The following is a 57671-nucleotide window of genomic DNA, read 5'->3' as shown; positions in this document are numbered from 1 at the left end:
CCGCGTTACCTCGATGAGTTTTACCTCCCAGGGAAGTTCAAAAATGGGAAAGTCTGCTTGATCTGCTAAAGCAATAACTTCGGCAGGAACAGACTTAATATAAGGGCCAATGTTAATAATTAACCCCGCCAGTTTTTTCTTTATAATTCCTTGCACGATCTCTTTAAGCTTATTTTCATCACCATTCAAACCGATGCCAGTGATAATCAGAAGTTCTCCTCCCTGCACCCAGGGAATTACATCAGGCAAATCAATAAAATGTACCCAACGCACCAATCGGTCTAAACCTGGCTTTCCAGCCACAATAGCAAGCTTAGTCAGGGAAGGTAAATTCATTATTTCCCGACAACTGATCATAACTGGCACCCTCCAATCAAGTTGAAACCTTTAATTATTAAAATTTGAAAACAATTAATTTCTCCTCTGTCATTTCTTTGACTGCATACTGCGGGCCTTCACGACCGATACCACTTTCCTTAATGCCGCCATAAGGCATATTATCAGTTCTAAAGGTCGCACCATCATTGAAAATAACTCCACCTGTTTCAATTTTCATAGCACACAGCCTTGCAATCTCCAAGGAATTAGTAAATACCCCTGCTTGCAATCCGTATATAGAAGCATTAACCAACGCAATAGCTTCTTCAATTTCATCATAGGGTACAATGGAAAACACAGGTGCGAAGGCTTCCATGCTCATAATATTCATATCGTGCTGTACGTCGATCAAAATCGTAGGCTCAAACCAAGTTCCACGACGCTTGCCGCCTGCCAGTACTCTGGCTCCTTGAGAGATCGCCTCATTTACCCATTCTTCCGCTCTGATAGCCTCAGCCTCACTGATCATGGGACCAATATCTGTGGCAGGATCAAAGGGGTCGCCTAAGACTAGTTTTTGAGCACATTTTGCTGTCTCATCACAAAATTCCTCATAGACGCTGCGATGAACATATACTCTCTGGCAGGATATGCAAACTTGTCCTGCATTCGCAAAGGCATGTTTGACACACAATCCTGCCGTCATTTTAATATCTGCATCGTGATGAACAATATTTGCCGAGTTTGAGCCTAATTCAAGAGCAACACGGCGAAACCCTGCATTTTGCAACAAAGTCTTCCCTACAGCAGGACTGCCAGTAAAACTATAAAAACCAATTCGCTGTTCTTCGGTCAACAATTTACCAAGTTTAGAACCCGCCCCTGTCAACAGATTGAGATAGCCATCAGGCAACCCTGCTTCTGCAAAAATTTCGCATAGCAGCACTGCCGATAAAGGAGTCACGGTAGCTGGTTTATAGACCACAGAATTTCCAGCGGCAAGAGCCGGACCTATTTTATGACAAGCCAAATTAAGAGGAAAATTAAAAGGTGTAATTGCACAAACAACTCCTACAGGAATACGCATTGTAAAAGCCCAGCGGTCTCCGCAGCCCGGCGCTCCCTCCAAAGGCACCATTTCACCAGTCATCCTTTTTGCTTCTTCTGCAGAAAGAATAAGTGTCTGCTCTGCCCGCGCTACTTCAGCCATTGCTTCTTTTATAGGCTTTCCCACTTCTTGTACAAGAAAATTTGCCATTTCTTTCTGCTTCTCCATGAGAATTCGGCTAGCATTCATCAATATTTCATAACGCCGATACGGCTCTATCGGTATTGTTTTAAATGCCTTTTCAGCAGCATCCACCGCGCGTTTTACCTCTGCCTCACCAGCTACGGATATCAAGGCGACCTCATTACCTGTTGCTTTATTTACGACACCAATTTTTTCACCTGTTACTTTCCATTCTCCATTAATAAATAAGCCATACTCTTTCACTTTAGTCCTCCTTATCCACATTAGAAAATTGGAGTCTTACCCGGCGGCAGAAGTGGCGCCCCCCCTAATTCCTCGCTACAGGTAAAATACGATATCCTTTAATCGTACAAAAGAGACTGAACATCATGCCTTCCTAGTACATGATGTTTCAGTCTCCATTGACTACCAATTCCTTGCAGGAATCTTATTGTTTTTCTTAGAATAACAGACTCTTACAGGTCAGTCAACAGAAAACCATTGTGAGATACTCATAATAATAGCGGTTATAGTTAGGCACTTATCACACATGTTAAATTCAATTATCTATAAAAATTCACTATTGAGGCTCTTACTCCATATTATACAGCCCGATAGAATGAAGTTGTTTATCTTGCAGCATGCTAATTAACTCTTTAATTAAATCTTTTGCTAAAGATGCATTCATCAAGTGATCCTGAGCATGAATTAATAATAAGCTCATTTCTTGTTTTTCTCCATTTGCTTCGGCTTGTAATAAATCAAATTGCATACTATGTGCTTTTTTTAGTTCTTGAGCAGCCTTACCAAGTCGAGCTGAAGCTTCAGAATGTTTTCCCTCTCGAGCTAACGCTAGAGCCTCAAAGCAATAACTGCGTGCATTGCCTGCATGTAGAATGATTGTAAATACAATTTGCTCTTTGTCCACATTACACCTCTCAAAATCCCATTACTTCCTCATCAGTCCAAAGGCTTGATCCAAGATTTTATTCCCATCTACCAGCCCGTAATGTACTCCTTCAATAATGGCATACCCTTTATTCCTTGACATTGCTAACGTATAAATATATTTCTCTTTATAACGAATTTGCGGCGCAACCAGTACTACATCGTAGTTGCTGATATATTTTTCTATTTCATCAACGGAACAAGCAAAAATCTTTAGATCTTGAATGTTGCGCTTTTCTCCCTCCATAAGCATCTTATCTACTAAGAGACCCGTCGACATGCCAGACGAACAAACCAGTAAGATATTCATCTCGTCCTCCTTAATATTGCTTAGTTTACGTATCTCTATTGCTATGAGATAACTTTGCCTTTAAAAGCGGTTCTACTCCCTGAGAAAGCGGAATATTCATTTGCTCCGTTCTGATTTGCTCTAATTCTTCTTTTACCTTATCTTCATCCCATATTTTTAAGAATGGATAATAAATGATACCAGAAATCATAAAATTCAGCACTTGCAATGCCGTTCCTTTCCAGTCCCCAGTAACTAAAAAACCACTGATAAAGGCAGGTGTCGTCCAAGGCGCTAGGGCATACGGCTTATGAACAAATCCTAAGGTCATAAATAAATAGGTTGTTATGATACATAGTAATGGAGCAACAATAAAAGGAATAATCATAATTGGATTCATTACAATTGGCATGCCAAAAATAATCGGTTCATTAATGTTGAAAATGCCTGGTAGTAGAGACGTTCTCCCCAATGCTTTCAGTTGATTGGATTTTACTGTCGTAAATAATAATACTGCTAATGCAAGAGTGGTACCAGAACCACCAATTAAGATGAAAACATCAATAAATTGCTGGCAAATAATATTGGGAATGACTTCTCCGGCCATTTTTGCCACCGCATTTTGCTGTGTAAAGGCTAACCAGATCGGAGCCATAACCCCTGTTCCTACCAAAGCTTGTCCATGAATGCCAAAGCACCATAACAGTTGAATGGCAAACACCGCGATTAATACAGCAGGCAATGTACCTCCAAGATGTAAAAGAGGGGCTGTAACCACTCGATTAATCACTTCCGGGATCGATCCTCCCCCCATCTCGGCTAACAGGATATTGATCATAAAAATACTAACTAGAATCACAATACCTGGCAGCAATACTGCAAAAGAACGCCCTACCGAGAGAGGGACACCTTCGGGCATTTTAATAATGATATTCTTCTTAATCATGAAACGCTGCACTTCTACAACTAAAAGTCCGATAATCATGGCAACAAATAAACCTTTACTTCCCATTAATGCCGAATCAATATGTCCTTCCTTCGTGAATGGCGAAGCAAGAAGAAATGCTGAAACACTCAGCAATCCAGAAGATAGTGCATCAATAGCATACGAATTTGCCAAGGCATAGGCGATTGCAAAAGAGGCTACTAACCCCATAATGCCAAAAGTAGCATTCACAACAGCCAGTAAAGCACTAATGTAAGGCTCTACTAATCCGGCAAGATACGGTATGGGGGGAAATGCACAAATTAAAAAAGTTGATCCAATCAATAACAGGGGAACCGTGGATATAATTCCATCTCGTAAGGCTTGCAAATGTCGCTGTTCCGCAATGACTCCTACAATTGGAAGGAGATGTCTTTCGAGAAATTGAATAACTCTTTCCAACAAATAACACTCCTTTTTATTTCTGATCAGCCTTATGTATCTTGCTATCCATTAGACCCAACCACAACATTTTGTTTTGTTCATCAATGTTTACATATAGTGCATAAGATCAACGATGTTATAATATTCACTTTCAGGCAATGTAACATGCAGCCTTTCTTCAATTGAGCGCAAAGCATTCCCGACAATAGCATGACTCTCCCCAAAGTTATGCTGCTCTGCTCGATTACAGTGATTAGATACTTTAATCACTTCCCCTGATAATAATTTTTCAATTGTACAGGCAAGATGTAAAATCAAACCAATACTGGCATCTTCACTTATAATAAATTTGTTTTTTGCCAATTCTGAATAAAACAATGCAAAGACTTCCATAAATTCTTCGCCATCAAGACTGGTATGTTCATTTATAACATTCTTCATAAAGGCTAATCGATCTAATGTAAAGGGTGCTGCTAAGTTATCAGCAGCGTTTTCCATAGCCGATTCCACATCAACAGAATTACAGATTTTGCTTTCATCAGAGCAGCTAGCACAAGGAACCTCTAATATCACATTAGGAAATGTTTCTGATAACACAATATCTAGCTTACCTTCCAGTAATTGTTTGGGAGAAAGATACTGCACTGTACTGTCTTGGGGTTTAATGCTGCTTACGACTGCTATTAAATTTTTCTCTCTCTTTATTTTTTTTATTTTTGCTGTAAAATCATTCATACTTACAATTTCCAGGGGAATAATATCGATTTTTCTGTCTTTTCCCAATAGTAAGCCTTCAATAATTTCTTTTAATTTAATAGCAGTACCTTTCCCCGTAATACAAGCTACAACAATTACATTATCTTTAAAATAATTATTAAAATCCGAAGTATTCCCGTATATACGCCCAATATAGGGACTAAGATTGGTCACGGCATAATAGATGTCATCTAAAGGAACGCGCATTAAAGACTTCCGGGCTGCTTCCAGCACCATTGGCGTACTTGCCATCTCAATGGTTTTTATGGGAATGGCAGTGTTTTCATAAATCATATGACCAAACATTACTAACGATCCCATATCAACCAGCATGATGACACCTTGTCCTTCATTATTGTCCTCCACCAACTGGGTAATTTCCGCCAAAGCAGTTTCTGTCTTTTTTTCTAAGGGCATATCGTATCCTACCGCATGACTTTCCCCTAGCAGTCGGTTGGCAACTTCTACCATAGAAGTTGCGGTGCTAGCACCATGCATGGCAACAATCACACCAACCCTGCCAGGATATTCTTTGCCCACATATTCATCTAATACAATAAACATCGTGATAAAGCCAATTTCGTCAAGAGGTATTTGTATATCAAAGCTGTTCTTTAATAAAATGCTAAAGTGCATGGCAGCCGCAAACTCTTTACTATAGGATTTTTGGATTTCTGCAAGATTAGGATTAGAAATTTCCTTTCCTTCCCGGATTCTTTCCAGGGTACTGGAGATATGTATCGACATGCCAAATAAAATTTTATCATTAAATTTCTTACCTATTTTATTACTCGCATATCGCAAAAATTTCTGGGTTATATCTACTACTTTTTTATCAACAATCTTATATAATGCTTCTAAATTATCTTTGCGGAACTTAGCCATATACTGCTTAATATAAGTATCAATATCCAACCCCATAATCAACTGAATATTTTTTTCGCTCATTCCCTTCATTCGAAGGTTTTGAATTTTTTGCTCTAAGACTTCATAAATACTTACAGTATCTTTGTATTTGACATTAATTTGCTTTCCATTCGTGACTTGAAAAATAATATCTTCTGTTAAACCAAGAATATCAAGATCATCGCGATGCTCCTTGTATTTTACAAACCCTTTAAGAATATATTCCGGCAGCTCCTCACTGCTGACCTTCAAATTTTCATCCTTATTTCCTACATAATCTAAAAAAGCTCTGGCACAGCTAAGTTTTATATCACTTTTTAATTGTCCGATGTTATTAGGACAATCATATAGGAGAAAGGCTTTTAATGCATTTGGCGATACCCGAATGGGAACCTGAATGCATTGGACCTCTTGTTTAAAAAAGGTTTTAATTAATTCCCACCGCTCTCCGATCGTTCGTTCCCTGATGACTGGAAGTTTAATAATCATGGGAATCCTCCGAGTAAAGGTTCTGAGCAAAGTAGAATCGACATTTTCTGTAGTAGCACAAATAATGAGTACTTCTACTTTTCTATATTCCTCAACCTCTCCCATGCTGCGAAATAGTCCTTTATCAATCAGATAAAACAACATTTCCTGCCCCTCTGGCGACAATCGATGAACCTCGTCCAAAAATAAAATACCACCATTTGCTTTTTCTACTAAACCTACCCGATCCCGTTCTGCCCCTGTATAGCTTCCCTTCTTTGCTCCAAATAACTGAGCCAATAATAGTTGGGGATTATGAGCATAATCAGCACAATTAAACGCAACGAAGGGAGCACTATCTTCTAATCGGCCTATATCCTGGGCATAACGAAAAATAGTCTCGGCAAACATAGACTTACCAACACCAGTTTCACCTAATAATAAGGTATGCAGTCCTAATGGCGGATATCTCACAGCCGCTTTTGCTTGCTTAACCGCATTCTTAAGACTTTTATCTGCACCAATAATAGCATCTAGTACAGATTTATCTGCTGCATCCTCTTCACTGACTTCACAATCTAGAGTTTTATATAGCACTGGTTTACCTTCCATTTTCTCTAACTTTCCTGCTTTTACCAATGCGTTTAAGTCACCAGAAGCGTTTGGTCTTAAAATACTAAGCTCCATAGCTACTTGGTCAGTAGAAACCCCCGATACCATTCCATCTATGCGATATTGTTCTTCACATAATGTTTTTACAACCATTAATACACTTTCAATTCGTTTCATTCCTACCTCCAGCCTTTCACTAATTGAAATTTATATTATGTTGAATGCATTTGATTAGCTAAGGGCTACATTCTACGAGTGAGGGCAGCACGATCTGGACGATATTAAGATTTATCTAAATATTCCCATTTTACTTCGTGGTTTCTGTCAGAAATCCTGCAACCCAATAGTATACCTTCCTACTTAAGTACATCATGATTTTACATATTGTGCGAGTCTTTTATAAATAATTTCAAACCCTTGTTGAATCTCATGAGTATTTGTGCGGGAAATGCTTAAGCGTACCCCTTTTTCCCCGTAGGAGTTCTCCAAATAGTATAAATTCCCTGAAGTTACAAGAACGTGATGTTTCTGTAAATCAGCAATAAAACTCCTTTCGTTAATATACTGAGGTAATTTTAAATAAGCATAAAAACCACTCTCGCCGCCGCTATATTGCACGTCATATTCCTTCATTTTCTTCAGATTACTTGCTAAACATCCTAAGCGCTGAGTTAACTCTTTTTTGATGGCAGTCACATATTTTTCTAATAATTTATTACGTATGTAGATCTCCAGCGTCGCCTGAGAAACTAGGGATGCTGAAAAATAAGAATGGTAATAAGAATACATTGCATAGCGTTCAAAAATCGAAATTAAATGCGTAGGAAGTACTGCAATCCCAATGCGAAACCAAGGAATAATCTTAGAAAAACTTTTTAAATAAATATGGTGAAAATGATCACCGTAAGCATAAATCGGATCGTATTTATGATCTAAGGAAATATCGCTGCAGTAGTCATCTTCAACAATGTATACATTATACTTATTAGCCAATGCTGCAATCGTTTTTCGCTGGTTGATACTGTATGCGGTTCCTAATGGATTATGATTGCGAGGTACGGTATAAAAAAACTTTATTTTCTCTGTTTTAAATAGAGTTTCAAGCTCATCTAAATCAATACCCTGTTTTGATCTTTTAATCCATTTTACATCAGCTCCCCAATGTTCTAAAAATCGAATACAAAATCCATAGGTCGGCTGCTCAATTAAAATCACATTCTTCCGATTCGGAAAAGGCATCTGAGTCAGTATGCTTAATGCTTGCTGTACTCCTAAGTTGATGTAGATGTTCTTTGCCCTAGTAAAAACTTGAAAATCAGCAAGATATTTTGGAATCATATTACGGAGAGAATCCGTACCATGCAAATGACGGTGAATGGAGTATTGATTGCTGCTATCAACTGCTCGATCAAGGCAATGCTTAAGATCAGGTATCTGCATTTCACCAATAATAGGATTTCCTGTTGAAAAATCAATGACAAACGTGTCGTTTTTCTCCATTCTGGGTAGATTCTCCACAATATAGTAGCCGCTTTGCGGCACAGAGTAAACCAAATGCCTGCTCTTTACTATCTCATAGGCTTTCACCACTGTACTCTGACTACAATGATAAACTTGTGATAAAGCCCTAATCGAAGGCATTTTTTTTCTTCCCTTATAACGTCCCAACCTTATATTTTCTTCTAGATCTTCTATGATAATTTGATAAATATCCTTCATTATAACCTCCAAACTGTACTAGTACAGTTGCGTACAATGCTGATTGCAGCACCTCTGGTATGGGGATATGATTATTTATAGGAAATATATTCAATCGGTAGGGGGAATCTTGATGAGCGGATTAAAAATTGTGACTATCGGCGGTGGTTCCAGCTATACACCAGAAATTATTGAAGGCTTTATTAGACGATATGAAGAGTTGCCAGTTCGCGAACTATGGCTGGTGGATATTGAAACAGGCAAGGAAAAATTAGAGATTATCGGTAATCTTGCCAAGAGAATGGTAAAAAAAGCTGGGGTACCGATTACCATCTACACAACTTTAAATAGAAGAGAAGCTCTGCCAAATGCAGACTTCGTCACAACCCAGTTTCGAGTAGGGTCGTTAGATGCCAGAATAAAAGATGAAAGAATTCCGCTGCGTCATGGTTATATCGGACAAGAAACCAATGGAGCTGGCGGAATGTTCAAGGCACTGCGGACCATTCCTGTCATGCTGGAAATTGACCATGACATGGCAGAACTGTGTCCTGATGCTTGGCTCATTAATTTTACAAATCCTTCAGGAATCGTAACAGAAGGAGTACTCCGCTATGGCAAAACAAAAAAAATTATCGGCTTATGCAATGTGCCTATTGGAATGGAAATGGCGGTGGCGAAACTCTTTTCTGTTGACAGCAGTAGAATCCGGATTGATTTTGCTGGTTTGAATCATATGGTATTTGGTTTGTCTGCCTATCTGGATGGCAACGACATTACAAAATCTGTCATCGACAAAATTGCTGATGGCAAGATGGGAAGCACGGTAAAAAACGTTATGAACATTGATTGGGTTCCAGAATTTGTAACGGGTCTATCGATCATCCCCTGCCCTTATCATCGGTATTATTTCAAACGGCAAGAACTACTAGAGAAAGAATTAGAAGAATTCTCGAAAGGGGAGACGAGAGCCGAAATTGTTAAAAAGCTGGAAGATGAGCTTTTTCAATTATACAAGGATCCCGAATTAGACTCTAAGCCATCCCAGTTAGAGCAGCGTGGCGGAGCATATTACAGCGATGCTGCCTGTCGGCTAATCAGCTCAATCTACAACGACAAAGGTGATATCCAGCCGGTGGATACATTGAACAATGGTGCTCTTGCTGTCATTTCTCCTGATTCTGTTGTTGAAGTAAGCTGTGTAATTACCAAGAATGGCCCCCGCCCGCTTACTATGGGTGAACTCCCGATTGAAATAAACGGACTCGTACAGCAAATCAAATCTTTTGAAAGAGTCGTAATCGATGCTGCCGTTACAGGTGACTATAAAAAAGCACTGCTGGCAATGACAATCAATCCTCTCGTCTCTTCAGACACAATGGCAAAAGTCTTATTAGATGAGATGCTAGCAGCGCATCAAAAAGACCTACCCCAATTCTCTGATTATTTTGCCTCAAAAGGATAAGTCCGTTACTCATATAAAATAACGTCAGATCTCTCCATGGATCTGACGTTATTTTATATGGAAGATCATACATCAAGTGTATAATTTTAATTTCATAATCCCGCTGCTGCTTAGCAGTATCTATAAAAGAGCTGTTTATATGAAAAACTCTTCATTTATATGCTACTCTTTAAACATTAAGATCATCTCTTCAATTAAGTCTTTTGCTAAAATGGCCGTCATTAAATGATCTTGAGCATGAATTAACAAAAGATTTATTTCTTGTTTTTCGCCTCGAGCTTCAGACTGCAACAACTCTGTCTGAATTTGATGGGCTGCTATTAACTGTTTCTTTGCCTCGGCAATACTTTCATTTGCTGCAGCAAAATTCTTTTCCCGAGCATATTTCAATGCTTCTAATGCATGACTCCGTGCATCCCCCGCATGCAATATAATTGTAAAAGCGACTTGTTCCTTCTCCATGTTTATCTCCTTTAGTAAAAATTACTATTGTTTTAATGCATATGCTTGTTCAAGAACTTTTTTGCCATCTACCATACCATAACTCACAGAATCAATGATCGCAAAGCCTTTATTCTTCCCAGCAGCAATTTCGCCAATGGACTTTGCCTTATATCTGATTTGAGGACCGATTAAAACCACTTCACAAGTATCAATGAATTCATCCAGCTGATCTACAGAACAAGCAAAAATTTCATCATTACTCCCATTATCGCTACTTGCCTTTTGCATTTTAGTGACCAATAGACTCGTAGACATCCCTGATGCACACACTAATAGTATTTTCATAAAAATATACCTCTCTCTCTTAATATAAAACTCCGATTAAATATGTTGTCACGATGCTATGAGCGTTTTATCTATAAAACATTCCCGAACATAGCATCGCGACACTTTATTTAGGCTCCAATAATGATATTAGGGTCACTTTTTTTATTTTGTTTTGCACCCGATTCTTCTTTGAATTTAGCATCATCCCACATCTTAAAGAATGGATAATAAATAACACCAGTAACACCAAAGCAGAATAATTGTAATATTACTGACCTCATATCGCCTGAATCTAAGAAAGCATTAATGATCGGAGGTGTTGTCCATGGCGCCATGGCAAACAATTTATCTACCAGGCCGGCATCCATTGCAAAATAAGCAATCGTTATCGAGACAAGAGGAGCAAAGATAAAAGGAATCATTAATACAGGATTCATGACAATCGGCATACCAAAAAGAATAGGTTCATTTATGGCAAAGAATGCAGGTCCTATCCCTGATTTGCCAAGAGCTTTTAATTGTGTCGACCTTGCCGCAAAGATGAGCATGAGCACCAAAGCAAAGGTGGCACCTGAACCGCCAATATTTCCATATACGTCCCATAATTGCTGGCAAACAATGTTGGGTACAGGCAATCCTGCGGCCTTCGCTGCAGCATTTTGCTGAGCGAATGTTAAATAGACTGGACTCATAACGCCAGTTACTAAAGCTGCTCCATGAATACCGATACACCACAATAATTGCGCAAAAAATATGGCAAGTAAGAAGGCTGGCAAACTGCCACCGAGACTCAGAAGCGGTGCTGCCAATATTTTGTAGATAACATCTTGTACATTGGTTGCACTAAGAGATAATATACTGTTAATAAACCAAACAACTGTGACCGTAATAAAACCAGGAATCAATGACATAAAGGAACGAGCAACTGCTGGCGGCACGCCCTCTGGCATTCTGATAACCAAATTTTTTCGAATCATAAAACGTTGTACTTCTACTGCGAAAATAGCGATAATCATGGCTACAAACAAGCCCTTGCTTCCCATCCATCCAGCTGTGATATTACCATCTTTGGTAAATGGCGTAGCTAGCATAAAGGTAGCAACACTGATTAATCCGTTTCCTAATGGATCCATTTTATATGAATTAGCCAATGAATACGCAATAGAAAATGATGCCATTAATCCCATAAGTCCCATGGTAGCATTATTAACGGAACATAAACTTGCTACGTAAGGTTCAACCATTTTCGCCAGTGCAGGGATGGGAGGAAAGGCGATAATTAAAAATAACGATCCCATTAAGAGCAATGGTATTAAGGATACGATACCGTCTCTGATTGCTCTTAAGTGCCGTTGCTCACCAATGCGAGTTGCAACAGGTGCATAGTACTCTTCAAGCCATTTGATAAATTTCTCCATAAAGCAACACTCCTTTTTTTATCTTACTCGGTATTATGTTTTGCAAGATACATGCCAATACGCAATAAGTCTATAAAAAAGGGGCCATTGCATGATTCTATATGAAGAAAGTAAGGCCTTGATAGCTTATCCATCCCTTATTCACTTAGCGCCATGGTACAATCCTATCACCTTACTTACGATGTGTATTTATGTCTAGGACCATCTGTATTGCATTTACAGGCATTAAGTTATTTTTCAAGTAACGTGTATTATTTTTCATTGGTGAAGTCTGTAACTGCCTAAAGAAACTTTTTGACTCGTCCTTAAAGAAATAAAACATTTGAACCGCGAAGACACGAGGATATGAAGATAAAGCATTAATCATGTACTTTCGCGTTCTTTGCATGTCTTCGTGATCTTCGCGGTTCATTACTGTTTTATATACTACGTACATTTTTCTACTTAATATAAAAGCCGAGAGTACCTGCCAGAATTATCATTTGGCAGGTACTCTCGGCTTTTATCAATATTTGCGACTTTTTATAATTGCTTCCCATTGGTTTCAATCACTTTTTGATACCAGAAATAGCTGTTCTTCTTGATTCGCCTCATATCTTTTTCACTATCTTCATCGCGATTGATATATACAAATCCATAGCGCTTTTGATAGCCATTCAGCCAACTCAATAAGTCTGTATAGGACCAAACGCAATATCCTAACAATTCTACGCCATCAGTAATTGCCTGCTGGCATTCTTCAAGATGTCTGCGAATGAAGGCAATTCGATATTCATCATTTACTACATCATTTTCTTCTAGGACATCAAAAGCTCCTAAACCATTTTCTGAAATAAGGATTGGCAGCCTGTATCGGCTGGTAATTCTACGCAAGGCAATGCGTAATCCCATAGGATCAATTTCCCAATCCCAGTCTGTTGCCTCAAGATTGGGGTTTTTGATGGTTTTAAATAAGCCTAGTACGCCTGTATCTGGTGTGGTTCCTTTTTTGCCCGTCGTATTCATCTTACCGGAACTAACACCATCAAGTGGATTCATCTCATAAGTAGTCGTCCGATAGTAATTGACTCCCATAAAGTCCGGCTTACCTTTTTTTAATACTTCTAAATCTCCCTCTTCTACAATAGGGGCAAGACCCTCTCTAGTCAGATAATTCCAAATGACCTTTGGATATTCACCCCAGGCATATACATCCATCCACCAATGATTGTTAAACTCTTCAGCATTCTCACTAGCCAGTACATCCACTGGTTTATCCGTATGAGAATAAGCAGGGCCATAAGCAAAGCTGGGGCCGATTTTGCCTCCATGAACATAATTTTTAAAAGACGCAATGACCCTGGCATTTGCTAAGCTGGCAATATGATTTGCCTGATACATTCTCTTGAGATCAGACACTTTAGGAGGATGGATGGCATTTAAATAACCATGCATAATAAAAATATTTTGCTCATTTAGCGTTACCCAATATTTTACCCGATCGCCATATCTTTTAAAGAGGGTAACAGAGTAGTTATGAAAGTCTTCAATAATCTGCCGCGATTCCCACCCGCCATAGGCATCCTGAAGTTCTTGAGGCAAATCCCAATGGTATAAGGTAATGATCGGTTCTATCTGATATTTAAGCAATTCATTAATTAGATCATCGTAGAATCGTAAACCGGCCTCATTAACCTCACCTCGCCCTTTGGGGAAAATGCGAGTCCAAGCAATGGAAAATCGGTAGGCTTTCAGCCCCATTTGGGCCATTAACGCAACATCTTCTTTATAGCGATGATAGTGGTCCACGGCCACATCCCCATTCGTCCCTTTAAAAGTCGTTCCAGGAAACCTTACATATACATCCCAATTAGAAGGTCCCTTACCGTCTTCATTCCAAGCTCCCTCTACCTGATACGCCGCGGAAGCTGCTCCCCATAGAAAGTCTTTTGGAAAATCTGCTGCTGTTTTATGAATCATATTTTCCTCTCCTTGTACTTTTTAAGTCTGAAAAGACCGTTAACAACTTGTTAGCGGTCTTTTGCATATGTAAATTAGAAGTGAAGGTCAAATTGAGTACGGAACAGTTTTCTATTATATTCTGTTGCAGAATCAGAAATATTTACTTTTTGATCAGAGTAAATATTGGTCCACTGAATATTTTTTCCAACCACATAATCCACACCTACCATCCAACCTCTTGAATCACTTTTCAATGAATCCCACTCATCATCATGAGATGGATCGCCATTCACACCAAATTTGAAGAATCTGGCATACACTCCATAAGATCCCGTTTTATTCAAATCGGTTCCCTTGTAATCTAGCCTGATGTGATGAGTCTTATTGAAATCATCCGCATTCGTTTTTGCATATGTTCCTGTCAATTTCAAATCTTTTGCGATTTTAGAAGTAACGGTTAAACCGCCCCAGCGACTCATTTGTTGTTCGCCATCATCTTTATTACCGCCTAAGAGTAAATTAACATTTACATTCTTCGCTATGTCTCCGTTAAAGTTCGCGCCGTAAATATTAGTATCATAAGCATCCTTAAGACTTACAGCACCATTTCCTTGGGTAGGTTTCGCAGCAAACAAACTAGTTTTAAATGTCCCTGTAGGAATATCCAGCCAAATACCTGTTGCTTCATGACCCCACACCATATTATCCCCATATCCGAACCATTTTCTACCGGCTGCGACACCTACTTCACCAACAGAACCAGAAGCCCAGATTCTAAACCAGGTACCATCTCCATTATTCGTGTCGGGAGGAATTACGCCGCCCCAGCCGCTAGTCGTGTAGTCGTGTCTTGTTTCACTTGCGAAATGTCCTTCCCACCGATCATTAATTTTGGCGGTTCCTTCCAATGCCAAGAAATAATGCTTGTTACCACCGCTAATATTATGACCATCACTGGTATCGCTGTCATATTTCCCGCGAACAAAACCGCTCCATTTTACATTATCCACTTTATTTTCCACAGTAGTCATGCGAGCACCTAATTTATCAAGTTCGCTAGCATATTCATTGGATAATTTTTCAATAAGAACTTTGTTGCCTGCATCAGCTTGATCAACCTTTGACATAGCCTTTGCTACGATAATTGCCATTTCATAACGACTAATGGTTTTATCACCACGAAATGTTCCATCTCCATATCCTTCTAAAATACCATCATGGGCCAGCTTTGTAACAGCGTCATAGGACCAGTGTTTTGCAGGCACATCAGAGAAAGGATTTACTACCGCTGCGAAGGACGTACCAGCTACACCAAGTATCATTGCAGCTGCCAGGGAAGCGACTAACTTTTTTTTCATTTACAATCTCTCCTTAGAATTTAATTTACCTGTTCATTGCTTGTACGACTGACCTTTATTGGAGAGGGATGTATCTAAGTTTCTACATTTCCTTACATATCCCCTAACCAACAAGCTCATATCTACCATTACCTCATATACTGATCTTACAACTTTAACTCATTATGCCTCCTTTCTTAGATCAGCATGATGCAATCAATGATCTTCATAAGAAGCTCTGGTATTACCCTATTTTGTGAAATCAATCAGTCTCTTGAAAATCGTTTTTACATTCACTCTTACTTTTTGCAAGTACTATGCCAATATTTTTTAAAAAATTCTGTCATCTTGAAAAAAAGCTTACTACTAGCTCTTCCCTATAAAGGATACAAGCCTTAGCGAGTTTTTTATAAAATAAAAAAGCTGCCAAAATATGCATTGGCAGCTTGAAATGATCTTCTCCAAATGATGAGTGTATTTTTTTAAAATTAGATGTGTATTCTTTTCATCCTTTTTTAGTCCCTTATATCACATAGTGTATTAACTTAGGCAATTACAAATATTTATTGAGAAAGCAAAAAACAGATCTGTGCTCAATTTTTAAAAAGCACATTTTTAAAAGTATATAAAACAGAAATGAATAGATGTTCAAATAACATTGAAAAGAGAGAGAGGTCATGAAATACACCCTGCTCTCTGTGTCCAACGTTACTCTTAAATTTATAGTGTCTCAATATAGTAAGAAAATGCTAAAAATTAATATTGAATTCTTACTGGAGTACCAATAGATACTAAGCGAGATAATACAAGAACATCATTATTATGCATACGAATGCAGCCATGAGATACCGTCTTACCAATTGATGATGGATTATTGGTACCATGGATTCCATAATGAGGGATATTTAGTCCCATCCACATAACACCAAATGCTCCACCTGGATTCGCCATTTTACTGGCGATATAATAGTTACCGATTGGTGTTGGAGTATTTGTCTTACCAACACCAACAGGGAAAACTCGGACTTGTGAACCATCCCGATAGAGGATAAGTCGTTTGGCTGACAAATTTACAGTAATTGAATACGCCAATTTATCACCTCCTCTATAACATATGCAGGTGAACTATATAATGCCTAATCCAAATTATAATTCTATTATGTAATATTTGCCTAACGAATTTGTAACGGTATATATGACCTATAGATCACAAAAAAATAGTCTGCAACTCAATATAAGAAGAGATACAGACTATTTGGGGGGGAATCTTAAATAGTAATCCTTAGGAAACTAATTCACTTACAATTTTTATATTTAGCAATTAAATGTTTTTTCTTCTGCACAGCAGATCCAATCTTTTTGTTATGAGGAGACTTTATATAAGTATCGATAACTTTCCACATTAGTTTATTTTCTTCCTTTAATTCCCTAATTAATTGTAAATGCTCTTTAATCAGACTTTCATCTAAGACGGTATTAGATTCATGGTTCACTGCTTCGTTCCTTGCTACTGCCAGATCTTTTAAAGTAATCCTGCTTTCACTTTGGCTCAGCTGTTTTTTTAATTTCTGAAGAGTTTGATTTGATATGGGCGGCACAGGCTCTTGCAATACACTCCTTACTCCTGTAATTTCAGCTGAGAGAGAATCCAATGCTATAAGATCATCAGCACTAAGCTCCTTTAATGATGCCTTGCCTAATGCGCGCATTGCTTCTTCCATTTCCAAAACCATCGATGTCATCACATTTTCCACGCTGGTTGCAGCTTGATTAATATTAAGTTGTGTCTTTGTTGGAGAGTTATAATAGACCAATGTGGTAGGCGGCTCCCATGGAATTACTTTTTCAAGTTGATTATGCCCTAGAGCAAAAAGAGGAACTGTCGCTAAATAAATAGCATCTGCTCCTAAAGCCAATGCTTTGAGGCACTGGCCAGGTGTAAAGTAGCCACCAGCTATAACAATACTAATGGAGCTTCCCTGCAAAAAGCGCTTTGCTTTTATTAATGCAAGCAGGCTGGGTATTCCAAAATCATCCTGTTTAATTGGAGCTGTTGCATGAGATCCTCCCTCAACCCCATCAATTACAATGACATCAAAGCCTAAATCTCTGGCAGTAGACAGCTCTTCTTCAAGACGACCTGTAGCCATAATCTTTAAGGCGATAGGGATTCCTTTTGCTCTTTGACGCAGCTTTTTCATAAAAGCGGGCCAATCTTCTGGCTTCTGAACTCCTGGAGGGGCATTCAGTGCTACAGCAAGCTCACCGGGTTCTAAACCGCCAAGGATGCGTGCCCTGCCCACAATCTCAGAAGCCTCTATGGTGGCAACCCCCGTATCTGATCCTTGCCCCATTTGTACTTCTAACATATCAGCAGAAGTAATTTGCTCATTTGTTCTCCCACCCCATGACCATCGACAAATCTGTAATACAAACTTACCCGCTTCACCTGGTTCCTCGGGCAAAAAGGGACCTTCGCCAGAGTTTGTGGCAGTCTGCAGCTTCTTTGATGCTCTAGCCAAAGCGAGCTTTGCTTCTTCGCTAAGTGCTAACCCATAAGCCATAGCACCAATCATAAGAGGAATCTTTATCTTCAGCGGTTTTTCTGCATTACTGCCAATGGTTACACTCATATCAATCTGCGCACTTTCAGGAAGTGATAATTGTGTCATCTGACGGGGAGAAAACATTAGCTGGTCATACCCTAGAAAATGCTTAGGAGATCCTAATGGACGTGTTAGAACTTTACCACTTTGCGCCCTCAGACTCATTTCAATAAAATTAATTACTGAAAAACGTTTTAATGAAGACAACGTCTCAGCAACATTTTGCGTATAATCATCTGTTAGCAGCCTTTTCACTGCATCATTTGTGATAACTTTAATGATATAACGCATAATTGGTTTTACTAAAATTAGAGCTGATATTAACCCAAGAACTATTACAAAGAATAGTAAGGCTGGCCAGTTTATAGTAGCTATAGCAATTTGCATCTCTTTTTCCTCAATTGTTTTTAAACGTTTTTATAATTTCTTGTATTTTAGTATTCGATTTTTCAGGAAAAATTAAACCTTTTATGAATCTATATTGATTGTTAATCACGCTGACGGTAAATCTCAAACAGCAATAAACAAGCCATCTGTAATTGTAATGTACAGATGGCTTGTTTATTGCTTTAGAATACGTTAATCAATATCGATTCACTTATGTACTTTCTTTAGAATAACGGAATTTTTATCTTCTTTCGGTGAATTAGGGACAATATATTGTATAGTTCCATCTGATCGGAAAAACATTTGTATCGAATATATTTTTCCACGTTCTTTATCTTTAGCCTTAAGAGTTATATACATTTGTCCTTTGTCTGCCTGACATTCCTGATTGAACGTAAGTATATCGTGCCCCTGACTTGTTAATTTCCCTTTAATCGTCTTTTTATCTACTTTTGTTATGATAAAATCAACAGTTCCCTTATCGTTAGAGCAGGTCCATTCATTTCCTTCCTCATATGGGCTTTGTGTTGTTGGTTGCTCCTGAACAAAATGTTCCATCGCTTCATTGCCTTGGGAAGTTAATGCTGGCTTTAAATGGTTCAACGTAGTCTGTAAGTCCACATTTAAAGGTGCTAAAATGATTAATGTACTTCCAGCTTTAATGGTTTGATTACTACCTGGAAGTAATCCGGAAATAAGCGCGCCGCCAACAGAATTATTATAATTCATTTCAATATGACGCTCTCCTCCGTACTTGCTAAAATCCATCGTTACAGGAATTTCAATTCCTGTTGATGTGTCAAGAGACGACGCATCTAATTCTATGCCGCCTCCTTTTCCAAACATTCCAGCCTTTTTAGCAATTTTGACATAACCGTTTCCAATTGTTCCTTTGGGAATAATAATTACATCTGCTATGGCTACATCTTCTAATACCTTGAAAGAAATAGGGTCGCCTACCTTGTTTTTCCCTGAATTAACTTCTGTAAGCAATTCAGCCCGGATCATCGTTCCTTTAGGAAGATATGCATTCCCTTGCATAACTTCTGTAACCAACATATCCTGGGATACTGCAGGAACAGGATTAGCAGCAAACACTGCAGGTATGAATAGTACTAACATCATTACAACTAAAATACTGCGTTTCATATAATTGCTCCTTTTATTTGTGATATTGTTTAAAGTAAATAGTATAAGAATTAAGGCTTGTCACTATTTAATGATACAGCAAATTCTCTGACTTCTTGCTTTCTGCTATCTTCACATTTAGTTTTTGATAACTCCGTTAGTGTAGCTTGCAGGTCTACATTTTCCGGAATTGTAATCGTAATTTTGGTACCCGCACCTAATTGTACATTTGTGCCATTTGCCAAGCCGCTCATCGCCCCAATCGTCAGTGATGGAGTTGCACTTGATGTATTGGAATCATACCATGAAAGATCTGCCTGGTGGCCGCCACCTTTTTGCTGAAAATTTAAGCTTAAAGGAACGTTAATTCCATTTAACGTTTGAATATTTACAGCTTCTAATTCAATCTTCCCCCCTTTGCCAAATGCACCAGCCCGTTTAATCGACTTTACGATCCCCTGGCCAATTGTGTCTTTAGGGATAATCATTACATTCCCAATAATGACATTATGCAGCAATTTGAATGAGAATGTATCACCTATATTGCAGGTGGCAGAATCGATTGTATTTTGCAGAGCACCTCGCAATATAGTTCCCTTTGGTATATAAGCATTTCCAGTTGCAATATCCTTTGATAAACTACTCTCATTTTCTTGGAGAGCTTGCGCTCCTAATACATGCCCAGTGATAAACAGAAACAAACATAATAGCAAAGTAAAACGTCTTACAGTGATCACATCCCTTTGTTTAAGATAACTTCATCCACTTCTCGAGATAATGGCTCTTATAAATTAGAAAATAATTCCTCTTTTACAAAATACTATAAAATCAAAAAAAATGCAAATCCCTCATATACCATCTATTTATCACTATTGGTATTAAAAAATCTAGAATAAGGATACTAGAACAAGAGTAAGCATCGATCTTGAAAGGCGTTTTTGACTTTATATCCCTAATTTAAGATTCCACTTGGCACATTAGAAGGACTTTAAAACATTTTTATAGAATCAGTATCATATCTTTAAAGCTGTATCAATAAAAAATACTACATAAGTCCAACACATCTAAGAAAGCCTATAGTTAGAAATCATTAATTCATAAAAAGGTATACAGTAAGTATGCCTTTTTATTGTATTCAGGAAGGAGAGTCCCTTATTTGCTACGCTACATGCTAATCCGCATCTTTAATTCTCTGTTAGTCCTGCTCGCCATCATTACGATTACATTTTTCTTAATGCACGCCATCCCCGGCGGACCTTTTACTAGCGAAAAGAACATTCCTGCTGCTGTTTTGAAAAATATCGAAGAACATTATCGCCTGCATGACCCATTATGGAAACAATACATTGACTATCTGGGCAATTTAACTCACTTTGACTTAGGACCTTCCTTTAAGTACGCAGGTCGCACGGTTAACGATCTTATTCGTGAAAGCTTTCCTGTCTCTTTGCAGTTGGGTATGGTGAGCATTGCTTTATCTATTTTGTTAGGAATTCCTGCTGGTGCCATAGCAGCTCTGCGCCAAAATAAGTGGCAGGATTATGCTACTATGTTTTTAGCTACCTTGGGTGTTTCCGTACCTAGTTTTGTTCTTGCTACCCTGCTCATCTATATTTTTGCAATCAAGCTTTCCTTATTACCTGCTGCTATGTGGGGCGGTATTACTTACATGATTTTACCAGCATTAACTCTGGCAGGTCAGCCGACAGCATTTATCGCACGACTTACCCGTTCCAGTATGCTGGAAGTTCTTGCCCAGGATTATATTAAAACCGCCCGAGCAAAAGGCTTATCCCCTGCCCTTATTCTCTATCGTCATGCATTGAAAAATGCTTTAATCCCTATCATAACCTATATCGGACCAATGGCTGCAGGAATTTTGACGGGAAGTTTTATTATTGAAAATATCTTTGCCATTCCTGGCTTAGGACGGCATTTCGTTACCAGTATCTACAACCGGGACTATACTGTAATCCTGGGTGTGACTATATTTTACAGTGTTTTGATTATTGGTTTAAATTTAATCGTGGATCTGATCTATCCGCTGCTCAATCCCCGTATTAAACTAACCGGGAAACAGGGGGAATAACAGCAATGCATCTAACTAGTCACTCATTTGAACCCATCCTGAAAAAGGATGCTGCCGCAAATCATATCCGTCCTAGTATGACCTATTGGCAAGATGCCTGGCGACGTTTGAAAAAGAATAAACTTGCCATGATCGGACTCTATATCATCCTGCTCATTCTTCTCATTGCCCTTGCAGGTCCCTGGCTGTCTACCTTATCTTACTCTGACCAAGATCTTACGGCAACCAACCAATCTCCCAGTGCTGAGCATTGGTTTGGTACGGATAATCTTGGTCGTGATTTGTTTATCCGTGTTCTGTATGGTGCACGAATTTCCCTGTCCATCGGTATTGTCGCCAGCATACTAAATCTTACCATCGGTGTAATTTATGGAGGCATCGCCGGATTTTTCGGCGGTCGTACTGACAAGGTTATGATGAATGTCGTTGACATCTTATATGGCATACCCGTCCTGCTGTATGTAATATTACTAATGGTAGTCTTAGAGCCTGGCTTAATCAATATTTTTATCGCATTGGGCATTGCCTACTGGCTGCGTATGGCACGGATTGTCCGCGGTCAGATTTTGGGTCTTAAAGAACAAGACTATGTGCTTGCAGCAAGGACTCTTGGAGCAGGCAGCTGGCGAATTTTATTTCGCCATCTAATTCCTAACAGTATGGGTCCCATTATTATCACCATGACACTGGCGATTCCCGAAGCCATCTTTACCGAAGCCTTCTTAAGTTTTATTGGCTTGGGAGTTGCTGCCCCTATGGCCAGTTGGGGAGTGCTGGCCTCTGAGGGAATTACTAGCTTGCGCTCCTATCCTTTCCAACTATTCTTCCCTGCTATGGCAATCAGCATCACCATGCTGGCATTTAATTTTTTAGGGGATGGGCTGCGGGATGCCTTAGATCCTCGCGTACGGCGTTAGGAGGTATATAGAATGAATAGCAATCCTTTGCTTTCAGTAGAAGAATTAACGGTGTGCTTTGATACCTTTGCAGGCGAAGTAAAGGCCGTGGATACTATCAGTTTTCAGGTTTACCCAGGAGAAGCTATCGGCATCGTTGGCGAATCAGGCTGCGGCAAAAGTGTTACTGCCCATTCCATTATGCAGCTTATTCCTACGCCTCCTGGACGCTATGCCAAAGGCAAAATCCTTTTTGGAAAAGATGATCTATTACAGAAATCAGAGGCAGATATGGCAAAAATTCGTGGAAATGATATCAGTATTATTTTTCAAGATGCTATGACGTCTTTAAACCCAGTCCTTACGATTGGAATGCAGATTGGAGAATCCCTGCAGCTGCATCAGCATATGAATAAGCAGGATGCCTATGCACGGGCAGTAGAAATGCTGCGCCTGGTCGGCATACCCTCTCCCGAAGAGAGGATTAAAGAATATCCCCATCAATTCAGCGGCGGTATGCGCCAGCGAGTCATGATTGCCATGGCTCTATCCTGTAATCCGAAACTATTGATTGCTGACGAGCCCACCACGGCCCTGGATGTTACAATACAAGCACAAATTTTAGATTTAATGAAAGATCTTCAGGGAAAACTAAATACTGCCATTATTTTAATTTCTCACGATCTTGGTGCCATTGCCAGTCTGTGCAGCCGTGTCATTGTAATGTATGCAGGTAAAATTGCAGAAGCAGGTACGGCAATCGACATATTTCATCAGCCCCAGCATCCATATACTTGGGGACTCTTGCAATCCTTACCTCGCATCGATATGATGCAAAAACAAAAACTCGCGATCATTCCAGGTCAGCCTCCTGATCTTTTGTCACCACCAACCGGATGCCCTTTTCATCCCCGTTGCCCTCACGCCATGTCTATCTGTCAGGAGCATTATCCTGAAACAACAGTACTGACGAAAGGGCATATGGTACACTGTTGGTTGCAGCATCCCGATGCACCTAAGCCAAACCGGGAGGTCACAGCCTAATGGAACAGACAGCGCTATTAGAAGTACGCAATCTTAAAAAGTATTTCATTACTGACACCGATTTTTTTGGACGCCCTGCCTCTTACCTAAAGGCGGTAGATGACGTGAGTTTTTCCATTGAAAAGGGTAAGACCCTCGGCCTCGTGGGCGAAAGCGGCTGCGGCAAATCTACCACAGGAAAAACAATTCTTCAATTGTATAAACCTACCGCTGGAGAAATTCTCTTTCATGGAAAAAATATCAATCATCTAATGGAAGAAAAGAAATTGCGCCGTGAAATGCAAATGATTTTTCAAGACCCCTATGCATCGCTAAATCCTCGCATGACGGTGAGTGATATCGTCGGTGAACCCCTAGACATTCACAAGTTAGCCTCCTATGGGGAACGAAAAGAGAGAATTCTAACTCTCTTGCAAATGGTAGGACTCAATGCAGAACATATGAGCCGATTTCCTCATGAGTTTAGCGGCGGACAGCAGCAGCGAATCGGCATTGCCCGTGCATTGGCGGTAGAGCCGAGCTTTCTCATTTGTGATGAGCCTATTTCTGCCCTGGATGTTTCAATTCAAGCCCAAGTAGTTAATTTATTAGAACGCTTGCAGGACGAACTAGAATTGACTTATTTGTTTATTGCTCACGATCTGGCCATGGTAAAACATATCAGCGATAGGGTTGCAGTCATGTATTTGGGCAAAATCGTGGAACTGGCCGATAGCATTGAACTATACCGCAGACCTCAGCACCCTTATACGAAGGCACTGCTATCGGCTATACCCATTCCAGATCCATTAGCAGAGGTCAAACGACAACGTATTCCCTTAACAGGCGATGTTCCAAGCCCTCTTAATCCTCCTGCTGGCTGCCGATTTTCCTCTCGCTGTCCTCATGTCATGGATATATGTTCTGAGCAGGAACCATTACTGCAAGATATAGGTGCTGGTCACCTGGCAGCATGCCATCTCATTCAAAAAAGGTAATGCGCATAATTTAAATTACCACATAATAGTTAGGAGAAACCTATGAAAGAATTGCAAAAAAAAATCGAAGATACCTTAGCAGCATATACAGGCCGCTGGGGAATGGTGATTCAGAATCATTCCAATGGCCAGCATTTCGCATTAAATCCCGACATGGTCTTCCCTGCAGCGAGTATGATTAAAATCCCGATCATGTATGAAGTAATGCGCCAAGCAGCAGCTGGCAAAATCGACCTTGAACAGCTTCTGATTGTAAAGGATGAATTACGCGTAGACGGGGCTGGTATTCTAAAAGAACTACGGCCAGGTATCGCTATGACGATTCGAGAACTTGTAACCTTAATGATTATCCTCAGTGACAATACCGCAACCAATATGATTATCGATTTTATTGGTATGAGCACAGTAAACCAAACCATGGAGCATCTGGGATTAAAATCAACGGTACTACGCCGCCAAATGATGGATTTTGCTGCCGCTGCAGCAGGTCTGGAAAACGAAACCTCTTCAGCAGATATCATATGTTTATTAACAAAAATTTACGATCATACCAATCTTCCTGCTGATTATGGCAAACTAATGATTGATATTTTATCCAGGCAGCAAGTTAGAGATAAATTACCCTTCTTCTTACCAGAAGAAATAGCAATTGCTCATAAAACAGGAACTCTCCCGGGAGTAGAGCACGATGGAGGAATCCTCTTCTTACCCGGCGGTCCTTATATTGTTTGCATTATGACTGCTGATCTTCCCGCTAATGTAGAAGGACTTCAGCTAGTCGCTGCCCTTGGCAAGGTAATTTACGAACATTTTGGACAGTTCAAGTAAGATGCCCTAACAAGAAAGTCTATTTAGATAAAACACAAATAACGAGCATAATGAAGCTCAATTTATTTAGTCTTAAGTTATGCTATTATGCTTTAGGCTATATATGAATATTTCCGAGTTCATTTCACTATTAAGGGGGAAAAACAATGTGTAAAAAAGTCCTTCTAGTCATGATGATGCTAATAATGATCCTTGGCCTAACAGTAGGCTGCAGTAAATCAGATAACAACGAGCAGCTGCTGCGTTATGCCTTAGAGGCGGAACCGGCAACCTTAGATCCTGCTAAGTCCACAGCCATTCCAGAATCCTTAGTCGAATTGCAGATCTTTGAAGGTTTGACCCGCCTGGATGCAAAAGACCAGCCTGCTCCCGGCGTGGCAGAACGCTGGGAGGTTACTCCTGACGGTCTCAAGTATGTTTTTTATTTACGACAGAATGCAAAATGGTCTAATGGCGATCCTGTAACTGCAGGGGATTTTGAGTTTGCCTGGAAGCGCGTCTTAAATCCTGAGTTTGCTTCTGAAAATGCCTATATGTTATTCTCTATAAAAAACGCGCAAGCATATAATGAAAAAAAAGCTGCAGCTGACGCTGTAGGAGTAAAAGCCTTAAATGAGCATACTCTAGAAGTGACTTTAGAAAAACCTACAGCTTATTTCTTAAGCTTAGCAGCCTTTCATTCCTTTTATCCAGTTCATCCAAAAACAGTTACTGCCAGTCCTGACAAATGGGCCAATGAAGTGAATACCTTAGTTGGCAATGGCCCTTTCAAAATAACCCATTGGGTTCACAGTGGTCAAATTCATTTTGCAAAGAATGATCAATACTGGGATACAGCAGCTGTGAAACTCACAAAAATGGAATGGCCAATAAGTGATTCTCAATCAACCCGATTGTCGCTGCTCGAAAATAAACAAGTTGATATGATGGTGGAACCGCCTGTTGTAGAGCATGACCGTCTGAATAAAGAAGGGCTTCTCCAAATATCCCCTTACTTAGGCACCTATTACTATGTATTTAATACCCAAAAAGCTCCCTTTGACAACCCTAAAGTACGTAAAGCTCTTACCTTGGGCATTAATCGCGATGCACTCGTCAAAAATGTAATCAAAGGCGGAAAGAAGCCAGCGTATGCATGGGTGGCACCAGGTCTTACAAATCCAGCTACAGGTAAAGATTTTCGAGATGAAGGCGGAAATTATGCCATTGAAGATACCGAGCTAGCTAAAAAGCTGTTAACAGAGGCTGGCTATCCCGGCGGACAAGGATTGCCTCCTATTACAATTCTATTTAATACTGGCGAAATGCATAAATCCATTGCTGAAGCAATTCAAGAAATGTGGAAACAAAACTTGGGTGTAACCGCCACTTTAACAAATCAAGAATCAAAAGTATTTTTAGAATCACGAACTCAAGGTGAATTTCAAGTTGCACGGGCGTCCTGGGTCGGTGACTATGCAGACCCAATGACTTTTATGGATGTATTTAAAGATCCCAGCAATGATGCTAAATATAAGAACTCAGCATATAATAACCTGATTGAAACTGCCCAATCCACAATGGATCAAAGTGTTCGTATGCAAGCCATGCATGATGGAGAAAAAGTTCTTTTTGATGATGCAGTGATCCTTCCCATTTATTATACAACCCAGCCATTTGTCGCAAGATCTTCTGTAAAAGGCTACTTCTGGTCCGTACTTGGTCTTGCTGATTTCAAAACTGCCTATATAGAGAAGTAAGAAAATACTGCGCATTTTTTAAAAAATAAGATCTTTTGAAACGCGAAGACACGAAGAACGAGGAAGAACACGAGCAAACATACTCGACCTATTAACTTCGCCTCTTCACGCCTTCGCGTTTCGTATTTTTGCTCAAAAAAATATATAGGAGGTGATCTTATTTTTTCGATTCCTCAAATTAAACCAAAGCGCCTCTTGCCTGGAGACACGATCGGTGTGGTTGCTCCCGCCAGTCCCGGGGATGAAGAGTCTACCCTCGCAGGCATAGCGTGGTTAAAAAACCAAGGATTTCACGTTCATCTAGGTAAAACAGTCGATCAAACCTTTGGATATTTAGCCGGATCAGATGACTTGCGAGCGGCAGATATCAATACAATGTTTACGTCACCTGATATTGATGGCATTTTTTGCTTGCGAGGTGGCTATGGTACCATGCGGCTATTGGAGTTATTAGACTATGACAAAATACGCGCCAATCCTAAAATATTTGTTGGCTATAGTGATATAACCGCTCTACACATAAGTATTAGGCAAAGAACCGGCCTCGTTACCTTTCACGGTCCCATGGTGGGATCTGATATGGGAAAAGGTCTAACCGATTATACTTGGGACTATTTATCACGAGCGATTACGGTTTCTGCGCCTCTCGGTTCCATTTTAAACCCTGCTGATTCATTGCCTGCCAGCTTTATCGCCCAGGGAGAGGCTCACGGACAACTGACAGGAGGAAACTTAAGCCTCATTACCGCCACTCTTGGAACCCCTTATGAAATTGATACCAGGGAGAAAATTCTGTGCTTAGAAGAAGTCGCAGAAGCCCCCTACCGCATAGACCGAATGCTGACCCAATTATTATTAGCTGGTAAACTGCAAGATACAGCAGGAATTGTATTTGATGTATGCGCCAACTGTGAATTAGAGTTAGAACCACCTGACTTCACTGTGGAAGAAGTCTTGCGAGATCGTTTAGGAAATTTACAAAAACCCGTCCTCTATCATTTACACTTCGGGCATACTACCGATAAAGCAACACTTCCCCTAGGAGTCACAGGGGTACTGAATTCTTTTTTAAACAACTTCGAAATCATTGAAGCTGCTACTATCAATTAAAGACTGGAGAACTGAGGTGAAAGATAATCATGGACAAAAAAGCATGGAAAGAACAAGTAATTGCCGCAGTAGATGCAATGGCGCCGGAGCTTATCAATATGAGTCTGTTCTTACACGAGCATCCTGAACTGAGCGGTCAGGAATATCAAGCAGCTCAACGATTGATTAACGCAGCTGAAAAACGAGGTTTTCTTGTTAAAAAGAACATTAGCGGTTATGAAACAGCCTTTATTGCCCATTATGGAACCAGCGGACCTAAAATTGCTTTTCTCGCTGAATATGATGCATTGCCAGGACTAGGCCATGCATGCGGACACAATCTTATTGCCGCTATGAGCTGGGGTGCAGCAGCAGCATTTGCAGCCGTAACAAAAGATCGAGCCGTTTCCTATTTAATTGGCTGTCCTGCAGAAGAGACCAGCGGTGCCAAAGTCGCCATGGCTGCCGACGGCATTTATGATGATTTAAGGGCAGCCCTAATTATTCATCCTGGCGACAGCAACAACATAGGTGGCACGTCTTACGCCACTCATCCCTTAAAAGTAACCTTTCGCGGACACCCTGCCCACGTAGCCAGCAAAACAAATAAAGGGGTCAACGCTTTAGATGCCCTTGTTATGTTTTATCAAGGCATTAAACCTTTACAGCAAACTTTTACACAAGAAACCATCTTAGCAGGAATTATCACCAAAGGAGGAACAGCTCCAAACATTGTAACCGATGAGGCAGAAGGGAAATTTACCATTCGGGCTTTATCATCTCATTATTTAGAGGAAACCGTCATTCCCGCCGTAAGAAGGCTGGCAGATGGTATCGCACTTGCCACAAATACAAGAGTTGAGGCTGTGCATTATGAACCTTTATTTAAAGAACTGCTAAATGATCCTGAGCTAATGGAATTATTTCAAGAGAATATGACATTTCTAGGAGAAAAAGTCACCTTGCTGGAGCCAAACGATGCAGATGGCTCTACCGATGTCGGTAATGTCAGTCATGCGGCACCTACCATCCATCCCGATATTTTCATTGGAAGCCACCTTTCAGCACACACACCGGAATTTGCCACAGCAGCAGGATCCCCCTATGCGCAGGAGCGGCTCTTAATAGGGGCGAAAGCGATGGCCATGACAGCGATTGATCTGCTCGATTTCTAAATCATAAAGGAAGACTTGATTCGGCGGAGTTTTACTCCTAAGAATCAAGTCTTCTTTCTTCTTCATATCTGCCTTCTCTAAAAACCCTGCATAGTTTGAATAGTTGGGCTAACGTTAAAGCCTGCTTCCGTTATACTGCGAAGTGCCTCGATACAAACTCCTTCGGCAATTTCTTCTAAGATAAGCCCATCTTTACTTATCTTGAATACTGCAAGTTCAGTGACAATCATTGTTACTACTGCCTTACCCGTCAAGGGCAGCGTACATTTATTAAGAATTTTTGCTGATCCATCTTTCGCACAATGCTCCATAGCAATAATGACTTTTTTTGCACCAACAACTAAATCCATAGCTCCTCCCATGCCTGGAACCATTTTTCCGGGAACCATCCAATTTGACAGGTTGCCATCACTGTCTACCTGTAACCCTCCAAGTACAGTAACATCTACATGCCCCCCGCGGATTAAGGCAAATGACATCGCACTATCAAACATCGCTGCACCCGGAATTGCTCCTGCTGGCTGACCACCAGCATTCACGAGATTAGGATTTATAGTACCGTCGGCGGGACCGAGGCCAACGAAACCATTCTCCGAATGGAAGACCACATGGACTTCTTGCGGTAAATAACCGGCAACCATGGTCGGCAGTCCGATTCCGAGATTAACAACATCGCCATCCCTTAATTCCAGCGCCACACGCCTGGCAATGATTGCTTTTGCATCTAATGACTTCATTCTTAACATCCTCTCTTACAGATGATTTTGTCCACCAAAATCCCTGGAGTTATCACTTGATCAGGGTCAATAGCACCAATTTCAACTATTTCGTCTACTTCAGCTATAACCATATCAGCAGCCATTGCTATAAGCGGATTAAAATTCCTTGCAGTTTTATCATAAATTAGATTACCTGCTCTATCCGCTGCTTTTGCTTTAATAAACGCAATATTTGCCCGCAATGGTGTTTCTAATAGATACTCCTTTTCATCAACAACTAGTTTTTGTTTACCTTTTTCCACCATGGTGCCGATTCCTGTTGGTGTAAGAAAACCACCTAATCCAGACCCACCGCAACGAATCCGTTCTATCAGAGTTCCTTGAGGAACTAATTCCACTTCTATTTCATTCGCAATCATTTGCTTTCCAGTAGATGGATTCGTGCCAATATGAGAAACGATGGCCTTTGTTACCTGGCGATTCGCTATCAGCTTTCCAACCCCTTTATCCACAAATGACGTATCATTAGCAATTAACGTGATGTTACTCACACTATTATCAATCATAACCTGTATGATTTCCTCTGGAGTTCCTACCCCTAGAAAACCACCAAACATGGCAACCATGCCATCATACAGAAATTCTGCCACTTGTTCAATACAGATTAATTTACTCACCTTATTAAATCTCCTTTTGAATAATACGTTAAGACACTTATATCATTGCATATAAAGCTTAATTCTAAATATAGCTAGCATATTTGGGCTAAAGTAAAAGCTACCCGTTTTGTTGGTAGCCTTTACTTTTTTAATAGCTTACATTTTACTGAAACAACATAATACCAGTTATGGCAACTACGTTACCAATAAAGAACAACAACACAGAAAAACCGATCAGATCACGGATACTAATATTGGCGATTGCAAGTAAGGGCAAAGCCCAAAAAGGGCAAACCACATTCCAGATACTTTCACCCCAGGCGGCACCCATAGCCACTTTCCAAGGCTCAACGCCCAATTGCGCTGCTGCCGGCAGCATAAACGGTGCCTGTACAACCCAATGGCCTCCGGCTGATGGAACAAAGATACTGATAATCAGGGATGAGAAGTAACAATACAACTCGAATGTTTGGTAACTTGCCGCTTTTAAAAGCAAGTCGGAGATCCAAATTACCAGCCCACTTCCATCCATAATTGACATAATTCCTGCATAAAAGGGGTATTGAAGGATAATTCCTGCCGCCGTACCAGCACCTTTTGACATAGCTTTCGTATAATTAATCAGCGAACCATGGGCTAATATGCCTAAAATTATAAAGCTGAATATCAATATGTTTAAATTCAAGGTTCCACCTGTTAGAAAAAAATTAACAACATAAGCGACTCCCATTAACCCTAAAGAATAATTCAAGATAGGGTTAGAGTCTATATGGTCAGCCAACTGTTTTTCTGCTGGTGCTAGGACTGAAGCCTGCTCATCCTCAAACAGGCTAGGGTCGGCCAAAACCATATCTTCCTTTTTAGGAATCATCAATACAAGAACTAGTGGAATTACAATAGCTAACGTAATCGTAATAAATAGGGCTTGTGGATGAAAAATGGTTTGGGACAAGGGAATAAGCCCAATTTGCTTTTCCAAAAAATGCCCCTTAGTATTGATCAATAGAGGTACCGATGCTGACATACCACCGTGAGTAATGATAATCCCCGAAAAGGCGGCTGCAACTAACAAACGAAAGTCCACGTCTGGATGGAGTTTAGCTGCTTCACGGGCAAGCAGTCCACCCGCAATCAACCCTAAACCCCAATTCAGATAGTATAATACCATGGAGATAAATCCAATGAATAGTATGGTCTGTACAGGGGTACGCGGTACCCCAGCTACGGATCGAAGAAACCTGCGAACGATGGGAGATGCAGCTAACGCATAGCCACTCACGATCACTAGAGTCATTTGCATGGCAAAAGCCAAGATACCGAAGAATCCTTTCCCCCAGTCATCTACAATTTTCATGATTGGCGTATGAGTAATACCTAAGGCCATAGCCACGACAACCAGAGAGATCATCCAAGCGATAGTAAACGGATCGGGAAGATATTTTTGCATCAAATTTACAAAAAACATGAGAAGTCTATTAATCATAGTTACACGCCCATTCTCTTTTATTTTCCTCTTGAATCTTAGATATAATAATGTGACGCTTTTAATTGATGAATCAATTTTTTCATAAATTTTTTCTTAATACTAGGGATTTCTGCTTGATTGTACTTAAAAAAACCTTCTCCAGATTTTATGCCTAGTTTCCCCTCCGCTACCTTCTGCCTTAAGAGATTGTTGGCTGACTGAGAATTATCGATTACTTTAAGCAAGTTATCTCCTACAATACACCAAATATCGAGACCGCCAAAATCTGCCACTTCCAGCTGCCCCGTTGTAGCATATCGAAAGGCTGGTCCAAATTTCAATGCTTTATCAACATCCTCTGGAGCTGCAATGCCCAATTCAATAATAGAGAATGCTTCTCTTGCCACCCCTTGCTGAATTCGATTAGCCACGAGCCCTGGAACATCTTTCAATACCTTAACCGTTTGCTTTTTGATGGAAGCATACAACTCCTCAACCTCTTTATAACCCTTCTCTGGCATGTTGCCAAAATAGGATAACTCGACAAGAGGCATCAAATGACCTGGATTATACCAATGACTTACCATCATTTTTTGCTTACGTTCGTCACTGACAAGTGCCATCATCTCAACCAAAGATAGGCTGGATGTATTGCTTGTCAAAATTGTATGCTCTGGACAATATTCATCTAATTGCTTAAATAAGTCCTGTTTAAGTTTTATAACTTCAGGCACTGCTTCGATGACATAGTCACGATCAGCCACTGTTTGCTTTAAATCACTTAATAAATTAATGCGATCAAGTGTAGGCTGGATTGTTTCAGTTGCAATAAAACCTTCCTCAACTAATAATTCCAGTTCTTCTTTAATTTCTTTCTTAGCAGCCTGTAGTCTGACTACATCCGTATCATACAAATTGACCTCATATCCATACATGGCAAAGGCTTCGGCGATCCCATGTCCCATAGTACCTGAACCCAAAACTGCTATTTTTTTAATCATCATAACTCTCCCTCTTATCCCTTGCCAATCTATTTTCTCAATCCTAAAATTTCTCTGGCATCCTCTGTGGTAGCGACAGTACCATTTGCCTCTTTAACAAGTCTAACCGCTCTTTCAACAAATTCAACATTTGACTTAGCCAAACGATTCTTAGCGTACATCACATTATCTTCCATACCAAGACGAATATGTCCACCTAAAGCGATCGTAGCCAGCTGAATTGGCACATGTCCAGCACCAATCCCGAATGCCGACCACGTGGAGTCCTTTGGAATAAGACTTTTCAGGTAAACAAGATTTTCTACCGTAGCGGCTGTACCGCCTGCCGCCCCCATACAAAATTGAAAGTGAATCGGACCTTTTAAGATACCTTTTCTTTGATAGTATAAAGCATTGTATATAAAGCTGGCATCAAACACTTCGACCTCAGGCTTAATACCATTTTCTTGTGCGACTAATCCCAATTTTTCCAAAAAAGCTGGAGGATTCAAGAATAAACCTGTATGCATCCAGTTCATGGACCCAGCATCATAAGAGCACATTTCAGGTTTAAGAGCAATGAGGTGAGCCATCCTTGTTTCCTCTGTAGCATGCAGATCCCCGGAAGTGGTGAGATTCAGGACAATTGGACAATTTTTCTCTTTAATACGAGTGACTGTTTCGATGAATTTCTCAGTACTCATGGTACCGTTTCCCTCATCATCCCGCATATGCAGATGAGCCACTGATGCACCGGCCTGCCAGCATTGGTACACATCTTCAGCAATTTCTTTTGGAGTCATTGGCACATTAGGATTATTCTCTTTCTTAGGCCAAGCACCGGTGGTTGCAACTGTAATAATCGTTTTTCCCATAATTTATCTCTCCTTGTAGTTTCTTAAACTAATTCTATAATTGTAGCAACGCCTTGCCCGCCGCCAATGCAAAGGGTTGCCAGACCACGCTTCGCACCACGTTGCTGCATGCCATGAAGCAGCGTAACAAGTATACGGGCACCACTGGCGCCGATAGGATGTCCAAGAGCAACGGCACCACCATGAACATTAATTTTCTCTTTTGGTAAACCGAGTTCTTTCCCTACTGCTAGGAATTGGGCGGCAAATGCCTCATTCGCTTCAAAAAGATCAATATCTTTAATTGATAAACCTGTCTTTGACAAGGCCTTGTGGACTGCTGGTACAGGCCCCATCCCCATGATAGATGGATCAACTCCGCCTGATCCATAGCCGATAATTCGTGCTAAGGGTTTAATCCCCAGTGCCTTAGCCTTGTCAGCGCTCATTACCACTAGGGCCGCAGCACCATCATTGATACCGGAAGCATTGCCGGCAGTTACAGTACCGCCTTCTTTTTTGAACGCTGTACGTAAACCCGAGAGGGCATCTGCAGTGGTCTCCCTTTTAGGAAATTCATCTGTATCGAAAACGGTATTTCCCTTTTTCCCTCTGATAGTTACTGGCACGATTTCCTCTTTAAAGGCACCTCTGTCAATCGCTTTAATGGCTTTAGACTGGGATTCAAAAGCTAGACGATCTTGTTCTTCTCGGGTGATGCCATATTTAGCTGCTACGTTTTCTGCAGTAACACCCATATGATAATCATGAAATGCACACCACAGACCATCTTGAATCATAACATCTGTGAGCTTGCTATTTCCCATTCGATACCCCCAGCGTGCCTTGCTGTCTAAAAGATAAGGAGCATTTGTCATACTCTCCATACCTCCAGCGACGACAATATCAGCATCACCAGTCATAATAGACTGAGCTGCCAAATTTACAGCCTTAAGACCTGAACCACAAACCTTATTAATGGTGAAGGATGGCACTTCAACAGCAACTCCAGCTTTGATTGCTGCCTGTCGTGCTGGATTCTGACCTAAACCAGCTTGCAGCACATTTCCCATTATGACCTCATCTACAGTGTCTCCCACCAAATGTGCACGTTCTAGAGCAGCTTTGATGATGATGCTTCCCAATTCCTGGGCAGAAAAAGAGGACAGTGAACCATTGAATGTTCCTATCGCAGTTCGAGCTGCACTTACAATAACCACTTCTTTCATACTCTCACACTCCTGTTAGCCTTATATACTAGTTACCGACTGCTTGCCGTATCCTACGTCCATGATTATTGCAACTATCGTGCCAAATGAATTTGAGAGGATTCTACTATAAACTCCAATATAAAAGCGATAAGCCGATGAAATAATTCATCAACTTATCGCATAAAAAACAGAAAAGTCACTTAATTTATTATTCTTTTATCCGATGAAAAATTGCATCATTACCGATTCTCTTTTTCATCACCTATACCAATCCCTAATTTCTTTGCCTTCTTCACTACTGTAGATTGATCTATTTTCAACACTTTTGCCACTTTTCTAGTACTTCCGTAAGTTGCTAACGCTTTTTCTATCGTCTTTTTTTCAACATTCGCAACAATCTCTTTAAGTCCTATTTCCTTATTCATAAATTCAGCATAATAAGGTTCAAGATTTAATAAAATTGCAATCTGTTCCCCGCTAATAACTGCACTATGATCTGAAACAATTACTAACCTTTCAATAATATTTTTTAATTCCCTTATATTACCTGGCCAAAAATATTGCATCAAGACTTCCATACCTAATGCTTCGATTATCGTGAATTTACCATATTTGCCATTATAGATACTAAGAAAATGCTGTGTTAACAAAATAATATCCTCACCTCTTAAACGGAGCGGGGGAATATGAATAGGAAATACATTTAACCGATAATATAAATCCTCTCGGAATTTGCCCTTCTGTACCATCTCTCTTAATTCGCAGTTTGTTGCTGCAAGAATTCGCACATCAAGTTTAACAGGCCTTCTGCCTCCAATTCTTGTAACTTCTTTATGCTGAATAACCCGCAGTAATTTCGACTGCAGTTCCATTGTCATTTCTCCGATTTCATCCAGCAGCAGTGTACCTTTATCAGCCAATTCAAACATACCCATTTTCCCTGAAATGGACGCACCAGTAAAAGAACCTTTTTCATATCCAAAAAGTTCCGCCTCCAATAAAGTAGCAGGAATCGCGGCGCAATTCACTTTTATAAAAGGAGCTTCCTTCCTCATGCTATTTAAATAAATCTCATCTGCTACAACCTCTTTTCCAGTACCTGTTTCTCCCATAATTAAAACCGTAACATCCAAATTAGCGATCTGATGTATCTTCTCCGTTACTTGTTGAGTTCCTATACTTTTCCCTATTAGGTTCTGATTCAGCTGTATCTTTCTTAAATGCTGAATCTCCTGCTTACGTTTACGTTCATCTTTTTCGACTGCCTTCATTTTTTGTTGCGTCGCCTCTACTTCGGCTTGCATTGCCAAAAGATCAGTAATTTCCCTGTCAATAACGACTACCTTTTTAACGTTGCCCTCCTGGTCTAAAATCGGATTACCCGTAATTAGCATCTTGATTCCATTTCGTGTACTTGTCCCCATTGAATTCACTTGTTTCTTTTGTTTTATCACCTCAGGAGTTACTGCATTCTTATATAAGCCTTCTTTAATAATATCATTCACATATTTATCTACTACTTCCTCCGCTTTTAAACCTGTTATTCTTGTATACGCTTTATTCACGTAAAGGGTCTTTCCATTACCGTCTGCTATGTATAATCCATCATAAAGATGATCTCCGATCTCTCTAAAATCAAGTTCCTTTAACTGCCTAAATTCTTCTCTTATCCACTTTAGTCCATCTATGATTTCCTCTTTTGTCATGGTACTATCATGAGTATTATCGCTAAACTTTTTAATCAAATTTTCTAAAAATATCATTGAGGAAAATTGGTTCCCGTGATCCATAGCATCGCTCCTTATAACAGTCTTTTTATATTTTTAAACCGATCAAATAGCTTCTAAAACACTTCTGCATATCGATGATCTGCTACTAATCATATCTGAAAAATCCGTCGAATACAATTTTTGTGAAAACATTCCCTATGTCATTTTGGCACAAGACTTGCAGTACTACATGATGAATTTGATCTTATAATAAAGATTTGAGGGGATGTTGTATGATGAACGCAGAAGAAAAAAATACTTTTTTGGAGCACTTTTTATATGTATTGCCTTTTCTTAATGAATTATCAGTGAAAGATATTGGTGTAGGTTTGACAGATCGTGAAAAATATCTGCTTTATAAACCTGGTAAGGAGCTCGATATGAACGTTTCTCCAGGGACGTTAATAAAGCCAGGATCTGCTGTTGTTCAAGCCATGGAGGAAAAACGTCGCATAGTAGTTAGAGGCGACAAGACACTCTTTGGTATGCCCTATATTGCTGTAGCTTGTCCGGTCTTTGGAAAATCAGGTGATGTAATAGGCTGTGCAGTCATTAGCGAATCAGCAAAACTACAAGATACGATAAAGGGAATGGCATCAAGTCTATCAGACAACATCACCATGCTAGCCAGTACCACCGAGGAGATATCTGCTCAATCTGAAGAAATTTCTGTTCTTATCAGCACCTTGGCAGAAGACTCTCTTAATTCACAAGTACAAGTCAAAAATACCAGCCAGGTCATTGGAATGATTAAGAATGTTGCCGCCCAAACGAATCTATTAGGACTGAATGCTGCTATAGAAGCAGCTCGCGTAGGCGATCTCGGACGAGGTTTTAGTGTAGTCGCGGAAGAAATCCGAAAACTATCAACAAACAGCACAGCTTCCATAAAAGAGATTGACACGATCATCAATATGGTTCAGACTGACAGTGATCGTATCTACCACAATTTGACTCGGATAAAGGAAGCAGTATCCCAAATCGCTGCAGCTATAATAAATGTAGCCAGCGCTGCCCAGGAAACGGGCGACCTGGTACACCAACTTAATGCAATGGCAGATAATTTAAGCTCAGATAACAAATAAATTCCAATTAAGTTGAACCAGGCACCAACTCGAATTGGAATTTATCCATTAATCAAGAAACTATTACTAAAAAACTGCTGCAAAATAAATTTACTTTGCAGCAGTTTTTCTACTTTACTTTCAGCCTACCAAGCACTTCTACATTTCCCGGAATATTGATGTGCTGAAAAAAGCACTCTTCGATCGCTGCAATAACCACCGTGCTCGGTCCCGCAGATTTCTGAATATCAATTTGAGCATTATGATTTAAAATGAGCTGCATATTATTATTTAAAGCTAATTGCTGCGCCTCGTACAATATACCTTTTGAACCAACAGGAACTAGCTCATAAACTTTGTCGTAGCAAAGTAACCCCTTTAATACGTCATAACTCGCGATGTCACCTTTTACGCTTGTTATTACTTCCTCCCCTACTTTGGGCTGGCCAATGGAAATTAAGAGAGCTTCCGTTTTTACATTATTTACTTTTAAATTTTTATTTTCGACAATTCCCACTGCTGTAACTCCAAACCCAGTAGCAAATGTCGCAAAATTTTCTTCTGTGCTTCCCGTTAATACAATTTTTCCTATACCAGCCTCTTCTAATTCTTCTTCAATACCTGCTATAATTTTTTTACCTGTAACTTCCATCTCGTTGCAAATAGTATTGGCTAAACAAACTACCTCAGCGCCTGAACATATAATTTCGAAGATGGCAACTCTTGCTGTATATTTGCCCGTGATAAAAGGAGAAACCTTAAGAACATCATGTTCCTTTAACCCAATTCCACCACAGCTGTCACAAGCAACAACTACGGTTTTTTCTTGCCCCAAATCAATCAGCGTCAAGTCTCTTATTTTTTGTATCTTCATATTTTCTTCCTGACCTTTTCTATTCTATAAGGCAACAACTTATATACAAAGCACGCAAGGATAATATTAAGCGCAGCTATACCTGACAGCACTGGCAAAAAAGCAATCATTCCTGCGAACCCGATTGCAGGAAGCAAGAATGGGATTAACATAATCAGCGAGATGGGTCCATTCATGATAACCCCCAAGATTCCCGCTACGATAACTCCTTTAAGGGAGAAATCATCTTTCTTTGCGATCTTTTGATAGACCAGACTAAAAACTGCCATTGTTAATCCCATATCAATCATGATAATCATGTGAACAGGAAAAGACAGTGGAAATCCGGACAGCATCGCTGTCAATAAATGTCCCGTCATTCCAATGAAAGCACCGTAGGTCGGTCCAAGCAGCAGAGCTCCCAAAAATCCTGGCATAGAATCAAAAGCAATACTCCCCATAACTTTGACAGAAGCTCCAATAAAACTCAATGCAATAAAAAGAGCCGTTAAGACGATTTCTTTTGTCTTCAAAATTTCCTCTCCCACTTTCATATACTGAAATAAGACGAGTCTATATTTCTTTTACTAAGGAAATAAATATTTTAATTTGGCTAGAGTAAAAAGAACAATGATAAGGAGTACTACTATCATGGAAACTAAGATAAAATATATTGCTGAAATATTTTCCATTAAGGGAATAAAAATATAATGCTGCTCAAGAAAACAATTAAGCATAGTCAAAATTACTATGCTTATTAGCCGATACCGAAATCGTAAGCCAAGACATATCGTTATAATAATGCTCGTAAACATTAAATGCAGAAAGGAGAAAAACTGATGGCCTTTTTCTGGATCTAAAAACCAGTTAATTTGAAATCTGAATAATTCTCCTCCCCGATTCAGACTAAAAACAATTATATTATGAAGGGATGCGTAAGTCATATAAATAGTAAAAACCCTAAACCATAAAGATGGTTCTTTAGTATGCAGTCCTCTCCAAATCCATTTACTAATTTCATAAAGAATACAAAGCCCAATTCCAGTATATAAGGATTTCCACCAAAAGTGCCGATAGATGCCCAGCTCTGTAAAATACCAGTCTATTCCCATAAAAATAGCCGCAATACCAATTACATAATTCCAAGACATTGAAAAAGCATTAATTACAACAGCTGAGGCCGGAATAATAAAAAAATTCGACACATAAGATCCTAAGTAATTATCCAACCTTGCATCCTGCAAAATACCAGGCAGATAATAATATCCATTTAATAGGATTAGGACAATAATCTCAAAGGGATAAATCACTGCGCTTATCTGCAAATGCAATGCCAGCAATCTCAAGTCCTTTTTATAAATGAGTGACACGACAATAAGAATTAGGCTTATAATCATTAGTCCATAATACCAATAAGCAGAAGGCAGCATTCAATCTCCTCACCTTCAATAATATCGCTATGCAATTATTGATACTATTACCTAATTCCGATTAAATTAAACAGGAAAAGACTAGCTTACCATACTTCATGGCTTCTCATTCTTCTCAGTAATCTTGCTTGCATTCACACATGCTGCCATAGGCCTATCTGCCAGCCCCGCAAGAATATTATCAACCGTAAGCTGTGCCATTGCAGTACGCGTCTCTAACGTTGCACTGCCAATATGAGGCGTAATGAGAATATTAGAGAGTTTCAGTATAGGATGATCTTGAGCCAATGGCTCTGGATCAGTAACATCAAGAGCGGCATAAGCAATCTCTCCTGTTTGCAGAGCTTCTACTAATGCATCTGTATCCACTACAGAACCTCTTGATACATTAATAAAGCAGGCTGTAGATTTCATTTTACGAAACTCTGCCGGACCAAATAAACCTCTTGTCTCTTGGGAGAGAGGAGTCAATACGATGATCGCATCAGACTCTTTTAATAAAAACTCAAAAGATTGATAGGCTGCACCAATTTTCTCATCATCCTGGCGGCGATTCCGATTATAATATATTACATTCATGCCAAAAGCATTTGCTCTTTGAGCAACCGCAGCTCCAATTTGCCCCATGCCGACAATCCCAAGAGTCTTACCAGCAATATCAGTACCCAAAGCTAATCTATGACCGAGTGCCCAAGAATTTGACCTGATGAAATCCCATCCTTCATGAATTCTCCTCGTTGAGCATAACAAAAGAGAAAATGCCAGATTAGCAGTAGCATCAACAAGAACTCCCGGCGTATTACCAAAAGGTATCTTATATTTTGAGCAAGCTTCAATATCAACATTATCATATCCGACGCTAACCTGCGCGATCACTTTGAGTCTTGGCGCATGCTGCAGCAGTTCTTCATTAACAGTGACGCTATTATTCACAATCAGACCTTCAGCATCGGCAACCCATTCCATTAATATCTCTTGGGGAATGCTCTGTTGTTCGTCCCATTGCTTAACACTACAAAAATTCTGCAATTTTTCTAAAGCTGGATCCATCAATGCACCAATTAGCACTACCTTTGGTTTATTCATCTATATGCACCTCTATCTTTATTATCTACAATCCTATATTCTTTTTATTTGCCAACACGATACAAAATCCTGCATGACAATAGGATTCTTTAATAATTCTCATCTGATACAATTCATTTGACCCATAACCCCAGAATTAGTGTTTAGCCCGATGAAAAAACCAGATGTCTTCACTGCAAGCAGCTACAACTTCTGGTAGTATGTGTATATATTATCCAGCCTCTAGGGTGCTCTTTCTATGCCATAATAGATTTATTCCATTGGCTACATATCATATAGTTCCTTCGCCAAATGATGGTTTGAAATGCTTGTATTCATGAAGCCTAATGCCTTCCAAAAATCACATTTAAACTTTGTCATGATTATATGCATCGTTAGACCTTCTACCTTAAATTTATCTAGGATTGTTCGATCTGCTAGATAAGCATCAAGCACGATTTGCAGGCTTGCATCTATGATATTTAATTCATTAAATATCATGTCAATCTCCCCCTCATCTGAATACCCTTCATTTAACAGTATTTTTTTTATAGTAGCCTCATTAAAAACAATCACGCTTTTTCCCTCCTAATTCCATCTTTATTCTTTTTATCTGCTATCTTGTCCTGAGATGATTTCATCTTGCATACTACTTATTACTTCAATTACTGCTTCTTTACTCATCATACACTACCAAAATTTTTTTCTCTTTTATTTATCCTTACTATTAGCATAAACCATTTTGAAAATCGTTACCTCTCCTAAAAGGTGTATATTTAAAAATTTCGCTAGATTTTGTTAATGCAAAAGACTAGCGTTGGTCCTCTAGACACTAACGCTAGTCTTTACTATACTCCTGTTATACATAAAATACGATCTGCTAAAATGACGCAGCTAACTATCAGAATATCTTTATAAAAATAAAAAACCAAAAGTCTTAACTGCAAGCAGCTACAACTTTTGGTATGATTGACTTCATGGCGGAGAGGGTGGGATTCGAACCCACGAGACAGTTTCCCGCCTACTCGATTTCGAGTCGAGCGCCTTCGACCAGCTCAGCCACCTCTCCGTGACCTGATCTACTTCATTGTTCATGTCTCAGATATCTATATTGGAATTTTTATTCTTTTTTCGACGTTGCTTAAAAAAATCTTTCATAATTTGCGCACACTCATTAGCTCGTATCCCTGATGTAACCACCATGGAATGATTTAATGCATCATTTTGCGCTATATTAAAAATCGATTCAATTGCCCCTGCTTTTACATCTGCACTACCATAAACCAAACGGTCAATACGGCTCATGACCAACGCACCAGCACACATAGGGCAAGGTTCTATCGTAACATATAATGTAAGTCCCGTCAAACGCCATCGCTTAAGCTTTTGACAAGCTTCCCGAATTGCAATCATTTCAGCATGAGCCGTAGCATCATACCAGCTTTCTCGCATATTGTGTCCTGCTGCCACTACCTGACCATCCAGAACAAGTACCGCTCCAATTGGCACTTCACCAATCATATATGCTTTTTGGGCTTCCTCTAATGCTAATCCCATATAATAATGATCATCCAATATCCGGTTCACCACACAAAATACAATGGTGCGCCCGGGAGGACTCGAACCACCGGCACACGGTTTAGGAAACCGTTGCTCTATCCGCCTGAGCTACGGGCGCAAAATATAGTTAGCAACAAAAAATGGTGACCCCGGCAGGATTCGAACCTGCGACCTCTTGATTCGTAGTCAAGCGCTCTATCCAGCTGGGCTACGGAGTCAGTCCTTCAATGGAACTCTTGTCCCGTCGACAAAAAATATCTTACCACAGTTATATACATAAAGTCAAGATCTTTTCAAATTCGGTTTTCATTTGTGGATAAAAGGATGTGGATAACTTTATCCACATCCTTTTATCCACATGATAATTTCTCGTGATGCTACAAAATGCCCTTATTGGAAAATAAAAATCAACAAATGTCCCCATAGTTATCCACATTTGTTATCTTTTTGTGCATAACTATGGGGATAACTATTAAAATCGAGAGAAAATAAGGCTTATACGAAAGTATAAGCCTTATTTTTTAAAAATCTGCATCACCAGCTCGCTCTTGCGCTTCTTGATATAATTTCTGCTGACTATTAACAATCTTACCTCGGCGATATACCCGGCGATAGGTGCCATCACCTTTCATCATATAAGCTTTACGATTATCTTTCAGCATAATGTGCAGAATATTTTTTAATCGAGCTATTATTTCCGAATTCTCAATCGGAAATAATAATTCAATCCTTTCACTTAAATTACGATTCATCCAATCTGCACTAGATAAGTAAATCTTCTCCTTGCCTCCATTTGCAAAATACAAAATACGATGATGCTCCAAAAATCGTCCTACAATGCTTCGCACCTTAATATTTTGACTCACGTGCTCAATACCTGGCTTAAGAGCACAAATTCCACGAATAATAAGATCAATTTTAACGCCTTTGCTAGAAGCTTCATAGAGTTTAAGTATAATCTCTTTATCCAGCAAAGAATTCATTTTGGCGATAATATAACCGCCTTTTCCCTCTTGAGCAAAATCAATTTCCCGATCAATCAGCTCTTTTATTTTTTCTCGTAAGCCAACAGGTGCTACTACCAATTTCCTCAACGATAAAGGTTCTGAATAGCCCAATAACATATTAAAAAAGTCCGAAGCATCCGCTCCTATTTTTTCATTGGCAGTAAACAAGCTCATATCCGAGTATATGCGAGCGGTAATGTCATTATAGTTTCCCGTTCCCATATGTACATATCTCTTAATACGAGATTCTTCCTGACGAATGATTAATGCCATTTTTCCATGAACTTTGAAACCCAGCAGTCCATAAATCACATGACATCCCGATTCTTCTAATCTCCTAGCCCATAAAATATTATTTTCCTCATCAAAGCGAGCTCGCACCTCTACTACAACAGTAACTTGCTTCCCATTTTCTGCTGCTTGCGCCAAAGCCCGCACAATGGAAGAATTACCGCTTACCCTGTATAAGGTTTGTTTAATTGCTAATACCTTAGGATCAACTGCCGCCTGACGTATAAAGTTCACTACTGGCATAAAAGATTCATAGGGATGATGCAGTAAAATATCGTTTTCGCGAATCACATCAAATAAATTCTCTGCATCCTTTAATCCTAATGGAATTTGTGGAATAATTGCCTCATAGCGCAGGTTATCAAAGCCTTGAAGTTCTATCACTTTCATGAAACAGGAAATATCAATGGGACCTGCAACCTCATACAAATCCTGTTCAACCATCTTAAATGTATCTAGCAAAAACTCTTTTAAAAAAGATTTATTGGTTCTGGCCATTTCCAGCCGCACTGCTTCACCCCTTTTACGCTGACGCAAGGATTTCTCTACTTCAGCCAGCAAGTCTTCAGCGCCTTCACCATCAACTAACAAATCAGAATTACGTGTAATACTAAAGGGTACAATATCTTTAATTATGTAGCCGCAAAACAGCTCAGAACAATGTTTCTTTATAATATCTTCTAATAATACAAATTGTTTGCCTACACTTTGATCCGGCACTTCAATAACTCTTGGCAACGCTTTCGGGACCGGAAGAATTGCAGTCTGCAGCTCCTCTTTACCTTTGCTCAACAGCACCGCCATATTTAAACTTCGATTGGTCAATAAAGGAAAGGGATGACTGGCATTTACTGCTAGCGGGGTAAGTAAAGGATAAATCGTGCTATAAAAATACTCTTCTACCCACTGTCGCCCACTAACCGATAACTTATCAACATCACTTACATAAATGTCATGATTCTGCATGGCACCAAGGATCTTCTTTAAATACCAATACTGCAGCCGTACCATTTCGCGAACCGCCTGATTAACTAATTGAAGCTGCTTGACCGCATTAAAGCCTGCAGGATCCTTTTTATCAATTCCACTTTCAACTTGCTGTTTTAATCCAGCAACACGAATCATAAAAAACTCATCTAAATTAGAACTGGCAATTGCCACAAATTTTAGTCGTTCCAGCAAAGGTTTTTCAGGGTCATTTGCTTCTTCCAGCACCCGATGATTAAACTTCAGCCAGCTTAACTCCCGATTTACAAAATTCTCTTCCTTATCAAACATGGCTTTAACCTGCCTATCACAGAATTTGAAACTAGGCTTACTCATTATATGTAATTTTCTTTCGACAGAATTCCTTATATTACCTGCTGTTTCTCCTATCATAAGAGTCGTATTTGAATAAATTTACAATAACTTAACAATTCATTACAAGTTCAACCAATCTACTATTTTCCTAATTATCTAAATTTTCGAATAGCAATTTCACCATAATAATATTCACAAATTACTATTAAGGCAGAGGATTTTTATAAAATATTGCTAATACATATTTTATAAAAGAATTTGTACCCTGTACAAAGGAGAAATGACTTTATGAACCAACGTATTGCGATTATCGATTTAGGATCTAACTCTGCTCGCCTTATCATCGTCGAAATTTATCCTAACCGCTCCTACAACCTGATCTACCATCAAAAAGATGCGGTCCGTTTGGGACAAGAGGCAGATAAAAACCGCCAGCTGCAGCCAGAGGCTATGATTCGTACAATGAACTTACTAAAAAGCTTCGCTCATATGTGCCAAATCTTTCATACCGAAAAAATTCTAGGCGTAGGAACAGCAGCACTTCGCAATGCAGCCAACGGCTCAGAATTTGTAAAGAAAATTCAAGAAGAGACTGGTATTTCCATTACTATTATTAGTGGAGAGGTAGAAGCTAAATTAGGTTATTTAGGGGCGATCAATACTCTAGATGTTGCAGACGCCATATTATTTGATTTAGGAGGCGGAAGTACAGAATTAACCTTGATCAAAGAACGTAAGGCTATAAAAGTAACTAGTTTACCCTTTGGAGCCGTTACATTAACAGAGCGCTTTAAACTCGAAAACAAAGCAACTGAAGCTCAATTAACGGCACTTAACGAGTTTTTATCCCAGGAACTTGCTAAAGTCCCCTGGTTGAGAACCCTTAATCTCCCTTTAATTGGTATTGGCGGAACCGCACGCAGCATTGGAAAAATGGAGCAAAAAAGAAACCATTACCCCTTGCTAAAGCTGCATAACTACCGTACTAGTTCCTACTCATTCCATTCTCTATGGGAAGACGTCATAAAAATGTCCTGTGCTCAACGCCGGAAAATAGCTGGTCTCAGCAGCGAACGTGCTGATATTATTATTTCAGGTTTAGCCATTGTTAAACACTTATTTGAAAAAATTGATAGTACACAATTAATTATTAGCAGCTGCGGTGTTAGGGAAGGCTTATTTCTCCAATATTATCTTTCCCAAACTGGGCAAGCAGAGCTGTTAGATCCGCTTTCCCATAGTACCGACAATATGTTGTCATTTTATCGAGGCAATACCAAGCACTCGAATCAAGTAGCAAAGCTAGCCAATGGCTTATTTGATGATTGGCAGGAAGTACTTGGCTTACAGCCGCGCAGTAGAACACTCTTGCAAGTAGCCGCTTTACTGCATGACATTGGTATTGCAGTGAGTTATTATGACCATGCACGACATAGTGCGTATTTAATTGAAAATGCTCGGTTATTTGGTCTTTCCCATCGTGAACAAATCATGGCGGCAATCATTGCGGGCTGGCACCATAGTCCTTCTGTAAAATATTCTTATAATAGAATTTATAACGAATTCCTAGATGCAGCTAACTGGCAAACTGCCCGAAAACTTGCATTACTGTTAGCCTTGGCCGAAAGCTTAGATACTACGCAAATGAGCCTGGCAGAAAAAATCACAACCAGTATCTCCAAAAAACAAGCTCAGCTGATTGTAACAACAAAACAAGAATTATTATTAGAGTTGCAGGCAGTAAAGAAGCACAGCAAATGGTTTAAACGTGAAACAGGTCTAGAATTAACGGTCTCAATTGCCCCTTTCTAGAATAAAGAAGAAAAGGCACTTCATTTTCGCGATGCCTTTTCTTCTTTATTTCTTTCGATGACCAAATGCAAAACTAGACAGGCTTTCAGAGTGCAAGTTTTTTAATAATATTTTTATAACATGGGGGGTTGAATCTTTACTTTTAAATCAAAATAATATTAAAATGAAATATACCCGTTCTCAATAAGGAGGCCGTTATGAATTTCTTTGCTAAGTTCTATAGAATACTTTCTTTGGTTATTCCTTTTGTCAGAAGGGTCTTTCCATTAGTTGATAGAGAACTGCAACATTGGTCTACGGATGGAATCGTCCATGCCTGCCCCGAGCTTAAAAAACAGGCTTCTGACAGCATTACAAAGAAAAAATTTCATTGTCAGGGAGGAAGCATTTACAGCCTCTACCCTACAGTACATAAAGCAGATTTTATTTCTCTCATCGTTGCACTACAAACCATCAGTGATTATTTAGATAACCTGTGCGATAACGCTGGAATAACAGATGAACAAGCCTTTCGCCAACTGCATTATGCAATGACAGATGCTCTTGACCCCAGCGCTGTCCTTAAGGATTATTATGCTTTTTATCCTTATAAAGAAGACGGGGGGTATTTAAAAGAGCTTGTACTGACTTGTCAGCAAAAGATACATGCATTGCCTTCTTATGAGCTGGTAAAACCAAATATCCAGAATTTAGCCCGCCTCTACAGCGAATTACAGACCTATAAACACCTTCGTCCTAGCGTTCGCGAAGAAAAAATGCTAACTTGGATTCACAAAAATCACGAACACTACCCGCTGCTTACGCCTTGGGAATTTGCCGCAGCTACAGGCTCTACTTTAGGTATGTTTATGCTCTGTGCTGCTGCCAGCGATAAGAATCTCACCTCTTGCACAGTCTCTAAAATTGATTCCGCTTACTTTCCTTGGATTAGCGGCTTACATATTCTATTAGACTATTTCATTGATGCTGATGAAGACCAGAAAAGCGGGGACCTCAATTTTGTCGCCTATTACACTGACTCATCCCAAGTAATATCCCGTCTTACATTATTTATTGAACAAGCTTTTATTCAAGCCGGTACTCTACCTAACCCAACTTTTCATAAACTAATCGTTCAAGGTCTGCTTGCTCTGTATCTTTCTGACTCAAAAACCAATCAGTTTAAAGAACATAGTATTAGAAATGCTTTGTTAAAAACAGCGGGCAATACTACTAGATTTCTTTATCTTTTATGTAAATTTCTACGATTCAAAAACAAATTATAAAAATACAGGTTGAATATGAACTTACACTTAGTAAATCACTGAAGCGGCAAGCACTTTACTTCTAAAGTAAAGCATTATCTTGATTGCATATAGGATCGATTATGATCATCACAGCTATTTTAACCATCGTTCCAAAAAATAAAGTAAAGCGTCCAGTAATGTAACTTACAGGACGCTTTACTTTATTTTTTCATATTGGCTGCCGTTTTGATTAGAGCGGTTACTAATTCTGCGCTATTATACAAGTCGATTTCTTTTATATATTCATCCTTGGTATGTACCTTGCTCATGCCTACTCCTAATACAGCTGTGGGTACACCATAGTTATTAAAGAAGTTGGCATCACTGCCGCCACCAGTAGCTTTAATTTCTGGAATGAGACTAATACTTTCAGCAGCCTTTACTGCTAACGTTACGACAGGATCTTTTTCTGATAAAACATAAGGCCCATAAGCAGTCGCTACCTTAACCTCGGCTTGCGCTCCGTTAGCTGCTGCTACCTGCTCAAAAGTTTCCTTCATATGGAGAGTCTGCACTTCTAACTTTTCCATATTGCGGCTGCGAGCTTCACATTTTACTTCTACCAAATCAGGTACGATATTTGTGGCGATACCACCACTAATAATACCTGCATTTGAAGTGGTTTCAAAGTCAATACGTCCAATCTTCATCTGGGCCAGCGCTTTACCTGCTACTACAATCGCATTAATTCCTTCTTCTGGCGCTACTCCCGCATGTGCCTTTCTGCCATGAATCAACGCAGTAATACTATTTTGGCCAGGAGCCATCGTAATAATTTCACCAGGTGTGCCGCCAGAATCAAGTGCATATCCAAAATCTGCTTTCAATGCGGTCGGATCAATTGCCTTTGCACCATTCAAACCGCCTTCTTCTGCCACGGTAAACACAACCTGAATGGGACCATGAGGTATATTTTCTTCATTCACAATGCGCAACGCTTCTAAAATTGCTACAACGCCAGCTTTATCATCGGCTCCAAGAATCGTATCTCCAACGGATGTTATCACCCCATCCTTCAGTTGAGGTTCTATCCCGCCACAAGGTTCTACACAGTCCATATGAGCGCTGAGCATCAAAGTAGGTGCTTCTTGTACGCTTCCTGGCTTATAAGCAATCACGTTACCACAATTACCGCCAATGACTTCTCCAACCTGATCTTCTGTTACCTCTAATCCTAATTCTGCTAAACGAGTCTTCAGGACATCAGCAACTTCACGTTCTTCCCGAGTCGAACACTTAATCCTAACCAGTTCAAAAAATTCCGTTAATACACGTTCTTTATTAATCATCACCGAACCCCCTACAATTTAGCTAAAAAATATTGTATCCATAAAACATTTCATCATACTCTAATCTAATTCTTACTCTGTAATTGTATTCCTGCTTTAAAGAAATAAAAAAATATCTTCCCTATAATCTATAATAGCAGTACACATACTAGACTAAGAAAAAATTAAAGGAAGATCTTCACATGGCTAAAATCATCGCATTGCAAGGATATAACCAAGAAATAGCCGACCTGCTGCAAAAGCAGGGCTATATTGTCATCGACATGTATCAAGCTCACCTGCAGCGAGATGTAGTCGATGCATATTTATATACAACTTATCATCCTTCTGCTCTAACTGCTTATTATAGTGTAGCCCAGCCAGAAAATAGTATGCTGGATTCAGAAAGGGAACCTGCTCCATTTGCCAGCACTCTTATGCTGAATATTACCGATTTAACACATAAGCAGTTACTCCTCACATTAGAACGACAGCTGGAATCTCGTTAGAAACAGCGCGTGTTTTTAATTTGGCTCCTTTCCATTAATCAATCGTCCTTTGGTTACAATACCTGCCCCAAATCGATTCCTCAATTTATCAATAGTTTCATACATAGCAGCACGTTTATCTTGCTGAGGTTCAAATAAAGACAGCTGACCACCGCCAGACTGGAGATTTGATACGGTAAGTCCCAACAGTCGTATCCCTTCTCTGATCGGTATTCCGCGGCAGATTTCAATAGCAACATCGTAAAGAACATCGTCAAACTGGGTATAATCTAACAACGTCTTACTACGAGTAATGGTTTTAAAAGAAGCAAAACGTACTTTAATCGTAATGGTTTTTCCGCTATACTCATACCGTCTAAGCCGCCAGCCGACTTTTTCCGCCAAGGCTAAGAGTTCAGCTTCGATTTGAGATCGCGTACTTATGTCAAGCGGAAAGGTAAGTTCATTACCTATGGACTTAGGCTCAAGATCCGCTACTACCGGTCGATCATCCTGACCATGTGCTAATGCATGGATCTTATAAGCAATTTGTCCGCAATGCTTTACTAATAATGCAACGTCGGCTTGAGCCAATTGGCCAATGGTAAAAATGCCTAGGTTTTTCAAAACTTGACCCATAGATTTACCAACTCCCCACATAGAAGCAATCGGCAGATCCCGCAGCATTGCTTCTTCCTCACCTGGATAGATCACAAATAGACCATTGGGCTTTTTCATCTCAGAAGCCAACTTTGCTAAAAACTTGTTCGGAGCTACTCCAGCCGAAGCAGTAAGATGCAGCTCACTTTGGATACGCTCCTTTATGCAGACAGCAATCTTTTTGGGACTGCTATACAATTGCTCCATTCCTGTAACGTCCAGAAACGCTTCATCCAAAGACAGCGGTTCCACAATTGGTGAAAACTCAGAAAAAATGCGCTGTAATTGTGCAGAAACTCTGCTGTATTTTGCGTGGTCGCAGGGTATAAAGTTTCCTTCTGGACAACGGCGTCTCGCCTCTACCATAGACATGGCAGAGTGCACTCCAAATCGGCGAGCTTCATAAGAAGCCGTCGCAACTACACCTCGATTGCCAATGCCCCCAACAATAAGAGGTTTTCCTCTTAATGCCTCATTATCACGTTGTTCCACAGCAGCAAAAAAAGCATCCATATCAATATGTATAATCCATCGTTGCATGCATTTTCACCTAACTTTCCCATTTGTTCCGGTCACATCTTATTATACAACAAACGCCTTCATCTTTTAGAAGATGAAGGCGTAAAATTTAAAATAAGTGGCGGAGCGACAGGGATTCGAACCCTGGCAGGCCTTACGACCTCTAACGATTTAGCAAACCGTCCTCTTGAGCCGCTTGAGTATCGCTCCATATTAAAATTATGGCGGAGGGGGTGGGATTCGAACCCACGGACCCCTTTCGAGATCGCTGGTTTTCAAGACCAGTTCCTTGAACCGCTCGGACACCCCTCCGTGTCGGTAGACACGTTCCCGATGACACATTTACTAGTATACCAGTATTCTTTTTTTTTGTCAACATGAGTCAATATAAAAATTATACTATATTTTATAAGTTCATGAATCCATGTTTACATATGCCCGCGATTTGCAATTACATGAATAATACCGCTATCATACTTAAAAATAGGAATACGCCGCAATTCAAAATCTGGAGACTCTTTGATGCAGATACCTTCCCGAACCGTTAATCCAGTTACATAACCTACCTCTTTGGCAATATTTACCACAACATCATTATAACTACCCCGAGGATACGCAATCCCATTTACTGTTTTCCCTAAAACACTTTCTAATACTGCTTTGGAATTAACCAGTTCATCACGAATTGATTCGGCATCTAATGATCCTAAATCTCTATGGGTTACAGTATGAGATCCGAAAGACATACCACCTTGGGACATTTCGACAATATTTTCAGGAGTAAGACGATCTTGAGTCCATAGCATATCTGTTATCACAAAAAAGCTCCCAACCATGCCATGCTTGCGCAATATTGGATATGCATGTTCAAAATTATCCAAATATCCATCGTCAAAAGTAATTAGAATGGGCCTCTCCGGCATTTCTACATTGCGATCATCCAAAAAATTTTGAAATTGTTCTAAAGAAATACTACAATAACCTCGTTCTTGCAAGCTGTCCAAATCATTAGAAAATCTCTCGGGAGTAACTGTAAGAGCATCTGTAGTATATCCTACACGATGATATACTAAAACAGGAATTTTCCGATTACCTGCCCCACTGCTGGTAGGAGCCTGAAGTAAAAATTGAGAACTACTAATAGCAATAATAGTACTAATGCATCCTTTGATAAATCTACGCCGCGATATCATGCAATGACCTCTCTTCACTGTAAGAACACTTCATTATCGAATAATACTGTATACACACTTCTCATCATTATTGTAGCACTATCTGCTTGCTTTGCACTTGTTTTTTTATTATATTTTTATTATATTTTCATATGTTTTGATTAGACTTTGATATTTACCTCTATTGATTATCCAAACGATAATAAGACCAAACACAATGCAAACCTCTTATGGTCCCGCCACACTGACAATTCTCATGACCACAGATCCGAGAGCAAACCGTATCAACTCCCGATCGGCTAACGCGCTCCGAAACCTGTTTGACTGGAAGAGCCGGCTGTCCAGCCTTTACTCGATATCCGACCTTATTCTCACCGATCTTACAAAACCAATTCCACAGTTTCAAAGCTGTCACCCTCTTTTATCTCTTTTGCTTCTCATTATAAACGATTCATTTACTCTTGTACTATGATTTGTATCACAAAATAAAAAAACTCTCCATATTCTTTGCATGATCTCTGTGGTTCACGGCCTTCTAACTAACATTCCGTGGTTAAAAGTTATAGTATAATGATGATATAATCAATCTTTATTTTGTAAAGGCAGGAGAAACCATGATGGAGCAAATGGATAAACATCGACGAGAAGACTTTGTCCAAGAATTATTCGACAGCATTGCAAAGCGCTATGATTTGTTTAATGCTGTCCTCACCCTGAACCAAGATTCCTACTGGCGCAGCTTCGCCGTTAATAAAGCATACATAAAAACTGGACAATCCATACTGGATGTATGCTGCGGTACCGGAAAGCTATCCATTGCGCTAGCAGAAAAAGCAGGGCGTCAAGGACAAATTGTCGGCCTTGACTTCTCTGAAACGATGCTGCAGCAAGCCAAAGAAAATATAAGGAAGACTCCTTATTCCCAACGAATAACGCTTTTACAAGGCAATGCCTTACACTTACCCTTCTCCGATCAATCCTTTGACTGTACAACTATCGGCTTTGGCTTACGAAACGTAGCAGACATAGCAAAAGCCCTGTCAGAAATGTACAGGGTAACAAAATCCGGCGGTACCGTATTATCTGTGGAGTTATCCAAACCCAGCGCACCAATGTTAAAACAACTTTATTTTCTGTACTTTGAACACCTACTCCCCTTAATCGGCAATCTGGGTTTTAAGAAAAACCAGCCTTACTACAATCTGCCCGCCTCCCTTAGAACCCTCCCCGATCATTCTGAAATTCAAAAGCTCTTCCTGCAAGTTGGTCTAAAGCAGGTTACTTCTTATCAATTAACAGGCGGGATCGCTGCAGTGCATCTAGGAATAAAATGAAGCTTGGTCTAAGCCAAGCTTCATTTTATTCCTACGTATACAGTACCTCATCTTTCTCCATAGGTACCTCTTCCCTCATTCCATTCTGATACTGGACGTTCCCACCTTGCTCAATAACAATGGTCCACACCTTAACGGGTCCATGCACCCCAATGGATAAATCCATCTCGATATCAGAAGTTCGACTAGGACCGGTTATAAAATCAATCGCAGCAGGAACGTTTTGTGTACTACGTCGTTCCATAAGGTTTTCCATGACCGTACTCATGGTAGGAACCAAATTTTCCTTTCGAAACACAGCAATATGAACGGTTGGCAGTGAACTAACAGATCTCCCCTGAGTAGGACTTGAAAATAGGGCTAAGGTTCCCGTATAGCCGATTGCATAATCTGCCCAGGTAATACCTACATCTGCCTTTTCTGCTGCAATAATGAGCTCCGCTTGCGGACGACCTTGAGACCAATAATCCAACTGTACATTGGCATCCTCCAAATGTACAATTTTTCTTAATTCTTCATGATCCCACATAATAACCCTTTTCGCTTCTAATTCCTCTAACCAAATCCTAATTTGCTGACTAGCATCTTGATCATCTTTTGCAAGATAGACTTTACCTGTTAAATTTTCTAAGTTGGTCTTAAAAAATGCTAATGGCTGATTTATATCAAACTTTTGTTCCTTCCAAAATACAGGAGGACCTACTTCATCCCGATTCGGTGCTGAAGTTAAAGGTTTATCTCTGCCTAATATTTTCGCGATATGACTTAAGAAGCTTTGCTCACTGCCTTGCATATCTTTCCTCCTTATTATTCATATTTTTCCTGCCATATTTCTCTAAAAGTCTTCTTAGCGGCTGCCGGTAAATAACGCGAATCCGTCCAGCCAGATAAAGGTGGTGGTCCAGATCTGATATACCCATCCTTTACTAAAGGTATTTGACCAATCGAAGCCATTTTCATGGCAAATTTATATCGTCCTGGAAATTTAAAGAAACGACGCCACATGTTAAAACCGACTCTTTCCAAAGGATGGGTAAAGCCAAGTTCGATTCTCTTGCGGCGTATTTTAATGAGAAGGTCATGAAGAGGTATTTTTACAGAGCATACACTGCTGCAAGCTGCACACAATGTAGTAGCATAGGAAAGCTCTCCCCAAAAATCAAAATCATCTTCCAAAAATGGAGTGATCACGGCCCCAATTGGTCCGCCATATACAGAACCATAGGCATGTCCGCCAATTTGGCGATACACAGGACAAACATTAAAACATGCACCGCATCTTGTACAATGCAGAGCTTGCCTAAACTCCTCGTCTGCAAGCAGCCTTGATCGGCCATTATCGACAATCACCAAATGAAATTCTTCTGCCCCATCTTTTTCATTCACCTTACGAGGCGCATTCACTACCGATATATAGCTGGTAAGTTTTTGACCTGTAGCATGTCGAGGCAGCAGGGATAAAATCACCTCTAAATCATCAAAAGTAGGCAATACTCTCTCCATACCCATGACCGATATCAGTACTTTTGGCAAAGAAGCTGTCAGGCGGGCATTTCCTTCATTCGTCACTAAGGAAATGGCTCCTGTATCCGCAATGGCAAAATTACATCCTGTAATACCGATATCGGCTTGCATAAATTTCTGCCGCAACGTCTGCCGTGCAAAGGCGGTTAAAGCTGGTGTGTCCGGTTCAATTGTCTTGCCAGCGACTTTAGAAAAAAGTTCCGCAATCTGATACCGATTTTTATGAATGGCCGGCACAATAATATGTGAAGGTGTTTCACCGGCTAGCTGCAAAATATATTCTGCCAAATCCGTTTCAATTACCTCCATGCCTTCCTTCTCTAACGCTGGGTTTAAGTGAATTTCTTCTGTGACCATCGATTTTGATTTAGCCACTAACTTACCATTGTTCTTTTTGCAAATATCAATAATGACTCTTCTTGCCTCTTCTGCTGTCTGAGCAAAATGAATGTGACCACCTTTATTACGTACGCTTTCTGATAGCTGTCCTAAGTAATAATCCAGATGATCTACAGTATGCTTCCGAATGCGCTTTCCCTGCTCACGCCAGTCATCCCAGTTAGGCAATTCAGTTTGAGCTTTTTCGCGATTGCCGCTCAATCGGTCAACAGCCTTTTGTACCGCTTTTCTCATCGGCTCGTCTTTTATAGCTTTTCTTGCCCTATCCCGTAAATGCAAATTAGGTTTATGACTCATGTCCTCATCCCTTCATCCAGTAGTTCAGCAATATGCATTACCCGTACTTTTGCCCCCTGCTTACGAAGTCTGCCATCAATATTCATTAAACAGCTTAAATCGGTACCTACCACAACATCCGCCCCAGTTGCCATGATGTCAGCAACTTTGGCATTTACCATACTCTCCGAAATCTCCGGCATTTTTACCGAGAAAGTTCCACCAAATCCACAACATTGCTCCTCATGAGCCAGTGGAATAAAATCCAGCTTTTCCACATTTTTTAATAGATCATAAACATATTTATCAACTCCTAAAAATCGCCTGGGATGGCAGCTGGAATGATAGGTCACTTTATAAGGAAAAGAAGCATTCACATTACTTACTTGCAGCACTTCTACTAGAAACTCACTAAACTCATGAGTTTTTCGAATCAACTCTTTCGATCGCTCCAGGTATTTGGAATCTTTCTCAAACAAAACAGGATAAAATTCTTTAATCGCCGATAAACAAGATCCTGCTGGTGTTACGATGATTTCACTATCACGAAAAGAATCGATAAAACCTTTGGCAACCTCTCTGGCATCATCCCAATACCCGCTGGATAATGCGGGCTGCCCACAGCAGGTTTGCCCAGGGGGAAAATCCAGGCTGACTCCTTGCTGCTTTAATACACGAACCATAGCCTCTCCTACACGAGGATACATACTGTCACAAATACATGTGATAAAAATTGATGCTTTCACAGCTTTAGCCTCCATATCCTTATCTGCTTCTAGTAATAACTTTATACAACATAATTTGATTATCCCTATGGTTTGCATAATGCGATGGATTCATACCTTTTTTACTAAGAATATACGTTTATAGATATAGTCTCTGTCACAAAAGAAAAAGGGGCTGTCGCACTAGCCCTAAAAAACAAAAATGGCAACCGGCAGTAGCCGGGAGCCATTTTTTTGTGTAAAATCAAGTTTGTTGGAACATGAAAATACAAGCAAATTATATAACAGACACAAATATATATCAACTAGTCTTGCCGATGGACATCGGCGAGATGATCCCAGAAGATGACTCGGTACGGTTACTCAGCGCAGTGTTAGAAAGGCTGGATTATAGCAAACTGTACACTACGTACTCCCGAATGGGGAGAATCGAGAGATCACCGAAGCGTCTATTTAAAATTCTTGTCTATGGGTACATGAACGGCATCTATTCA

At 39.8% G+C, this 57671-nt stretch carries 51 protein-coding genes, 5 tRNA genes and 1 pseudogene (1 of these 57 running past the window's edge); 15 read left to right on the top strand and 42 right to left on the bottom strand.

The window, feature by feature from the left end; all coding sequences use genetic code 11:
• The 7 genes from BMZ99_RS15335 to BMZ99_RS15305 all read right to left on the bottom strand — a co-directional run.
• On the bottom strand, positions 1 to 357 hold the beginning of the coding sequence (locus tag BMZ99_RS15335; RefSeq protein WP_090939029.1) for a PucR family transcriptional regulator. It extends 882 nt beyond the left edge of the window; only the first 357 of its 1239 coding nucleotides appear in the window; the start codon lies at positions 355 to 357; its stop codon lies beyond the left edge, outside the window.
• A 37-nt stretch (positions 358 to 394) separates the two neighbouring features.
• Entirely contained in the window at positions 395 to 1813 is a 1419-nt protein-coding gene (locus tag BMZ99_RS15330; RefSeq protein ID WP_090939026.1) for an aldehyde dehydrogenase family protein, read from the bottom strand.
• A gap of 328 nt (positions 1814 to 2141) precedes the next feature.
• The gene (locus tag BMZ99_RS15325) at positions 2142 to 2477 is read right to left on the bottom strand and encodes a PTS lactose/cellobiose transporter subunit IIA (RefSeq protein WP_090939023.1); all 336 of its coding nucleotides are present in this window, start codon (positions 2475 to 2477) and stop codon (positions 2142 to 2144) included.
• Positions 2478 to 2498: 21 nt separating this feature from the next.
• The gene (locus BMZ99_RS15320) at positions 2499 to 2807 is read right to left on the bottom strand and encodes a PTS sugar transporter subunit IIB (protein WP_090939020.1); all 309 of its coding nucleotides are present in this window, start codon (positions 2805 to 2807) and stop codon (positions 2499 to 2501) included.
• A 25-nt stretch (positions 2808 to 2832) separates the two neighbouring features.
• The gene (locus BMZ99_RS15315; protein ID WP_245754996.1) at positions 2833 to 4173 is read right to left on the bottom strand and encodes a PTS sugar transporter subunit IIC; all 1341 of its coding nucleotides are present in this window, start codon (positions 4171 to 4173) and stop codon (positions 2833 to 2835) included.
• 90 nt (positions 4174 to 4263) lie between these two features.
• Positions 4264 to 7074, bottom strand: coding sequence for a sigma-54-dependent transcriptional regulator (locus tag BMZ99_RS15310; RefSeq protein WP_090939017.1), 2811 nt, complete (start codon positions 7072 to 7074; stop codon positions 4264 to 4266).
• A gap of 192 nt (positions 7075 to 7266) precedes the next feature.
• Positions 7267 to 8616, bottom strand: coding sequence for an aminotransferase-like domain-containing protein (locus tag BMZ99_RS15305; RefSeq protein WP_090939014.1), 1350 nt, complete (start codon positions 8614 to 8616; stop codon positions 7267 to 7269).
• Between the two features lie 112 nt (positions 8617 to 8728).
• Between BMZ99_RS15305 and BMZ99_RS15300 the strand changes: the two genes are divergently transcribed.
• Positions 8729 to 10060 carry a 6-phospho-beta-glucosidase gene (locus BMZ99_RS15300; RefSeq protein WP_090939010.1) on the top strand — a complete coding sequence of 444 codons (1332 nt, stop codon included), beginning with the start codon at positions 8729 to 8731 and terminating at the stop codon, positions 10058 to 10060.
• A gap of 162 nt (positions 10061 to 10222) precedes the next feature.
• On the opposite strand, the gene BMZ99_RS15290 is transcribed toward BMZ99_RS15300, so the two are convergent.
• From BMZ99_RS15290 to BMZ99_RS15250, 9 genes are all read right to left on the bottom strand, one after another.
• Positions 10223 to 10522 carry a PTS lactose/cellobiose transporter subunit IIA gene (locus tag BMZ99_RS15290; protein ID WP_090939007.1) on the bottom strand — a complete coding sequence of 100 codons (300 nt, stop codon included), beginning with the start codon at positions 10520 to 10522 and terminating at the stop codon, positions 10223 to 10225.
• 24 nt (positions 10523 to 10546) lie between these two features.
• Entirely contained in the window at positions 10547 to 10849 is a 303-nt protein-coding gene (locus BMZ99_RS15285; RefSeq protein ID WP_090939004.1) for a PTS sugar transporter subunit IIB, read from the bottom strand.
• 110 nt (positions 10850 to 10959) lie between these two features.
• The gene (gene celB, locus BMZ99_RS15280) at positions 10960 to 12249 is read right to left on the bottom strand and encodes a PTS cellobiose transporter subunit IIC (RefSeq protein ID WP_090939001.1); all 1290 of its coding nucleotides are present in this window, start codon (positions 12247 to 12249) and stop codon (positions 10960 to 10962) included.
• Between the two features lie 522 nt (positions 12250 to 12771).
• A complete protein-coding gene (locus BMZ99_RS15275; RefSeq protein WP_090938998.1) occupies positions 12772 to 14208 on the bottom strand; it encodes a glycoside hydrolase family 1 protein in 1437 nt (478 codons plus the stop codon).
• Between the two features lie 74 nt (positions 14209 to 14282).
• Positions 14283 to 15548 carry an S-layer homology domain-containing protein gene (locus BMZ99_RS15270; protein WP_090938995.1) on the bottom strand — a complete coding sequence of 422 codons (1266 nt, stop codon included), beginning with the start codon at positions 15546 to 15548 and terminating at the stop codon, positions 14283 to 14285.
• Positions 15549 to 16283: 735 nt separating this feature from the next.
• On the bottom strand, positions 16284 to 16619 hold the full coding sequence (locus tag BMZ99_RS15265) for a L,D-transpeptidase (RefSeq protein ID WP_090938992.1): 336 nt from the start codon (positions 16617 to 16619) through the stop codon (positions 16284 to 16286).
• A gap of 203 nt (positions 16620 to 16822) precedes the next feature.
• A complete protein-coding gene (locus tag BMZ99_RS15260) occupies positions 16823 to 18520 on the bottom strand; it encodes an FMN-binding glutamate synthase family protein (protein WP_090938990.1) in 1698 nt (565 codons plus the stop codon).
• A gap of 207 nt (positions 18521 to 18727) precedes the next feature.
• The gene (locus BMZ99_RS15255) at positions 18728 to 19669 is read right to left on the bottom strand and encodes a TrbI/VirB10 family protein (protein ID WP_090938987.1); all 942 of its coding nucleotides are present in this window, start codon (positions 19667 to 19669) and stop codon (positions 18728 to 18730) included.
• Positions 19670 to 19719: 50 nt separating this feature from the next.
• Positions 19720 to 20361, bottom strand: a complete 642-nt coding sequence (locus BMZ99_RS15250; RefSeq protein WP_090938984.1) for a hypothetical protein — start codon at positions 20359 to 20361, stop codon at positions 19720 to 19722.
• Between the two features lie 443 nt (positions 20362 to 20804).
• Here BMZ99_RS15250 and BMZ99_RS15245 point away from each other — a divergent pair, with 443 nt between their 5' ends.
• From BMZ99_RS15245 to BMZ99_RS15210, 8 genes are all read left to right on the top strand, one after another.
• Positions 20805 to 21737, top strand: a complete 933-nt coding sequence (locus tag BMZ99_RS15245; RefSeq protein ID WP_090938981.1) for an ABC transporter permease — start codon at positions 20805 to 20807, stop codon at positions 21735 to 21737.
• Between the two features lie 5 nt (positions 21738 to 21742).
• Entirely contained in the window at positions 21743 to 22654 is a 912-nt protein-coding gene (locus BMZ99_RS15240; RefSeq protein ID WP_090938978.1) for an ABC transporter permease, read from the top strand.
• Between the two features lie 12 nt (positions 22655 to 22666).
• Entirely contained in the window at positions 22667 to 23677 is a 1011-nt protein-coding gene (locus BMZ99_RS15235) for an ABC transporter ATP-binding protein (protein ID WP_090938975.1), read from the top strand.
• The gene (locus tag BMZ99_RS15230) at positions 23677 to 24654 is read left to right on the top strand and encodes an ABC transporter ATP-binding protein (RefSeq protein ID WP_090938972.1); all 978 of its coding nucleotides are present in this window, start codon (positions 23677 to 23679) and stop codon (positions 24652 to 24654) included. The genes BMZ99_RS15235 and BMZ99_RS15230 overlap by 1 nt, the downstream gene beginning before the upstream one ends.
• A 42-nt stretch (positions 24655 to 24696) precedes the next feature.
• The gene (locus BMZ99_RS15225) at positions 24697 to 25482 is read left to right on the top strand and encodes a serine hydrolase (RefSeq protein ID WP_090938969.1); all 786 of its coding nucleotides are present in this window, start codon (positions 24697 to 24699) and stop codon (positions 25480 to 25482) included.
• 146 nt (positions 25483 to 25628) lie between these two features.
• Complete coding sequence (locus BMZ99_RS15220; protein ID WP_090938967.1) at positions 25629 to 27221, top strand: peptide ABC transporter substrate-binding protein; 1593 nt, start codon at positions 25629 to 25631, stop codon at positions 27219 to 27221.
• Positions 27222 to 27416: 195 nt separating this feature from the next.
• Positions 27417 to 28331: a S66 peptidase family protein gene (locus BMZ99_RS15215; RefSeq protein WP_245754995.1), complete on the top strand. Its 915-nt coding sequence runs from the start codon at positions 27417 to 27419 to the stop codon at positions 28329 to 28331.
• A 29-nt stretch (positions 28332 to 28360) separates the two neighbouring features.
• Positions 28361 to 29485, top strand: a complete 1125-nt coding sequence (locus tag BMZ99_RS15210) for an amidohydrolase (protein WP_090938960.1) — start codon at positions 28361 to 28363, stop codon at positions 29483 to 29485.
• 77 nt (positions 29486 to 29562) lie between these two features.
• On the opposite strand, the gene BMZ99_RS15205 is transcribed toward BMZ99_RS15210, so the two are convergent.
• From BMZ99_RS15205 to BMZ99_RS15175, 7 genes are all read right to left on the bottom strand, one after another.
• On the bottom strand, positions 29563 to 30222 hold the full coding sequence (locus tag BMZ99_RS15205; RefSeq protein ID WP_090938957.1) for a 3-oxoacid CoA-transferase subunit B: 660 nt from the start codon (positions 30220 to 30222) through the stop codon (positions 29563 to 29565).
• 2 nt (positions 30223 to 30224) lie between these two features.
• Positions 30225 to 30881, bottom strand: a complete 657-nt coding sequence (gene atoD / locus BMZ99_RS15200) for an acetate CoA-transferase subunit alpha (protein ID WP_090938952.1) — start codon at positions 30879 to 30881, stop codon at positions 30225 to 30227.
• Positions 30882 to 31026: 145 nt separating this feature from the next.
• On the bottom strand, positions 31027 to 32346 hold the full coding sequence (locus BMZ99_RS15195) for a short-chain fatty acid transporter (RefSeq protein ID WP_090938949.1): 1320 nt from the start codon (positions 32344 to 32346) through the stop codon (positions 31027 to 31029).
• Between the two features lie 38 nt (positions 32347 to 32384).
• The gene (locus BMZ99_RS15190) at positions 32385 to 33332 is read right to left on the bottom strand and encodes a 3-hydroxyacyl-CoA dehydrogenase family protein (protein WP_217645098.1); all 948 of its coding nucleotides are present in this window, start codon (positions 33330 to 33332) and stop codon (positions 32385 to 32387) included.
• 26 nt (positions 33333 to 33358) lie between these two features.
• Complete coding sequence (locus BMZ99_RS15185) at positions 33359 to 34183, bottom strand: BKACE family enzyme (RefSeq protein WP_090938945.1); 825 nt, start codon at positions 34181 to 34183, stop codon at positions 33359 to 33361.
• Positions 34184 to 34206: 23 nt separating this feature from the next.
• Positions 34207 to 35391: an acetyl-CoA C-acetyltransferase gene (locus tag BMZ99_RS15180; protein WP_090938942.1), complete on the bottom strand. Its 1185-nt coding sequence runs from the start codon at positions 35389 to 35391 to the stop codon at positions 34207 to 34209.
• Between the two features lie 221 nt (positions 35392 to 35612).
• Positions 35613 to 37163, bottom strand: a complete 1551-nt coding sequence (locus BMZ99_RS15175) for a sigma-54 interaction domain-containing protein (RefSeq protein WP_217645097.1) — start codon at positions 37161 to 37163, stop codon at positions 35613 to 35615.
• A 212-nt stretch (positions 37164 to 37375) separates the two neighbouring features.
• On the opposite strand from BMZ99_RS15175, the gene BMZ99_RS15170 reads away from it, so the two are divergent.
• The gene (locus tag BMZ99_RS15170; protein WP_139214779.1) at positions 37376 to 38227 is read left to right on the top strand and encodes a methyl-accepting chemotaxis protein; all 852 of its coding nucleotides are present in this window, start codon (positions 37376 to 37378) and stop codon (positions 38225 to 38227) included.
• 109 nt (positions 38228 to 38336) lie between these two features.
• On the opposite strand, the gene BMZ99_RS15165 is transcribed toward BMZ99_RS15170, so the two are convergent.
• The 10 genes from BMZ99_RS15165 to ppk1 form a co-directional block, all read right to left on the bottom strand.
• Positions 38337 to 39080 (bottom strand): AIR synthase related protein, encoded by a 744-nt coding sequence (locus BMZ99_RS15165; protein ID WP_090938940.1) that lies wholly within the window; start codon positions 39078 to 39080, stop codon positions 38337 to 38339.
• Positions 39077 to 39592 carry an ECF transporter S component gene (locus BMZ99_RS15160; protein WP_090938936.1) on the bottom strand — a complete coding sequence of 172 codons (516 nt, stop codon included), beginning with the start codon at positions 39590 to 39592 and terminating at the stop codon, positions 39077 to 39079. Before BMZ99_RS15160 ends, BMZ99_RS15165 begins: the two co-directional genes overlap by 4 nt.
• 54 nt (positions 39593 to 39646) lie before the next feature.
• Positions 39647 to 40489: a hypothetical protein gene (locus tag BMZ99_RS15155; protein WP_090938933.1), complete on the bottom strand. Its 843-nt coding sequence runs from the start codon at positions 40487 to 40489 to the stop codon at positions 39647 to 39649.
• Between the two features lie 96 nt (positions 40490 to 40585).
• Positions 40586 to 41575, bottom strand: a complete 990-nt coding sequence (locus tag BMZ99_RS15150; protein ID WP_090938930.1) for a 2-hydroxyacid dehydrogenase — start codon at positions 41573 to 41575, stop codon at positions 40586 to 40588.
• A gap of 264 nt (positions 41576 to 41839) precedes the next feature.
• Positions 41840 to 42130: a hypothetical protein gene (locus tag BMZ99_RS15145; protein WP_090938927.1), complete on the bottom strand. Its 291-nt coding sequence runs from the start codon at positions 42128 to 42130 to the stop codon at positions 41840 to 41842.
• A 402-nt stretch (positions 42131 to 42532) separates the two neighbouring features.
• Positions 42533 to 42623 (bottom strand) — tRNA-Ser (locus tag BMZ99_RS15135).
• 29 nt (positions 42624 to 42652) lie between these two features.
• On the bottom strand, positions 42653 to 43132 hold the full coding sequence (gene tadA, locus BMZ99_RS15130; protein WP_217645100.1) for a tRNA adenosine(34) deaminase TadA: 480 nt from the start codon (positions 43130 to 43132) through the stop codon (positions 42653 to 42655).
• Between the two features lie 23 nt (positions 43133 to 43155).
• Positions 43156 to 43232: transfer RNA gene (locus BMZ99_RS15125), tRNA-Arg, on the bottom strand.
• A gap of 23 nt (positions 43233 to 43255) precedes the next feature.
• Positions 43256 to 43332: transfer RNA gene (locus BMZ99_RS15120), tRNA-Arg, on the bottom strand.
• A gap of 303 nt (positions 43333 to 43635) precedes the next feature.
• Positions 43636 to 45735 carry a polyphosphate kinase 1 gene (gene ppk1, locus BMZ99_RS15115; RefSeq protein ID WP_281246818.1) on the bottom strand — a complete coding sequence of 700 codons (2100 nt, stop codon included), beginning with the start codon at positions 45733 to 45735 and terminating at the stop codon, positions 43636 to 43638.
• Between the two features lie 267 nt (positions 45736 to 46002).
• Between ppk1 and ppx the strand changes: the two genes are divergently transcribed.
• Positions 46003 to 47526 (top strand): exopolyphosphatase, encoded by a 1524-nt coding sequence (gene ppx / locus BMZ99_RS15110; RefSeq protein WP_090938921.1) that lies wholly within the window; start codon positions 46003 to 46005, stop codon positions 47524 to 47526.
• Between the two features lie 197 nt (positions 47527 to 47723).
• On the top strand, positions 47724 to 48791 hold the full coding sequence (locus BMZ99_RS15105; protein ID WP_090938918.1) for a tetraprenyl-beta-curcumene synthase family protein: 1068 nt from the start codon (positions 47724 to 47726) through the stop codon (positions 48789 to 48791).
• A 182-nt stretch (positions 48792 to 48973) separates the two neighbouring features.
• Here BMZ99_RS15105 and BMZ99_RS15100 read toward each other — a convergent pair whose 3' ends face one another.
• Positions 48974 to 50101, bottom strand: coding sequence for a M20/M25/M40 family metallo-hydrolase (locus BMZ99_RS15100; protein ID WP_090938916.1), 1128 nt, complete (start codon positions 50099 to 50101; stop codon positions 48974 to 48976).
• A 182-nt stretch (positions 50102 to 50283) separates the two neighbouring features.
• On the opposite strand from BMZ99_RS15100, the gene BMZ99_RS15095 reads away from it, so the two are divergent.
• Complete coding sequence (locus BMZ99_RS15095; RefSeq protein WP_090938913.1) at positions 50284 to 50589, top strand: hypothetical protein; 306 nt, start codon at positions 50284 to 50286, stop codon at positions 50587 to 50589.
• 15 nt (positions 50590 to 50604) lie between these two features.
• Here BMZ99_RS15095 and dinB read toward each other — a convergent pair whose 3' ends face one another.
• From dinB to BMZ99_RS15070, 5 genes are all read right to left on the bottom strand, one after another.
• Positions 50605 to 51768: a DNA polymerase IV gene (gene dinB / locus BMZ99_RS15090; protein ID WP_090938910.1), complete on the bottom strand. Its 1164-nt coding sequence runs from the start codon at positions 51766 to 51768 to the stop codon at positions 50605 to 50607.
• A 98-nt stretch (positions 51769 to 51866) separates the two neighbouring features.
• Positions 51867 to 51957, bottom strand: a tRNA-Ser gene (locus BMZ99_RS15085).
• A gap of 12 nt (positions 51958 to 51969) precedes the next feature.
• Positions 51970 to 52059, bottom strand: a tRNA-Ser gene (locus tag BMZ99_RS15080).
• Between the two features lie 116 nt (positions 52060 to 52175).
• Entirely contained in the window at positions 52176 to 52940 is a 765-nt protein-coding gene (locus BMZ99_RS15075; protein WP_090938907.1) for a polysaccharide deacetylase family protein, read from the bottom strand.
• A 160-nt stretch (positions 52941 to 53100) separates the two neighbouring features.
• The gene (locus BMZ99_RS15070) at positions 53101 to 53334 is read right to left on the bottom strand and encodes a hypothetical protein (RefSeq protein WP_245754994.1); all 234 of its coding nucleotides are present in this window, start codon (positions 53332 to 53334) and stop codon (positions 53101 to 53103) included.
• A 199-nt stretch (positions 53335 to 53533) separates the two neighbouring features.
• On the opposite strand from BMZ99_RS15070, the gene ubiE reads away from it, so the two are divergent.
• Positions 53534 to 54253: a bifunctional demethylmenaquinone methyltransferase/2-methoxy-6-polyprenyl-1,4-benzoquinol methylase UbiE gene (ubiE, locus tag BMZ99_RS15065; protein ID WP_245754993.1), complete on the top strand. Its 720-nt coding sequence runs from the start codon at positions 53534 to 53536 to the stop codon at positions 54251 to 54253.
• A gap of 31 nt (positions 54254 to 54284) precedes the next feature.
• Here ubiE and BMZ99_RS15060 read toward each other — a convergent pair whose 3' ends face one another.
• The 3 genes from BMZ99_RS15060 to BMZ99_RS15050 are packed head-to-tail and all read right to left on the bottom strand — an operon-like array spanning position 54285 to position 57198.
• A complete protein-coding gene (locus BMZ99_RS15060; protein WP_090938897.1) occupies positions 54285 to 55046 on the bottom strand; it encodes a LutC/YkgG family protein in 762 nt (253 codons plus the stop codon).
• Between the two features lie 14 nt (positions 55047 to 55060).
• Positions 55061 to 56473, bottom strand: a complete 1413-nt coding sequence (locus tag BMZ99_RS15055) for a LutB/LldF family L-lactate oxidation iron-sulfur protein (protein ID WP_090938894.1) — start codon at positions 56471 to 56473, stop codon at positions 55061 to 55063.
• On the bottom strand, positions 56470 to 57198 hold the full coding sequence (locus BMZ99_RS15050; protein WP_090939058.1) for a (Fe-S)-binding protein: 729 nt from the start codon (positions 57196 to 57198) through the stop codon (positions 56470 to 56472). The genes BMZ99_RS15055 and BMZ99_RS15050 overlap by 4 nt, the downstream gene beginning before the upstream one ends.
• 239 nt (positions 57199 to 57437) lie before the next feature.
• Here BMZ99_RS15050 and BMZ99_RS15045 point away from each other — a divergent pair.
• Positions 57438 to 57671, top strand: a pseudogene (locus tag BMZ99_RS15045) (IS5/IS1182 family transposase); the annotation flags it as partial.

It is taken from the genome of Pelosinus propionicus DSM 13327 (genome assembly GCF_900114615.1).
GTDB classification, from domain to species: Bacteria; Bacillota; Negativicutes; order DSM-13327; family DSM-13327; genus Pelosinus; species Pelosinus propionicus.
The sequence above is the reverse complement of the archived record's forward strand: the minus strand, read 5'-3'. Positions and strand labels throughout refer to the sequence as shown.

Bases quoted from the DNA above. Each gene is read 5' to 3' on its own strand.
- BMZ99_RS15320 (WP_090939020.1), bottom strand. From the start codon at position 2,807: ATGAATATCTTACTGGTTTGTTCGTCTGGCATGTCGACGGGTCTCTTA.
- BMZ99_RS15310 (WP_090939017.1), bottom strand. From the start codon at position 7,074: ATGAAACGAATTGAAAGTGTATTAATGGTTGTAAAAACATTATGTGAA.
- BMZ99_RS15305 (WP_090939014.1), bottom strand. From the start codon at position 8,616: ATGAAGGATATTTATCAAATTATCATAGAAGATCTAGAAGAAAATATA.
- BMZ99_RS15300 (WP_090939010.1), top strand. From the start codon at position 8,729: ATGAGCGGATTAAAAATTGTGACTATCGGCGGTGGTTCCAGCTATACA.
- BMZ99_RS15290 (WP_090939007.1), bottom strand. From the start codon at position 10,522: ATGGAGAAGGAACAAGTCGCTTTTACAATTATATTGCATGCGGGGGAT.
- BMZ99_RS15285 (WP_090939004.1), bottom strand. From the start codon at position 10,849: ATGAAAATACTATTAGTGTGTGCATCAGGGATGTCTACGAGTCTATTG.
- celB (WP_090939001.1), bottom strand. From the start codon at position 12,249: ATGGAGAAATTTATCAAATGGCTTGAAGAGTACTATGCACCTGTTGCA.
- BMZ99_RS15275 (WP_090938998.1), bottom strand. From the start codon at position 14,208: ATGATTCATAAAACAGCAGCAGATTTTCCAAAAGACTTTCTATGGGGA.
- BMZ99_RS15270 (WP_090938995.1), bottom strand. From the start codon at position 15,548: ATGAAAAAAAAGTTAGTCGCTTCCCTGGCAGCTGCAATGATACTTGGT.
- BMZ99_RS15260 (WP_090938990.1), bottom strand. From the start codon at position 18,520: ATGCAAATTGCTATAGCTACTATAAACTGGCCAGCCTTACTATTCTTT.
- BMZ99_RS15255 (WP_090938987.1), bottom strand. From the start codon at position 19,669: ATGAAACGCAGTATTTTAGTTGTAATGATGTTAGTACTATTCATACCT.
- BMZ99_RS15240 (WP_090938978.1), top strand. From the start codon at position 21,743: ATGCATCTAACTAGTCACTCATTTGAACCCATCCTGAAAAAGGATGCT.
- BMZ99_RS15235 (WP_090938975.1), top strand. From the start codon at position 22,667: ATGAATAGCAATCCTTTGCTTTCAGTAGAAGAATTAACGGTGTGCTTT.
- BMZ99_RS15230 (WP_090938972.1), top strand. From the start codon at position 23,677: ATGGAACAGACAGCGCTATTAGAAGTACGCAATCTTAAAAAGTATTTC.
- BMZ99_RS15225 (WP_090938969.1), top strand. From the start codon at position 24,697: ATGAAAGAATTGCAAAAAAAAATCGAAGATACCTTAGCAGCATATACA.
- BMZ99_RS15220 (WP_090938967.1), top strand. From the start codon at position 25,629: ATGTGTAAAAAAGTCCTTCTAGTCATGATGATGCTAATAATGATCCTT.
- BMZ99_RS15210 (WP_090938960.1), top strand. From the start codon at position 28,361: ATGGACAAAAAAGCATGGAAAGAACAAGTAATTGCCGCAGTAGATGCA.
- BMZ99_RS15205 (WP_090938957.1), bottom strand. From the start codon at position 30,222: ATGAAGTCATTAGATGCAAAAGCAATCATTGCCAGGCGTGTGGCGCTG.
- BMZ99_RS15195 (WP_090938949.1), bottom strand. From the start codon at position 32,346: ATGATTAATAGACTTCTCATGTTTTTTGTAAATTTGATGCAAAAATAT.
- BMZ99_RS15190 (WP_217645098.1), bottom strand. From the start codon at position 33,332: ATGATGATTAAAAAAATAGCAGTTTTGGGTTCAGGTACTATGGGACAT.
- BMZ99_RS15185 (WP_090938945.1), bottom strand. From the start codon at position 34,183: ATGGGAAAAACGATTATTACAGTTGCAACCACCGGTGCTTGGCCTAAG.
- BMZ99_RS15180 (WP_090938942.1), bottom strand. From the start codon at position 35,391: ATGAAAGAAGTGGTTATTGTAAGTGCAGCTCGAACTGCGATAGGAACA.
- BMZ99_RS15175 (WP_217645097.1), bottom strand. From the start codon at position 37,163: ATGGATCACGGGAACCAATTTTCCTCAATGATATTTTTAGAAAATTTG.
- BMZ99_RS15170 (WP_139214779.1), top strand. From the start codon at position 37,376: ATGATGAACGCAGAAGAAAAAAATACTTTTTTGGAGCACTTTTTATAT.
- BMZ99_RS15165 (WP_090938940.1), bottom strand. From the start codon at position 39,080: ATGAAGATACAAAAAATAAGAGACTTGACGCTGATTGATTTGGGGCAA.
- BMZ99_RS15155 (WP_090938933.1), bottom strand. From the start codon at position 40,489: ATGCTGCCTTCTGCTTATTGGTATTATGGACTAATGATTATAAGCCTA.
- BMZ99_RS15150 (WP_090938930.1), bottom strand. From the start codon at position 41,575: ATGAATAAACCAAAGGTAGTGCTAATTGGTGCATTGATGGATCCAGCT.
- ppk1 (WP_281246818.1), bottom strand. From the start codon at position 45,735: ATGAGTAAGCCTAGTTTCAAATTCTGTGATAGGCAGGTTAAAGCCATG.
- ppx (WP_090938921.1), top strand. From the start codon at position 46,003: ATGAACCAACGTATTGCGATTATCGATTTAGGATCTAACTCTGCTCGC.
- BMZ99_RS15105 (WP_090938918.1), top strand. From the start codon at position 47,724: ATGAATTTCTTTGCTAAGTTCTATAGAATACTTTCTTTGGTTATTCCT.
- BMZ99_RS15100 (WP_090938916.1), bottom strand. From the start codon at position 50,101: ATGATTAATAAAGAACGTGTATTAACGGAATTTTTTGAACTGGTTAGG.
- BMZ99_RS15095 (WP_090938913.1), top strand. From the start codon at position 50,284: ATGGCTAAAATCATCGCATTGCAAGGATATAACCAAGAAATAGCCGAC.
- dinB (WP_090938910.1), bottom strand. From the start codon at position 51,768: ATGCAACGATGGATTATACATATTGATATGGATGCTTTTTTTGCTGCT.
- BMZ99_RS15075 (WP_090938907.1), bottom strand. From the start codon at position 52,940: ATGATATCGCGGCGTAGATTTATCAAAGGATGCATTAGTACTATTATT.
- ubiE (WP_245754993.1), top strand. From the start codon at position 53,534: ATGATGGAGCAAATGGATAAACATCGACGAGAAGACTTTGTCCAAGAA.
- BMZ99_RS15060 (WP_090938897.1), bottom strand. From the start codon at position 55,046: ATGCAAGGCAGTGAGCAAAGCTTCTTAAGTCATATCGCGAAAATATTA.
- BMZ99_RS15055 (WP_090938894.1), bottom strand. From the start codon at position 56,473: ATGAGTCATAAACCTAATTTGCATTTACGGGATAGGGCAAGAAAAGCT.